Origin of the sequence: Phytomonospora endophytica (assembly GCF_014202425.1) — a bacterium.
Lineage (GTDB): Bacteria > Actinomycetota > Actinomycetes > Mycobacteriales > Micromonosporaceae > Phytomonospora > Phytomonospora endophytica.
In genome coordinates this window covers 345,446-399,998 of record NZ_JACHGT010000007.1, presented here as the reverse complement: position 1 = coordinate 399,998, position 54,553 = coordinate 345,446, and the positions used below count along the sequence as shown (strand labels likewise).

At 71.5% G+C, this 54,553-nt stretch carries 58 protein-coding genes and 1 riboswitch (2 of these 59 cut by a window edge); of the genes, 31 read left to right on the top strand and 27 right to left on the bottom strand.

Annotation, left to right across the window (positions count from 1 at the left end; all coding sequences use genetic code 11):
* Nucleotides 1–108: the beginning of an MFS transporter gene (locus HNR73_RS18430; protein WP_184788726.1), read on the bottom strand. 1,113 nt of this gene lie to the left of the window's left edge; 108 of the gene's 1,221 nt are visible here — the first part of the coding sequence; its start codon is at nt 106–108; the stop codon falls past the left edge of the window.
* Nucleotides 109–258: 150 nt separating this feature from the next.
* Between HNR73_RS18430 and HNR73_RS18425 the strand changes: the two genes are divergently transcribed.
* The 3 genes from HNR73_RS18425 to sigJ all read left to right on the top strand — a co-directional run bounded on the left by HNR73_RS18425 (nt 259) and on the right by sigJ (nt 3,189).
* Complete coding sequence (locus HNR73_RS18425) at nt 259–1,053, top strand: SDR family NAD(P)-dependent oxidoreductase (protein WP_184788725.1); 795 nt, start codon at nt 259–261, stop codon at nt 1,051–1,053.
* Between the two features lie 77 nt (nt 1,054–1,130).
* Nucleotides 1,131–2,300 (top strand): NAD(P)/FAD-dependent oxidoreductase, encoded by a 1,170-nt coding sequence (locus HNR73_RS18420; protein ID WP_184788724.1) that lies wholly within the window; start codon nt 1,131–1,133, stop codon nt 2,298–2,300.
* A gap of 10 nt (nt 2,301–2,310) precedes the next feature.
* Nucleotides 2,311–3,189 (top strand): RNA polymerase sigma factor SigJ, encoded by an 879-nt coding sequence (sigJ, locus tag HNR73_RS18415; protein ID WP_184788723.1) that lies wholly within the window; start codon nt 2,311–2,313, stop codon nt 3,187–3,189.
* Nucleotides 3,190–3,236: 47 nt separating this feature from the next.
* On the opposite strand, the gene HNR73_RS18410 is transcribed toward sigJ, so the two are convergent.
* Nucleotides 3,237–4,163: an NADP-dependent oxidoreductase gene (locus HNR73_RS18410; protein ID WP_239122396.1), complete on the bottom strand. Its 927-nt coding sequence runs from the start codon at nt 4,161–4,163 to the stop codon at nt 3,237–3,239.
* Between the two features lie 106 nt (nt 4,164–4,269).
* On the opposite strand from HNR73_RS18410, the gene HNR73_RS18405 reads away from it, so the two are divergent.
* From HNR73_RS18405 to HNR73_RS18385, 5 genes are all read left to right on the top strand, one after another.
* A complete protein-coding gene (locus HNR73_RS18405) occupies nt 4,270–5,274 on the top strand; it encodes a GlxA family transcriptional regulator (protein ID WP_184788722.1) in 1,005 nt (334 codons plus the stop codon).
* Between the two features lie 42 nt (nt 5,275–5,316).
* On the top strand, nt 5,317–7,818 hold the full coding sequence (pepN, locus tag HNR73_RS18400) for an aminopeptidase N (RefSeq protein ID WP_184788721.1): 2,502 nt from the start codon (nt 5,317–5,319) through the stop codon (nt 7,816–7,818).
* 70 nt (nt 7,819–7,888) lie between these two features.
* The gene (locus HNR73_RS18395) at nt 7,889–9,040 is read left to right on the top strand and encodes a PP2C family protein-serine/threonine phosphatase (protein WP_184788720.1); all 1,152 of its coding nucleotides are present in this window, start codon (nt 7,889–7,891) and stop codon (nt 9,038–9,040) included.
* 44 nt (nt 9,041–9,084) lie between these two features.
* The gene (locus HNR73_RS18390; protein ID WP_184788719.1) at nt 9,085–9,735 is read left to right on the top strand and encodes a tetratricopeptide repeat protein; all 651 of its coding nucleotides are present in this window, start codon (nt 9,085–9,087) and stop codon (nt 9,733–9,735) included.
* 185 nt (nt 9,736–9,920) lie between these two features.
* Nucleotides 9,921–10,919: a LacI family DNA-binding transcriptional regulator gene (locus tag HNR73_RS18385; RefSeq protein ID WP_184788718.1), complete on the top strand. Its 999-nt coding sequence runs from the start codon at nt 9,921–9,923 to the stop codon at nt 10,917–10,919.
* A gap of 44 nt (nt 10,920–10,963) precedes the next feature.
* Here the strand turns inward: HNR73_RS18385 and HNR73_RS18380 are convergent, their stop codons facing one another.
* Both HNR73_RS18380 and HNR73_RS18375 read right to left on the bottom strand, forming a co-directional pair.
* Complete coding sequence (locus HNR73_RS18380) at nt 10,964–11,194, bottom strand: hypothetical protein (RefSeq protein WP_184788717.1); 231 nt, start codon at nt 11,192–11,194, stop codon at nt 10,964–10,966.
* Nucleotides 11,195–11,281: 87 nt separating this feature from the next.
* On the bottom strand, nt 11,282–12,265 hold the full coding sequence (locus tag HNR73_RS18375) for an NAD-dependent epimerase/dehydratase family protein (protein WP_239122397.1): 984 nt from the start codon (nt 12,263–12,265) through the stop codon (nt 11,282–11,284).
* A gap of 170 nt (nt 12,266–12,435) precedes the next feature.
* Between HNR73_RS18375 and HNR73_RS18370 the strand changes: the two genes are divergently transcribed.
* From HNR73_RS18370 to HNR73_RS18360, 3 genes are read left to right on the top strand one after another with little or no spacing between them, the layout of a single operon-like run.
* A complete protein-coding gene (locus HNR73_RS18370; RefSeq protein ID WP_239122398.1) occupies nt 12,436–13,389 on the top strand; it encodes a sugar kinase in 954 nt (317 codons plus the stop codon).
* Complete coding sequence (locus tag HNR73_RS18365; RefSeq protein ID WP_239122399.1) at nt 13,379–13,996, top strand: bifunctional 4-hydroxy-2-oxoglutarate aldolase/2-dehydro-3-deoxy-phosphogluconate aldolase; 618 nt, start codon at nt 13,379–13,381, stop codon at nt 13,994–13,996. Before HNR73_RS18370 ends, HNR73_RS18365 begins: the two co-directional genes overlap by 11 nt.
* Entirely contained in the window at nt 13,993–14,916 is a 924-nt protein-coding gene (locus HNR73_RS18360; protein WP_184788716.1) for a dihydrodipicolinate synthase family protein, read from the top strand. Before HNR73_RS18365 ends, HNR73_RS18360 begins: the two co-directional genes overlap by 4 nt.
* A gap of 42 nt (nt 14,917–14,958) precedes the next feature.
* Here the strand turns inward: HNR73_RS18360 and HNR73_RS18355 are convergent, their stop codons facing one another.
* Nucleotides 14,959–16,824, bottom strand: a complete 1,866-nt coding sequence (locus tag HNR73_RS18355) for an ABC transporter substrate-binding protein (RefSeq protein WP_184788715.1) — start codon at nt 16,822–16,824, stop codon at nt 14,959–14,961.
* Between the two features lie 105 nt (nt 16,825–16,929).
* Here HNR73_RS18355 and HNR73_RS18350 point away from each other — a divergent pair, with 105 nt between their 5' ends.
* On the top strand, nt 16,930–17,472 hold the full coding sequence (locus HNR73_RS18350; protein ID WP_184788714.1) for a DUF6886 family protein: 543 nt from the start codon (nt 16,930–16,932) through the stop codon (nt 17,470–17,472).
* On the opposite strand, the gene HNR73_RS18345 is transcribed toward HNR73_RS18350, so the two are convergent.
* The gene (locus HNR73_RS18345) at nt 17,469–18,425 is read right to left on the bottom strand and encodes a hypothetical protein (RefSeq protein ID WP_184788713.1); all 957 of its coding nucleotides are present in this window, start codon (nt 18,423–18,425) and stop codon (nt 17,469–17,471) included. The genes HNR73_RS18350 and HNR73_RS18345 overlap by 4 nt on opposite strands.
* 103 nt (nt 18,426–18,528) lie before the next feature.
* Here HNR73_RS18345 and HNR73_RS18340 point away from each other — a divergent pair, with 103 nt between their 5' ends.
* The 3 genes from HNR73_RS18340 to HNR73_RS18330 all read left to right on the top strand — a co-directional run bounded on the left by HNR73_RS18340 (nt 18,529) and on the right by HNR73_RS18330 (nt 20,825).
* Nucleotides 18,529–18,897, top strand: a complete 369-nt coding sequence (locus HNR73_RS18340) for a DUF488 domain-containing protein (RefSeq protein ID WP_221330973.1) — start codon at nt 18,529–18,531, stop codon at nt 18,895–18,897.
* Between the two features lie 76 nt (nt 18,898–18,973).
* Entirely contained in the window at nt 18,974–20,167 is a 1,194-nt protein-coding gene (locus tag HNR73_RS18335; RefSeq protein ID WP_184788711.1) for a sensor histidine kinase, read from the top strand.
* A 22-nt stretch (nt 20,168–20,189) separates the two neighbouring features.
* Nucleotides 20,190–20,825, top strand: coding sequence for a response regulator (locus HNR73_RS18330; protein ID WP_184788710.1), 636 nt, complete (start codon nt 20,190–20,192; stop codon nt 20,823–20,825).
* A gap of 633 nt (nt 20,826–21,458) precedes the next feature.
* On the opposite strand, the gene HNR73_RS18325 is transcribed toward HNR73_RS18330, so the two are convergent.
* Complete coding sequence (locus HNR73_RS18325; RefSeq protein WP_184788709.1) at nt 21,459–22,937, bottom strand: serine/threonine-protein kinase; 1,479 nt, start codon at nt 22,935–22,937, stop codon at nt 21,459–21,461.
* A gap of 101 nt (nt 22,938–23,038) precedes the next feature.
* On the opposite strand from HNR73_RS18325, the gene HNR73_RS18320 reads away from it, so the two are divergent.
* The gene (locus HNR73_RS18320) at nt 23,039–23,881 is read left to right on the top strand and encodes an NmrA family NAD(P)-binding protein (protein WP_239122402.1); all 843 of its coding nucleotides are present in this window, start codon (nt 23,039–23,041) and stop codon (nt 23,879–23,881) included.
* On the opposite strand, the gene HNR73_RS18315 is transcribed toward HNR73_RS18320, so the two are convergent.
* A complete protein-coding gene (locus tag HNR73_RS18315) occupies nt 23,869–24,438 on the bottom strand; it encodes a hypothetical protein (protein WP_184788707.1) in 570 nt (189 codons plus the stop codon). The two genes, HNR73_RS18320 and HNR73_RS18315, sit on opposite strands and share 13 nt — an antisense overlap.
* A 65-nt stretch (nt 24,439–24,503) precedes the next feature.
* Here HNR73_RS18315 and HNR73_RS18310 point away from each other — a divergent pair, with 65 nt between their 5' ends.
* Together HNR73_RS18310 and HNR73_RS18305 are read left to right on the top strand one after the other, a co-directional pair.
* On the top strand, nt 24,504–25,136 hold the full coding sequence (locus HNR73_RS18310) for a TetR/AcrR family transcriptional regulator (RefSeq protein WP_184788706.1): 633 nt from the start codon (nt 24,504–24,506) through the stop codon (nt 25,134–25,136).
* 125 nt (nt 25,137–25,261) lie between these two features.
* Nucleotides 25,262–25,720: a hypothetical protein gene (locus tag HNR73_RS18305; protein ID WP_184788705.1), complete on the top strand. Its 459-nt coding sequence runs from the start codon at nt 25,262–25,264 to the stop codon at nt 25,718–25,720.
* Here HNR73_RS18305 and HNR73_RS18300 read toward each other — a convergent pair.
* From HNR73_RS18300 to pnuC, 3 genes are read right to left on the bottom strand one after another with little or no spacing between them, the layout of a single operon-like run.
* A complete protein-coding gene (locus tag HNR73_RS18300; protein ID WP_184788704.1) occupies nt 25,713–26,453 on the bottom strand; it encodes an NUDIX hydrolase in 741 nt (246 codons plus the stop codon). The two genes, HNR73_RS18305 and HNR73_RS18300, sit on opposite strands and share 8 nt — an antisense overlap.
* The gene (locus tag HNR73_RS18295; protein WP_184788703.1) at nt 26,450–27,520 is read right to left on the bottom strand and encodes an AAA family ATPase; all 1,071 of its coding nucleotides are present in this window, start codon (nt 27,518–27,520) and stop codon (nt 26,450–26,452) included. The genes HNR73_RS18300 and HNR73_RS18295 overlap by 4 nt, the downstream gene beginning before the upstream one ends.
* Complete coding sequence (gene pnuC, locus HNR73_RS18290) at nt 27,517–28,152, bottom strand: nicotinamide riboside transporter PnuC (RefSeq protein WP_184788702.1); 636 nt, start codon at nt 28,150–28,152, stop codon at nt 27,517–27,519. Before pnuC ends, HNR73_RS18295 begins: the two co-directional genes overlap by 4 nt.
* A gap of 83 nt (nt 28,153–28,235) precedes the next feature.
* On the opposite strand from pnuC, the gene HNR73_RS18285 reads away from it, so the two are divergent.
* A complete protein-coding gene (locus HNR73_RS18285; protein WP_184788701.1) occupies nt 28,236–28,988 on the top strand; it encodes a DUF4184 family protein in 753 nt (250 codons plus the stop codon).
* Here the strand turns inward: HNR73_RS18285 and HNR73_RS18280 are convergent.
* Entirely contained in the window at nt 28,966–29,214 is a 249-nt protein-coding gene (locus HNR73_RS18280; RefSeq protein WP_184788700.1) for a PepSY domain-containing protein, read from the bottom strand. The genes HNR73_RS18285 and HNR73_RS18280 overlap by 23 nt on opposite strands.
* A gap of 152 nt (nt 29,215–29,366) precedes the next feature.
* Between HNR73_RS18280 and HNR73_RS18275 the strand changes: the two genes are divergently transcribed.
* A complete protein-coding gene (locus tag HNR73_RS18275) occupies nt 29,367–29,873 on the top strand; it encodes a DinB family protein (RefSeq protein ID WP_184788699.1) in 507 nt (168 codons plus the stop codon).
* 191 nt (nt 29,874–30,064) lie between these two features.
* The gene (locus HNR73_RS18270) at nt 30,065–30,499 is read left to right on the top strand and encodes a YdeI/OmpD-associated family protein (RefSeq protein ID WP_203686985.1); all 435 of its coding nucleotides are present in this window, start codon (nt 30,065–30,067) and stop codon (nt 30,497–30,499) included.
* 54 nt (nt 30,500–30,553) lie between these two features.
* Here HNR73_RS18270 and HNR73_RS40765 read toward each other — a convergent pair whose 3' ends face one another.
* The 3 genes from HNR73_RS40765 to HNR73_RS18255 form a co-directional block, all read right to left on the bottom strand.
* Nucleotides 30,554–31,246, bottom strand: coding sequence for an MOSC domain-containing protein (locus HNR73_RS40765; RefSeq protein WP_239122400.1), 693 nt, complete (start codon nt 31,244–31,246; stop codon nt 30,554–30,556).
* Between the two features lie 103 nt (nt 31,247–31,349).
* Nucleotides 31,350–33,440, bottom strand: a complete 2,091-nt coding sequence (locus tag HNR73_RS18260; protein WP_184788698.1) for a SpoIIE family protein phosphatase — start codon at nt 33,438–33,440, stop codon at nt 31,350–31,352.
* A 434-nt stretch (nt 33,441–33,874) separates the two neighbouring features.
* On the bottom strand, nt 33,875–34,537 hold the full coding sequence (locus HNR73_RS18255; protein ID WP_184788697.1) for a DUF4097 family beta strand repeat-containing protein: 663 nt from the start codon (nt 34,535–34,537) through the stop codon (nt 33,875–33,877).
* A 277-nt stretch (nt 34,538–34,814) separates the two neighbouring features.
* On the opposite strand from HNR73_RS18255, the gene HNR73_RS18250 reads away from it, so the two are divergent.
* Entirely contained in the window at nt 34,815–36,101 is a 1,287-nt protein-coding gene (locus HNR73_RS18250; protein ID WP_203686987.1) for a PP2C family protein-serine/threonine phosphatase, read from the top strand.
* A gap of 6 nt (nt 36,102–36,107) precedes the next feature.
* On the opposite strand, the gene HNR73_RS18245 is transcribed toward HNR73_RS18250, so the two are convergent.
* Nucleotides 36,108–36,467 carry an STAS domain-containing protein gene (locus HNR73_RS18245; protein ID WP_184788695.1) on the bottom strand — a complete coding sequence of 120 codons (360 nt, stop codon included), beginning with the start codon at nt 36,465–36,467 and terminating at the stop codon, nt 36,108–36,110.
* Between the two features lie 268 nt (nt 36,468–36,735).
* Between HNR73_RS18245 and HNR73_RS18240 the strand changes: the two genes are divergently transcribed.
* Entirely contained in the window at nt 36,736–38,019 is a 1,284-nt protein-coding gene (locus HNR73_RS18240; RefSeq protein WP_184788694.1) for a hypothetical protein, read from the top strand.
* On the opposite strand, the gene HNR73_RS18235 is transcribed toward HNR73_RS18240, so the two are convergent.
* A complete protein-coding gene (locus HNR73_RS18235; protein ID WP_184788693.1) occupies nt 38,012–38,269 on the bottom strand; it encodes a Smr/MutS family protein in 258 nt (85 codons plus the stop codon). The genes HNR73_RS18240 and HNR73_RS18235 overlap by 8 nt on opposite strands.
* 169 nt (nt 38,270–38,438) lie before the next feature.
* On the opposite strand from HNR73_RS18235, the gene HNR73_RS18230 reads away from it, so the two are divergent.
* Both HNR73_RS18230 and HNR73_RS18225 read left to right on the top strand, forming a co-directional pair.
* Nucleotides 38,439–39,566 (top strand): family 2 encapsulin nanocompartment cargo protein terpene cyclase, encoded by a 1,128-nt coding sequence (locus HNR73_RS18230; RefSeq protein ID WP_184788692.1) that lies wholly within the window; start codon nt 38,439–38,441, stop codon nt 39,564–39,566.
* A 64-nt stretch (nt 39,567–39,630) separates the two neighbouring features.
* The gene (locus HNR73_RS18225) at nt 39,631–40,485 is read left to right on the top strand and encodes a geranyl diphosphate 2-C-methyltransferase (RefSeq protein ID WP_184788691.1); all 855 of its coding nucleotides are present in this window, start codon (nt 39,631–39,633) and stop codon (nt 40,483–40,485) included.
* A gap of 51 nt (nt 40,486–40,536) precedes the next feature.
* Here the strand turns inward: HNR73_RS18225 and HNR73_RS18220 are convergent, their stop codons facing one another.
* From HNR73_RS18220 to HNR73_RS18200, 5 genes are all read right to left on the bottom strand, one after another.
* Complete coding sequence (locus HNR73_RS18220; protein ID WP_184788690.1) at nt 40,537–41,505, bottom strand: hypothetical protein; 969 nt, start codon at nt 41,503–41,505, stop codon at nt 40,537–40,539.
* 2 nt (nt 41,506–41,507) lie between these two features.
* The gene (locus tag HNR73_RS18215; protein ID WP_184788689.1) at nt 41,508–41,819 is read right to left on the bottom strand and encodes a hypothetical protein; all 312 of its coding nucleotides are present in this window, start codon (nt 41,817–41,819) and stop codon (nt 41,508–41,510) included.
* A 147-nt stretch (nt 41,820–41,966) separates the two neighbouring features.
* Nucleotides 41,967–42,575 carry a hypothetical protein gene (locus tag HNR73_RS18210; RefSeq protein WP_184788688.1) on the bottom strand — a complete coding sequence of 203 codons (609 nt, stop codon included), beginning with the start codon at nt 42,573–42,575 and terminating at the stop codon, nt 41,967–41,969.
* Nucleotides 42,576–42,583: 8 nt separating this feature from the next.
* Nucleotides 42,584–43,834, bottom strand: coding sequence for a hypothetical protein (locus HNR73_RS18205; protein ID WP_184788687.1), 1,251 nt, complete (start codon nt 43,832–43,834; stop codon nt 42,584–42,586).
* A 187-nt stretch (nt 43,835–44,021) separates the two neighbouring features.
* Complete coding sequence (locus tag HNR73_RS18200; RefSeq protein ID WP_184788686.1) at nt 44,022–44,666, bottom strand: flavin reductase family protein; 645 nt, start codon at nt 44,664–44,666, stop codon at nt 44,022–44,024.
* 112 nt (nt 44,667–44,778) lie between these two features.
* Between HNR73_RS18200 and HNR73_RS18195 the strand changes: the two genes are divergently transcribed.
* The gene (locus tag HNR73_RS18195; RefSeq protein ID WP_184788685.1) at nt 44,779–45,444 is read left to right on the top strand and encodes an alpha/beta fold hydrolase; all 666 of its coding nucleotides are present in this window, start codon (nt 44,779–44,781) and stop codon (nt 45,442–45,444) included.
* A 1,172-nt stretch (nt 45,445–46,616) separates the two neighbouring features.
* On the opposite strand, the gene HNR73_RS18190 is transcribed toward HNR73_RS18195, so the two are convergent.
* Nucleotides 46,617–47,480, bottom strand: a complete 864-nt coding sequence (locus tag HNR73_RS18190; protein WP_184788684.1) for an Fpg/Nei family DNA glycosylase — start codon at nt 47,478–47,480, stop codon at nt 46,617–46,619.
* A gap of 19 nt (nt 47,481–47,499) precedes the next feature.
* Nucleotides 47,500–48,612, bottom strand: coding sequence for an MBL fold metallo-hydrolase (locus HNR73_RS18185; RefSeq protein WP_184788683.1), 1,113 nt, complete (start codon nt 48,610–48,612; stop codon nt 47,500–47,502).
* Nucleotides 48,613–48,810: 198 nt separating this feature from the next.
* Nucleotides 48,811–48,958, top strand: a riboswitch (cyclic di-AMP (ydaO/yuaA leader).
* Between the two features lie 9 nt (nt 48,959–48,967).
* Here HNR73_RS18185 and HNR73_RS18180 point away from each other — a divergent pair.
* From HNR73_RS18180 to HNR73_RS18170, 3 genes are all read left to right on the top strand, one after another.
* Entirely contained in the window at nt 48,968–49,969 is a 1,002-nt protein-coding gene (locus HNR73_RS18180) for a coiled-coil domain-containing protein (protein WP_184788682.1), read from the top strand.
* A 98-nt stretch (nt 49,970–50,067) separates the two neighbouring features.
* Complete coding sequence (locus HNR73_RS18175; protein WP_184788681.1) at nt 50,068–50,448, top strand: hypothetical protein; 381 nt, start codon at nt 50,068–50,070, stop codon at nt 50,446–50,448.
* 73 nt (nt 50,449–50,521) lie between these two features.
* A complete protein-coding gene (locus tag HNR73_RS18170; protein WP_184788680.1) occupies nt 50,522–51,139 on the top strand; it encodes a DUF305 domain-containing protein in 618 nt (205 codons plus the stop codon).
* Nucleotides 51,140–51,179: 40 nt separating this feature from the next.
* On the opposite strand, the gene HNR73_RS18165 is transcribed toward HNR73_RS18170, so the two are convergent.
* From HNR73_RS18165 to HNR73_RS18155, 3 genes are read right to left on the bottom strand one after another with little or no spacing between them, the layout of a single operon-like run.
* The gene (locus HNR73_RS18165; RefSeq protein WP_184788679.1) at nt 51,180–51,767 is read right to left on the bottom strand and encodes a 3'-5' exonuclease; all 588 of its coding nucleotides are present in this window, start codon (nt 51,765–51,767) and stop codon (nt 51,180–51,182) included.
* 42 nt (nt 51,768–51,809) lie between these two features.
* Nucleotides 51,810–52,298, bottom strand: coding sequence for a glutathione peroxidase (locus HNR73_RS18160; protein ID WP_184788678.1), 489 nt, complete (start codon nt 52,296–52,298; stop codon nt 51,810–51,812).
* 9 nt (nt 52,299–52,307) lie between these two features.
* The gene (locus HNR73_RS18155) at nt 52,308–53,225 is read right to left on the bottom strand and encodes a phosphotransferase (RefSeq protein WP_184788677.1); all 918 of its coding nucleotides are present in this window, start codon (nt 53,223–53,225) and stop codon (nt 52,308–52,310) included.
* Nucleotides 53,226–53,289: 64 nt separating this feature from the next.
* On the opposite strand from HNR73_RS18155, the gene HNR73_RS18150 reads away from it, so the two are divergent.
* Nucleotides 53,290–54,042 (top strand): 2-phosphosulfolactate phosphatase, encoded by a 753-nt coding sequence (locus HNR73_RS18150; RefSeq protein ID WP_184788676.1) that lies wholly within the window; start codon nt 53,290–53,292, stop codon nt 54,040–54,042.
* 19 nt (nt 54,043–54,061) lie between these two features.
* On the top strand, nt 54,062–54,553 hold the 5' end (the start) of the coding sequence (locus tag HNR73_RS18145) for an NAD(P)/FAD-dependent oxidoreductase (RefSeq protein WP_239122436.1). It continues 666 nt past the right edge of the window; the window shows 492 of its 1,158 coding nt (coding positions 1–492); it begins with the start codon at nt 54,062–54,064; its stop codon lies beyond the right edge, outside the window.

The following is a 54,553-nucleotide window of genomic DNA, read 5'->3' as shown; positions in this document are numbered from 1 at the left end:
CGGGACGATCGGCATTCCGGCCGATCCGGCGGCGCCGGTGAGGATGAGCAGGGTGAGGTAGCGGCGGTAGACGGCGTCGCCGAACACCCGTCGCAGGGTGGTGAGCATCGGGCCTCCACGCGCCGGCTGGGGAATCGACGGGAAACTACCAGGCATTGATCAACTCTGGATAGTGCGCGGGAGGAAGAGGCAGGGTTCTTCACTGATCCGGGGAAAGCCTCTACTGTGGACCAATCCATCGACCCGGAGGTGTCTGCCATGGGGCGTTTCGCCGAGCACGCGGTTCTCGTCACGGGAGGCGCGCACGGGATCGGGCGGGCCGTGGCCGCGCGGTTGTCGTCGGAGGGTGCGGTGGTGACCATCGCCGACCGTGATGTGGAAGCGGCCGAGGCGACCGCCGCCGAACTGTCGGCCGGGGGCGCGACGGTCGTGGCCGTCGCCTGCGACGTGACCGACCGGGAGAGCGTCGACGCGGCCGTCGCGAGCGCCGTCGAGGCGCAGGGACGCTTGGACGTGCTGGTCAACAACGTGGGCGTGGCGGGCTGGTCGCGTTTCGAGGATCTCGAAGAGGAGGAGTGGCACCGGCAGGCCGATCCGACGCTGCTGGGCGCGTTCCGCTGTGTCAAGGCGGCGCTGCCGCATCTGCTCGACTCACCGCACGGCAATGTCGTGTCCGTCGGGTCGATCAACGGGATCGCGGCCTTCGGGGAGGTCGCCTATTCGGCGGCCAAGGCGGGTTTGCAGAGCCTCACCCAGAACCTCGCGGTCGAGTACTCGCCGCGTTCGCGGCGGGCGGCGGGGCTCGACGGTTCCGTCCGCGTCAATCTCGTCGCGCCGGGCTCGATCCGCACCCGCGCGTGGGAACCGGAGGTCATCGCGCGCATCGGCACCCGCTATCCGATGTTCCGTCCGGGCGAGCCCGCGGACATCGCCGCCGCGGTGGCCTTCCTCGCCTCCGGGGACGCGGCCTGGATCACCGGACTGATCCTGCCCGTCGACGGGGGCCTCCTCGCCGACGGGCGCCTGCTCACGGACGTGTTCTTCCCTGGGTGAGCGTCGATGTCACGCTTTCGGCGGGCTCCCCGTCTCCTTGTCGAACCGTTGCCGAAACGAACCGCAAGGAGCAGGTCATGAACATCGAACACCGCGTCGTCGTCCTCGGAGCCGGGTACGCCGGACTCACCGCCGCCACCCGCCTCGCCCGCCGGGTCGACACCGCACGCGTGTCGGTCACCCTCGTCAACGCCCGCGACGGTTTCGTCCAGCGGCCCCGCCTGCACCAGGCCGCGACCGGGCAGACCCCGCCGTCGCCGGCGCTCGACGGGCTGCTCGCCGGAACCGGCGTCGACTTCGTTCTCGGCTGGGCCGACCGGATCGACACCGGCGCGCGGACCGTCGAGGTCGCCACCGCCGACGGCTGCCGCGAACTCGGCTACGACACCCTCGTCTACGCCCTCGGCAGCCGTGTCGACACCACGACCGTCCCCGGTATCCGCGAACACGCCCACGTCCTCGACCCCGCCACCACCCCGGCGCTCGCCGCGGCCGTCGGCGAGACCGGCACCCTCGTCGTCGTCGGCGGTGGACTCACCGGAATCGAGGCGGCCACCGAGTTCGCCGAGTCCCGCCCGGGCCTCACCGTCAAGCTCGTCTCCCGCGGGGAACCCGGCGGATGGCTCTCGGCGGGCGCCAAGAAGCACATCGACAAGGCCTTCGCGCGCCTCGGGATCGAGATCATCGCCGGAAACGCCGCCACCGAGATCACCGAAGGCACCGTGCGCCTCGACGACGGCACCACCGTCGACTTCGACGCCTGCGTGTGGGCCGGCGGCTTCGACGTCCCCGAACTCGCCGCCGAATCCGGCCTCGCCGTCGACCGCGCCGGACGCGCCCTCGTCGACGACCGCCTCCGTTCGGTGTCCCACCCCGAGATCCACGTCATCGGCGACGCCGCCGCGCTCGCCGGGACCTGGGGCGACGCGCTCGCCTACGGCTGCCGCGTCGGTGGTTTCCAGGGCCCCTACATCGCCGACGCGCTCGCGCGTCTCATCGGCGGCGAGGAGCCCGAGGCCTTCACGTTCCGCCACATCCACCAGTGCGTCAGCCTCGGCCGCAAGGACGCCGTCATCCAGTTCGTGCACGCAGGTGACGAGTCCGCGCGCGACGCGGTCCTGCGCGGACGGGTCGCGGTCTGGTACAAGGACCTGGTGCTCAACTCGGCGATGTTCCTCTTCGGACACCCCGGCCCCTACCTCCCGCACCGCAGGATCCGCCCCGCCGCGGCGCTCGCGCACCGCTAGGGTGGGCGCCGTGATCGAGGTCTTCGAAGAGAACCGCGCGGTGCTCCGCGCCGTCGCCTACCGCATGCTCGGCAGCTACACCGAAGCCGAGGACGTGGTCCAGGACGCCTGGCCCAAGTGGGACAAGGCGAGCTCGGAGAAGGCCATCGAGAATCCGCGCGCGTTCCTGGTGACCGTGGTGACGCGGCTGAGTCTCGACCGTCTGCGCAGCGCGGCGGCGCGGCACGAGCGGTACACGGGTTCGTGGCTGCCCGAGCCGAGCACCGAGGAGGACCCGGTCATCGCCGGGACCGGTGACCCGGGGACACTGGCCGCTCTGCGCGACTCGGTGTCCCTGGGGATGCTGGTGCTGCTGGAGTCCTTGTCGCCGTTGGAGCGGGCCGCCTATGTGCTGCGCGAGGCCTTCGGTTTCGGGCACGGCGAGATCGGCGAGGCCCTCGACCGCAGCGAGTCGACGGTCCGGCAGCTGGTGCGCCGGGCGCGGGCGCATGTCACCGAGCAGCGTCCGCGCTTCACGGGCGACCGCGAGAAGCAGCGGGAGGTGACCGAGCGGTTCATGACGGCGAGCCTCAACGGTGACCTGGCGTCCCTGCTGGAGATCCTCGCGCCCGACGTCACGGTCGTCACCGACACCGACGGTCGCGTGAAGGGCAACCTCAAGCCGATCCACGGTGGGGAGCGGGCCGCGCGGGCCTACGCCGTCACCGCCAAGGACATCCCCCCGGGCACCGAGGTCGTATACCGCGACGTCAACGGCGAGTTCGGCGCGGTGGCGCTCGTGGGCGGTGTCCCGTACGCGACCTTCAGTTTCGACTTCGACGACGAAGGGCGTGTCCGCAACATCTTCTGCGTGGCCAATCCCGACAAGCTCGCCCGCGTGCGCGTCTGACGCGGCCCGGACCGTGCACGGTCCGGGCCGCGCCGGACGCGACGGTGTCACGGGACGGTGATCACGACCTTGCCCCGAGCGCGGCCCGTCGCGACACGGTCGTGGGCCCGTTGTGCCTCGGCGAGCGGTACGACGGTGTCGATCTCGGCGCGCAGGCCCTCGTCGGCGTGGCGGGCGATCGCGCGCATGTCGGCGTGGTCGGGTTCGACGAGCATGAAACCGGCGGCGATGCCGCGGGCCGCCGCGCGCTCCACCAGGCTGGGTGAGCCGGGCGGCAGGATGTCGACGAGCACACCGCCGTCCTTGAGGACGCTCAGGGAGCGTTCGGCGTAGTCACCGCCGATGGGATCGATGACCACGTCGAGGTCCTTGACGGCTTCGGTGAAGTCGACGGCGGTGTAGTCGACGACCTCGTCGGCGCCGAGGGAGCGCAGGAACTCGTGCTTCGGTGCGCTCGCGGTGCCGATCACGTACGCGCCGAGCCGTTTGGCCAGCTGAACGGCGAGATGCCCTACCCCGCCGGCGGCGGCGTGGATCAGGACGCGCTGCCCGGGTCGGACGCCGGCGGTGTCGACGAGCGCCTGCCGGGCCGTCAGCGACGCCAGCGGCAGCGCGGCTGCCTGAACGTGGTCGATCGAGGCGGGTTTGAGCGCCAGGTGGCGGGTCGGGGTGGTCGCGTACTCGGCGTAGGCGCGCCCGGGGTGCGGGAAGCGGATCATGCCGAAGACCTCGTCGCCCGGCTGGAACAGCCGCACGCCCTCACCGACGGCCTCGACCACGCCGGACACGTCGAAGCCGGGGATCTCGGGCGGCGCGCCGGTCGAGCGTCCGTTGGCGACCAGCTTCACGTCGGCCGGATTGACGCTCGCCGCGTGCACCCGCACGAGCACCTCCACCCGCCCGGCCTCCGGCCGTTCGACCTCGGCCACGGCCAGGCCGCCGGGCCCGGGCATCACCGCGCGCATCTTCGCCATGTCTTCTCCTCCTCGACCGCGCACCACCCGGTGCGCGCTTCCAGCCTGCGGCCGCGCGGCACCGCCGGTAAATGGCCCGTGGGTCGTTGTGTGAAAGAATCGGGCCATGCTCGGTTCCGTTCCGCACCAGGTCGCCGTCCTCGCCCTGCCCCACGTCATACCTTTCGAGCTGGGCATCCCCTCGCGAATCTTCCAGGCCGCGGCCCCCGACGGAGCGAAACCGCTCTACGAGACCGTCACCTGCACCCTCGACGGCGGGCCCGTGCGCACCGCCGCCGACTTCGCCATCACCCCCGACCGCGGCCCCGACGCCCTCGACACCGCCGACACCATCGTCATCCCGCCCGCGCACGACGACGGCGACCCGGTCTACACCACCGGCGAACTGCGGCCGGAGGTCGCCGCCGCGCTCGCCCGGATCCGGCCCGGCGTGCGCGTCGTGTCGATCTGCGTCGCCTCGTACTACCTCGCCGCCGCCGGGCTCCTCGACGGCCGCCGTGCGGCCACCCACTGGCAGAGCGCCGCACACTTCCAGGGTCTCTTCCCCCGCGTCGAGGTCGACGCCGACGTCCTCTACGTCGACGACGGCGACCTGCTCACCTCCGCCGGAGTCGCCTCCGGCATCGACGCCTGCCTCCACCTCATCCGCCGCGACCACGGCAGCGAGATCGCCAACCAGGCAGCCCGCCGCTGCGTCGTCCCGCCCTACCGCGACGGCGGCCAGGCCCAGTACATCGAACGGCCCGTGCCCGCCGTCCCCGAAACCGGCACCACCGCCACCCGCGCCTGGGCGCTGAAACGCCTCGACCGGGCCGTCACCCTCGAAGAACTCGCCGCCCACGCCCGCATGAGCCGCCGCACCTTCACCCGCCGCTTCCGCGAGGAGACCGGCCAGAGCCCCGCCCGATGGCTCGCCGTGCAACGCCTCGACGCCGCCCGCCGCCTCCTGGAATCGACCGACCTCGCCGTCGACCAGGTCGCCGTCCGCACCGGCTTCGGTACCGGAACCTCGCTGCGCCAGCACATGCGCGCCGCCGTCGGCGTCGCGCCGGGCGCCTACCGCCGCACCTTCCGCGACCGTTCCACCGAAGATTCAGTTGTCAGCGTATGAAGGACCAGTCGATCTTCCCGGCCGGATTCGTACCCTAGGGGAATGCCGAGCCTTACTCACGACGAAGCCGTCGCCAGAGCCGCGCTGATCAACGTCGACTCCTACGAGATCGACCTCGACCTCACCGGAGACGACCCCGGAGCCGGCTACGGCTCCACGACCGTGATCCGCTTCGGCAGCGCCGACCCGGCGGCGGGCACCTTCGCCGAGGTCCGCGCCAAAGAGGTCCACGCCGTCACCCTCAACGGCGCCGCCCTCGACCCCTCCTCCATCGTGGACAACCGCATCCTCCTGGACGGACTCGCCGCGTCGAACGAACTCGTCGTCGAGGCCACCATGGAGTACTCCACCAACGGCGAAGGCCTCCACCGCTTCGTCGACCCCGAGGACGGCGAGGTCTACCTCTACGCCATGGCCGGGCTCGACAACGCCCCGCGCATCTTCGCCTGCTTCGACCAGCCCGACATCAAGGCACCCATCACCCTCACCGTCGACGCGCCCGCCGACTGGACCGTGTGGGCCAACGGCGACGGCACACGCCGTGCCGACGGCAAGGTGGCGTTCACGCCGACCGAGCCCATCTCCACCTACCTCATGACCCTCGTCGCGGGCCGCTACCACGTGATCCTCGCCGAACACGACGGCGTGCCCCTCGGCCTGCTGTCCCGCCGCGCGCTCGCCGCACACCTCGACGAGCAGGCCGAGGAGCTCTTCGCGATCACCCGGGCCTGCTTCGACTGGTACCACGAGCACTTCGGCGTCCGGTATCCCTTCGGGAACTACTTCCAGGCCTTCGTCCCCGAGTTCAACTGGGGCGCGGTGGAGAACCCCGGCTGTGTGAACTTCCGCGACGAGTTCCTCTTCCGCGGCGCCGTCACCACCACCCAGCGCCAGGACCGCGCCGTCGTCATCGCCCACGAGATGGCCCACATGTGGTTCGGCGACCTGGTGACCCTGCGCTGGTGGGACGACATCTGGCTCAACGAGTCCTTCGCGGAGTACATGGGCTGGCGCGTGGCCGTCGAGGCCACCGAGTTCACCGGCGCCTGGACCGGCTTCGCCGTCGGCCGCAAAGGCTGGGGCTACGCCGCCGACCAGCGGCCCTCCACACACCCCGTCGCGCCCGAAGGCGTCAACGACACCGCCGGCGCGCTGTCCAACTTCGACGGCATCTCCTACGCCAAGGGCGCCAGCGTCCTCAAGCAGCTCGTCGAATGGCTCGGCGACGAACCCTTCCTCGCGGGCCTGCGCGACTACTTCCAGACCCACGCCTTCGGCAACGCCACACTCGCCGACCTCCTCGCCGCCCTGTCGAAGGCCGCCGACCGCGACCTGTCGGCCTGGTCGACGGCCTGGCTGCGCCGGGCCCAGGTCAACACCCTGCGCCCCCGCACGGTCATCGAGAACGGCCGCTACCGCGAGGTCACGATCGTCCAGACCGCGCCCGAGGAGTACCCGACCCTGCGCCCGCACCGGATCGGCGCGGCCGTGTACCGCCTCGACGGTGACGGCGTCACGGCCACGCGCGTCACGGTCGACGTCCAGGACACCGCCGAGACCCCGGTGCCCGCCCTGAACGGCGAGGCCGCCGGCCTGCTCGTCCTCAACGACGGGGACCACACCTTCGCCAAGATCCGCTTCGACGATCACGGCCGGGCCCTGCTCCCCGAACTCCTCCCGGTCCTCGACGACGCCCTCGCGCGGGCGCTGATCTGGTCGGCGGTCACCGACGCCTCCCGTGACGCGGACCTGTCCGCCCCCGAGGCCCTCGCGCTGATCCTCGCCGGGCTGCCCACCGAGACCGACACCAGCGTCTTCGAGGATCTCGCGCGCTACATCACCGGTTCGCTCACCTCGCGCTTCCTCGCCCCCGAGGCCCGCCCGGAGGCCGCGGCCTCGCTCGTCGACGCCTGCGACAAGGCCATGGACGCCGCCGAACCCGGCGGTGCCCGGCAACTCGCCGCCGCGCGCCTGCTCATCGCCTGCACCGAGGACGGCGAACGACTCTCCGGCTGGCTCGCGGGCAACGCCCCCGAAGGCCTGGCCCTGGACACCGATCTGCGCTGGGCCGTCCTGTACCGGCTCGTCGTCCTCGGGCACGCCGACGAAGCGGCGATCGCCGCCGAGGCCGGCCGCGACCCGAGCGCGCAGGGCACCGAATGGGCCGCCCGGATCCGCGCGGCCCTGCCCACACCCGAGGCCAAGGCCGAGGCGTGGCGGCTGCTCACCGGCGGCGAACAGGTCTCCGGGCGCATCGCCCTGTCCATCGCCGACGGCTTCTGGCACCCCGAGCAGACCGAGGTCTGCGCGCCCTACGTCGAGCGCTACTTCACCGAGATCCCGGCGATCTTCGGGCTCCTCAGCCCGCAGGTCGGCACCGCGGTCGTGCGCTCGGCCTACCCGTCGTGCGTGGTGAGCGAGGCGACGGCCGTGGCCGCCGGGAAGCTGCTCGGCGACGAGCCGCTCCCGCCGGCGCTGCGTCGCACCCTCATCGACGCCACCGACGAGCTGCGACGGGCATTGGCGGTGCGAAACACGCCCTGATCTGCCCTTTCACCCCGGCCTGCGCCCTTTTCGGGATTGAATGCGGGTAGCGAAACGGTCAGGGGGATCTGTGCCGTACGACTACGACGCGCTCAGCCGTCAGGCGCCGCCGGAGTGGCTGCGATGGATCCCCCTGCCCGTCCTGGTCATCGCCGCCGTGCTGGAGTACCTCAGCCCGGAGAGCGTGGGCCTGACGTTCCTGGTCGCGGCGGCGCCACTGCTGGCCGCCGTCGCGTGCGGTCCGGTCATGACGGCCGTGTACGGCGTGGCCGCCGTGGCGATCGCGGCCTGGCTGTTCGAGCACGACCCCGACGTCGCCGGGATCGGCCTCACCGGGCACAACGAACTGCTCGTTGTGCTCGGTGTGGCGGTCGTCGGGGTGCTCGCCGCCACCGCGCGGACGCGTTACGACCGGCGGCTCAACCGGGTCGGCTCGATCGCCGAGGCCGTGCAGCTGGCGGTGCTGCCCCGCCTGAGCGGGCGGGTCGGCGACGTCGAGTGCGCCGCCCTGTACCGCTCGGCCCAGCGGGACGCCATCGTCGGCGGCGACCTCTTCGACGTGCGGGAGACACCGCACGGCGTGCGCGCGATCATCGGCGACGTCAAAGGCCACGGCCTCGACGCGGTGTCCAACATGGCCGCGCTGCTCGGCGCCTTTCACGAGGCCGTGCTCGACGTGCCGACGCTCGTGCAGGTCGCCGAGCGGCTCGAACGGCGGCTGACCATCGACAACGCCGACCGCGACACCGAGCAGTTCGCCACCGCCCTGCTCCTCGGGTTCCTGCCCGACGGGGGCGTCGAACTCGTCGTGTGCGGGCACATCCCGCCCTACGTCCTCAGCGGCGGCGTCGTCCGCCGCGTCCAGACCGAGGCCGCCCCGCCCCTCGGCCTCGGCGCTCTCGTGCCGACCAAGCCGCGGGCCGTCCGTCTCGACTGGCACCCCGGCGATGTCCTCTTCGCCTGCACCGACGGCGTTCTGGAGGCACGCGACGGCGACGGTCGCTTCTATCCGCTCGACCGCAGACTCGCCGAGCTGACCACGGGGGCGGCGCCGCCGCTGGCCAGGCTCACCCGGGGTGTCTGGGAGGACCTGCGCCGCTTCGCCCCGCGGATCAACGACGACGTGGCCCTCCTGGCGCTGCGCCGTTTCCGCGCGGGCGCGCACCGGATCGAACCCGGGACGGCGGTGCATCTGGTGCGCGGTGAGAGCGAGCAGCGCTGAGGTAGGTTCGGGGCCGCCACCCGACCCCACCCCGGAGGTTCGCCATGCCCATCGAATCCGGTCGCATCGCCCGTGCGCACGACCTATACACGCGAGCCGTGTTCCAGGGCGAGGCCGAAGGGCTGACCACCGCCGACGGGCTCCTCGACGCCGTCGAAGCCGACCTGTCCCTCGAACGCGGCCGCGTCCTGCACGCGAAGTTCCTCGGCGACCGCGAAGCGGGCGGCGACCCGCGCGAACTCGTCCACTTCGAGCACGCCGCCACCCTTTACCGCGCCCTCGGCGACGAACGCGGCGAAGGCGAGGCCCGGTTCTGGATCGGCACCTATCACCAGGTCGTCACCGGCGACGTCGCCCTCGCGTTCCCGTTCTTCGAGCACGCCCTGGAGCTGGCGACGAAGACCGGCGACACCCTCACCATGTCCTACGCGAAACGCCACATCGCCTTCGCCGCCCAGGAAGCCGGGAACCTGGCCGAGGCCCGCGAGCAGCTGGAGGAGTCGACGCGACTGCGTCGCGAACTCGGTTTCGGCGCCGGTGTGGCGGCGAACCTGCTCGCGCTGGCCTTCATCGCCCGCGACGACGCGCGGACCGGCGACGCCCGCGCCCTCCTGGACGAGGCCACCGCCGAGGCGAACGCGGCTGGTGCCGACGGCGTCAAAGCCTGGATCGAGGCCTCGCGCGCGGAGTTCTAGACCTGCGCACGACACGACGGCGACGACGTACACGGTGCCGGGCACCTCAGGGCGCCCGGCACTCGCGTCGGCCCGCGTGCAAAACGTATTGCTGCGGTAGCCTTCAGCCGGGGACAGCGGTCCCCGGGGCACAAGGGGGACGGCGCGTGCGGGCGCCGCAAGGCGAGGCGGTGACGGTAGTGGCGGTGCGTCGACGGGTCGGGATCACCGACGTGGCCGCGAAAGCGGGAGTCAGCGTCACCACCGTGTCGCATGTGCTCAGTTCGCGTCGGCCGGTCTCCCAGGCCACCCGCAACCGGGTCTTGAAGGTCATCGAGGAGCTGGACTACCGGCCCAACGAACTGGCCCGCAGCATGCGCGCGCAGCGCACCTTCACCATCGCGCTGATCGTCCCCGACATCACCGATCCCTTCGGCGCCTCGGTCGCCCGTGGCCTCCAGGACGCGGTCCGCCCGGCCTCCTATCACTGCCTCGTCGCCAGCACCGATGCCGAACGTGACGTCGAGCGCGACATCCTCCACCGGCTCCTCACCCGCGTCGACGGCGTGGTCCTGTCCGGCTCCGGCAACACCCCCGAGGAACTCGAACCCGTCATCGACGCGCGGCTCCCGCTGGTCCTCCTCGGCGCCGACACGCCCGGCCCCGGCTTCGACGTCGTCACCGGCGCCGACCACGACTCCGGCGCGCTCGCCACGAAACACCTCCTGGAGCGCGGCCACCGGCGTATCGCCGTCATCACCGCCCCCACCGACTTCGGCGCTCCCGCCCGCCGTGTCGAGGGCTACCGCGACGCCCTCACCGAGGCCGGGCTCCCCGCCGACCCGGCGCTCGTCGTCTCCGCGCCCGTCACCCGCGACGGCGGGGCCTACGCCATGGCCGCCCTCATGGACCTGCCCGATCGGCCCGAGGCGGTCATCTGCGGCGACGACGTCGTCGCGATCGGCGCCGTCGGCGCCGCCGCCGGACGAGGCCTGAGCGTCCCCGCCGACGTGGCCGTCATGGGCTTCGGTGACCACGAGGCCGCCGCGCTGGTCACCCCGAAGCTCACCACGATGGCCCTTCCTTCCCGCGAACACGGGCGGGCCGCCGGGGAGCTGATCCTGGAGCGCATCCGCGAGACCGAGCCGGGCGAGCCCCGCCGGATCGTCATCCCCGCCGTGCTCGTCCAACGCGACTCGGCCTGAGCCGGACGGCGTCACCATTCGGTGTGGCCACCGTCGGGATGGGATCACACCGGCGACACGTCGTACAACGGATCGGCCGCCGCCGCCCCGTCGATCTCCACGCCGACACCGGGCCCGGATCGGCCCCGGTCGACAGGGTCGCCAGGTCGTGCACGGCCGCCTCGACCGCGCGGCTCTCCGGGAGCGGTTCGCCCCGGCCGGCCCTCATCGGTCGAGATCTCGCAGAACATCAGGCGCTGCGAGACCCGGAAGGTCTCCACCAAGGTGATCTCCATGTCCACTCCGCCGTCAGGGCGCCTGGGCGCCGCCTTCGGGCGCGCGGAGGCCGGGCACCCACACGACTGCCACCGGCCGGTGCTCCATCACGCGGGGAGGGGCCGGGTCGGCAGTTCGAGGAGATGCCGGGAGTGGAAGCCGAAGAGGCGGCGGGCCGGTTCGAGGTCGACCGGCGCGGTCCGGCCCGGCAGCGGGCGGGTGAGTGTCGCACCGGGGTGGAAGGCGGCGATCAGGTCGGCGGTCGCGTGGGGGACGAAGGTCTCCGGCGCGGCCACGTAGACCGCGTGCGCGCCCGCCGCCGACGGGGACAGCGCGGCCACGGCCGCCGCGGCGGCGTCGCGGGTCTCCAGATAGAGCCACAGGTCGGAGGCACCGGCGCCCGGGTCGGCGCCGAGTTGGGCGGCCCGGGCGGGCAGGCGCCCGTCGAGGCCCGGGACCTCGCCGAGTCCGCCCACGAAGGGGAACCGGAGACAGACGACGTCGATGCCGTGCCGCCGGTGCATGGCCGCCGCGATCTGCTCGTCGACCACTTTGGACAGTGAATACGGGTCGGCGGCCACGCTCGGCGTGGTCGCGTCGACCGGCAGGGACGCGAAGGTCTGGCCGCGCACGGGGGAGAAGAGGTACCCGAGGTAGTTCACGCTGCTGGCGATCACCGCGTTGCCGATCCCCGCGGCGCCCGCGGCGTCGAGGACGCTGAAGGTGGCCGAGGTGTTCCCGCAGAACACCTCCTCGGGCGTACCGAGGTGCGGCGCGGGCAGCGCGGCCAGATGGATCACCGCGTCGGCGCCGTCGAGGGCGTCCTCGACCGACGCGCGGTCACCGGCACTGCCGACGACGAGGCGGTCGGCGGCGAGGTCACCGGGGTCCGACAGGACCAGTCCGGTCACCGGGACGCCGTGGTTCGCCAGATGCCAGGTGACCGCGCGGCCGATCAGCCCGGCCGCGCCGGTCACCAGGACCCGCTTGAAGGGCAGGGGGGCGCCGGTCGTCCCTCGCGGACTCCCGCCCGGCCCGCTCACCGCATGAGCGGTCGCACGTCCGGGTCGGGCGGAACCGGCAATGTCCACGGGAACTCCTTCCAGGCGCCGACCAGGGTCGGCGGCGACGGCATCCCGAGGATAGGCCGAGATCTCGGCGGCACCGCTCGGTGCCAGGCCCCGCCGAACCACGCTCCCACCATGCGGACGCGAAGCGCACAAATCGGTTTGGCCGCGGCGGGACCGCTAACGTCGGTGTCGTGTCAGAGATCCCACCACCCCAGATCCTCTGCGTCGGCGAGACCATGGCCCTGGTGACCCCCACCGAGCCCCTGCGCCTGGCCGACGCCGAGCACTTCGCGCTCGCCCACGGCGGCGCCGAGTCCAACGTGGCCGCCCACCTCACCGAACTCGGCCTGCCCACCGCGTGGATCAGCAGGCTCGGCGCCGACCCCCTCGGCGACCGCGTCCTCGGCGCCATCGAGGCCCACGGCGTCGACACCCGCTGGGTCGTCCGCGACGCCGCGCCCACCGGGCTCTACCTCAAAGACCCCGACCCCCGCGGCACCCGCGTCTACTACTACCGGCGTGGCTCGGCCGCCTCACGCATGACCGCCGCCGACATCGACGCCTGGCCTCTCGACGGCGCCCGCTGGCTGCACCTGACCGGCATCACCCCCGCCCTGTCCGACACCTGCGCCGAACTCGTCTGGGCCCTCATCGCCCGCGCCCGCGAACACGGCGCCGGCGTCTCCTTCGACGCCAACTACCGGCCCGCGCTGTGGCCGGTCGAGGAAGCCGGACCCGCCCTGCTGGACCTCGCCCGCAGCGCCGACGTCGCGCTCGTCGGCCTCGACGAGGCCGCGACGCTCTGGGGCGCACGGACCGCCGAAGACGTCGCCGAACTGCTCACCGGCCCCCGTCACGTCGTCGTCAAGGACGGCGACGTCGAAGCCGTCGAGTTCACCCGCGACGACACCGGCGCCACCACCGTCCACCGCCTCCCGGCCCGCAGCGTCGACGTGGTCGAACCCGTCGGCGCCGGAGACGCCTTCGCCGCCGGGTTCCTCGCCGCGCTCCTCAACGGCCGCCCACCCGGCGAACGCCTCGCCCTCGGCCACTCCCTCGCCGCCTGGACGCTCGGCAGCACCAGCGACTATCGCGCCGGGCACGGTCCCGTCGTCCGCGAACCGGAGGCGACCGGTGCCCACTGACCTCGGCGCGTGGTTCGACGGCGACTTCGCCGCGACCTCCGTCATGGCCATCCTGCGCGGCCACGACCCGGCGCGCACCGTCGAGCTCGCCACCCGAGCCTGGGACCTGGGCATCGAGCACGTCGAGGTGCCCATCCAGACCCCTGACGCCGTACCGTCCCTGCTGGCCGCGATCGCCGCCGGTGCCGAACGCGGCCACGGCGTCGGGGCCGGGACGGTCATCGACACCGGCCAGCTGCGCGTGGCCGCCGAGGCGGGTGTCACCTTCACCGTCGCGCCGGGACTCGATCCCGAGATCGTCGCCGCCAGCAGGGAACGCGGGATCCCGCACCTGCCCGGCGTCGCCACGCCCAGCGAGGTCCAGCGCGCCCTCGCCCTCGGTCTCACCTGGGTCAAGGCCTTCCCCGCGACCGTGCTCGGCACCGCGTGGTTCCGCGCGGTCTCCGCGCCCTTCCCGGGCGTGCGACTCGTCGCGACCGGCGGCGTCGACGCCCGGACCGCGCCCGCCTACCTCGCCGCCGGGGCCCGCGTCGTCGCCGTCGGCGCCGCGCTCGAAGACCCCGCACAGCTGCCGGAACTCGCCGCACTCACCAAGGACCGCACATGACCGATCTCGCCGGGGTCGTTCCGCCCGTGGCCACACCGTTCACGCCCGACGGGGACGTCGACACCGCCTCACTGGAGCGCCTGTGCGCGTTCCTGCTGGAGGCGGGCGTGCACGGATTGTTCGCGGGCGGTTCGACCGGCGAGATCGCGATGCTCACCGACCTTCAGCGCGACTCCGTCGTGCGGACCGTCGTCGGCGTCGCCGCCGGGCAGGTGCCCGTCATCGCCGGAGTCGTCGACACCGGGACCGCCCGCGTCATCGACCACGCCCGCCGGGCCGAGGCCCTCGGCGCCGACGCCGTCGTGGCGACCGCGCCCTTCTACGTGCAGACCCATCCCGACGAGGTCACCGCGCATTTCCGGCTGGTTCACGACGCCGTCGGCGTGCCCGTGATCGCCTACGACATCCCCGGCGCCGTGCACTCCAGGCTTCCCGAAACCTCGGTGGCCGAGCTGGCCGGTTCCCGCGTGATCGCCGCCCTCAAGGACTCCAGCGGCGACCTCGCCGCCTTCCGGCGCGTGCTGCGGCTGACCGCCGGGACCGGTCTGCGGGTCTTCACCGGCTCGGAGCTGTTCTCCGACGTCGCCCTCGCCCTCGGCGCCCACGGTGCCGTTCCCGGGCTGGGCAACGTCGATCCCCACGGCTACGTGCGGCTCACGGCGGCCGCCCTCGGCGACGAGCGGGAGGTCGCGTTCGCCGAACAGGAGCGGCTGGCCGAGCTTTTCGAGATCGTCGCGGTCGCCGACCGTTCGCGCGTCGGCGCCACCGCCGCCGCCCTCGGCGCCTTCAAGACCGCGCTCCATCTGCGTGGTGTCATCGACCACCCCGCGACAGCCGCCCCGTTCTCGCCGCTCGACGCGGGAGAGGTCGCGCGCGTCCGGGATCTGCTGATCAAGGCCGGCCTGGAGGTCGTGCGCTGAACCGCGACCGGCCCGGCGGTGTCCCGCCGGGCCGGTGAGCGGTTACTCCTTGACCTTGAGCAGGTCGAACTGTGGCGCCTCGGTCGTCGGGTCGATGACGAGGCTGTCGGCGACCAGCCGGTCGCTGAAACCGGCGACGTACTGCTCGTTGGCGAACGGAATCGCCGGCATGTCGGCGTTGAGCAGGCCTTCGGCCTGCTGGTACAGGGGGAATGCCTCTTCCATGGTGGTCTTGGCGTTGCCCTGTTCGATCAGGGCGTCGAACTCCGGGTTGGCGTATCCGAAGTAGTTGCCCGGCCCGTACAGCGGACGCAGGAACGCCTCGACATTGGCCTGGTCGGGGATCCAGCCCGAGGCCCAGGGTGTCTTGAAGGACCGCTTCGAGCTGGCGTCGAGGAACTCCATCGACTCCATCGGGTCGACCGAACAGTCGACGCCGAGAACCGTGGTGATGCTCGCGCAGACCGCCTCCAGGTACTGGGCGGCGGTGGTGTTGTTGACGCTGTGCGAGAACTGGATCGGGTCCTTCGCGGGCCATTTCGCCTTGCCGAAGAGCTCCTTGGCCTTCTCGGGGTCGAAGGCGCAGTCGGCGCAGGTGTCGTCGACGTGCCCGGCCACGCCCGGGGGAGTGAACGCGTCGGCGGGCAGGAGGGAGTCGAAGCCGAAGCCCTTGATGATCGACTCGCGGTCGATCGCCAGGGACAGCGCCCGGCGCAGATCGGCGCTCTGATAGGGCTTCTTGCCGGTCGGGAAGCCGAGGTAGCTGATCTGCGCGGTGGGCAGGCTGACACGGTTGTCCGCGTCGGTCGCGGCGGCCGCGCCGCTCCACAACCGGGCGAGGTCGGCCTCGCCGCTCGCGAGCGCGGCCGAGGCGGCGTTGGGGTCGTCGATGAACCGGAAACCGACGCCGCCGTACTGCGGCTTCTCACCGGCGAAGTCGTCCCAGCGGGTCAGGCTCAGCTCGGGGCTGCCCGGCGACCAGGGCCCGCCCATCCGGAAGGGGCCGTTGCCGATGGGAAGCGACTCGCAGCCGCTCATCGCGTCGAGGCACTCGCGAGCCATCGGCGCCATCACCGGGTAGGCGAGGGCGGTCGGGAAGACCGCCCAGGGCTCGGTGAGTGCGACGGTGAAGGTCGAGTCGTCGACGACCTTGAGACCCGACATGGTGCTCGCGCTGCCCTGTGCCGCCTCGTAGCCGTCGAAGCGGTCGAAGAAGAAGGCGCCGGTCATCACGTTGGCCTCGTCGGCGACGTAGTTCCAGGCGTCCACGAAGGACGACGAGGTGACCGGTTCGCCGTTGTGGAAGGTGTAGCCGGGGAGGAGCTTGATCGTCCAGGTCCTGGCGTCGGTGCTGGTGATGCTCTCGGCGAGCCGGTTGACGGGCAGGCCGGTGACGGGGTCGGTGCGGGTGAGGCCCGCGTAGAGGCCCTGGAGGACGGTGTTCTCGGCCTCGAAGCCGCTGTTGCCGGGCAGCAGGCTCGTGGGGGTCGAGGAGACGAAACCGAGTACGGCGTCGTTGGTGGTGACGCCCGGGTCGCCGGAGGGGTCGGCGAGGACCGGGGTCGGCGTGGAGTTGCCGCTGAGGGCGATGACGAGCACGACGATCGCGGCGACCGCGGCCAGCGCGCCGCCGCCGATGCCGAGGAACAGCCCGATGCCGGGCTTCTTCGCCGGCGGCGGGACCGGTTGCTGCCAGGGCTGCTGCATCGGTGGGGGCGGGAACTGCTGCGCCGGCGGCTGTCCGTACACCGGCTGCTGGGGCTGGTAGCCCTGCGGCGGGTACGGCTGCTGCTGCGGTGGCGGCGGGTACTGCGGTTGTTGTGGGGGCTGGTACTGCGGAGGCTGACCGTAGGGCTGCTGGGGCTGCCCTGGGGGCGGGGGAGGTCCGGGGTACGGGGGTTGTGACATCGACCTGCTCCGTTGTGGAGTTATCGCGGGTGAGGGGCCAGGTCACTGTAGTGCCCGGCCGCCAAAGGGGTTGCCCCGCGCGGCCGGCCCTGGTTGCATCCGCGCATGCGACCAGAACCCGGTGAGGTACTGCATTTCTCCGAGGACCCGACGATCACTCGTTTCGAACCGCACGTCGCGGTCACCGCCGCTCAGCCGGAGGCGTACGTCTGGGCGGTCGACGAGTCGCGCGCCAGTGACTACTGGTTTCCCCGTCAATGTCCGCGCGTCATCGCCTTCGTCGGCGACGACACCACCGACGACGACCGCGACCTCATCATCGGACCCGGTTGCGGAGACCGGGTCCACGCCGTCGAGTACGCCTGGCTCGACGCGATGCGGACGGTGGAGCTCTACGCCTACCGGCTGCCCGCGGAGCCCTTCCGCCCCTTCCAGGCCGACGACCCGCACGCGCAGGTCGCGACCGTGCCGGTGGAGCCGCTCGGTCCCGCCGAACGCGTCGGCGACCTCTTCGCCTGCCACGAGGCGGCCGGGATCGGGCTGCGGGTGCTGCCGAACCTGTGGCCGTTCTGGGGCGCGGTCACCGAGAGCACGCTGGGGTGGAGCGGCATCCGTCTGCGCAACGCCGCTCCCGCCCCACGTGGTTAGAACATCGCGCCCTTCACGGGCTGACCGGTGTGCGCCGACACCAGTGGCCGCGAGCCGAGCGGCTTCGACAGGGTGATCGTCACCGGCTCGTACTTGAGCATGTCGATGCAGGTGTCACCGGTGGTCTCGGCGCTGCCGGCGACCACGACCGCGCTGTCGGTCTCCAGGAACAGCGCCTTGACGTCGATGTCGCAGGCGCCGACGCCGAGCCGGTAGGTGACGGTGTCGCCCTCGACGGACACCAGGTCCTGCGCCGAGACGAGACCGGTCATGTCACCGGGGTCGGGGACGTCGAGCCGCGGGACCTCGTCGATGTCCTCGGGGGACACCGCGACGCGCGCGATCGGTTCACTCAGGCCCTCCACAGTGAACAGCCAGGCCGGTACGTCGGCGGCGCCGCGGCTGGTCTGGAGCGGCACGGAGCCGAGCTCGGCGTCGGTGACCCGCAGTGTCGAGCAGGGGACCTTGTGCGAGGTGGTGTCGTCCGGTCCGCCGCTGCCGTCGGGGGCGGGGTCGTCGGGGGTGTTCGTGCAGTCGGCCGGGTCGGCCGGCGCGAGGTCCTGCCACGCCTGCTTCGCGCCGACGAGGCCGACCGTCATCGGAGTCCCGTCGGGGAAGGTGATCTCGCCCTGATCCGCCGATTCCTTCGGCAGTGAGGTGTCGAGGATCAGGAAACCGGCGTTCAGCGCGGTCAGGGTCGCCTCGTCGAGGGGCTGTCCGTCGGGTCCCGTGGCCGGTTTGAGGGTGAGCCCGCCCAGCGGCACGAAGCCGGTGTTCCACACACCCGTCGGGGGTAGCGTGCGCCAGACCTCGGCGACCTGCGCGGCGCGGGGTGCGAAGGCGTCGTCGGAGGCGGGATCGCCCGCGTCGGCGGACTCGCCTCCTTTGCCACAGGCCGCGAGCGTCACCGCGGCGATGAGCGAGACGGTGAGTATTCCGGTTCTGGTTCGCATGGAGCTGTGACGCACGAGAAGGGATCACGGGTTCCAGTTCGCCGAACGGCGATCCGCGGCGCCGGGCACGGAGACAATGGTCGGCAGACGAGAGGAGAGGCCCGTGGCCGAAGGATTCCGCGTGCGCAGGGTCTACGACGATCCCGCTTTCGACGACGGTGTGCGCGTCCTGGTCGACCGGCTCTGGCCGCGCGGCCTGTCGAAGGACCGCGCGCACATCGACCGCTGGCCAAAGGAGCTCACACCCAGCACCGAACTGCGCAGGTGGTACCACGAGGCTCCCGCCGACCGCCACGGCGAGTTCGTCGGCAGATACCGCGCCGAACTCGACGCCGACGGCCTCGCCGAGCCGCTCCGGGACCTGCGGGAGGCGGCCGCGAAGGGGACGGTGACCCTCCTGACCGCCGTGAAGGACATCGAGGCCAGCCACGTCCCGGTCCTCCTCGACCGCCTCGCCGAAGGCGACGCGTGACGCGCTCCCCCGCGTGGGGGAGACACTGCCGCCCACGTGGGATGCCGGCCCGCGCGGGCTGTGCCACGATCGGGCCATGATCCTTCGACCGCTGCGCAGCCCGACGACCTACCGGGCCTGGGCCTGGCTGATCGTCGGCGGCGCCCTGCTGATGCCGTACATGATGGCCGGGCAGGTCCTGACGGTCGTGTGGCGCGAAGGCGGGCCGGGCCTCGGCCTGCTCAGCGTCGATCTGTGGGTCTACGCCGCGGCCCTGCCCGTCGTCGCCCTGACCGGCCTGATCCTGCCCGTGCGGGCCATGGAGACCACCGCGGCCAGGGCCCTGCTCGGCATCGGCGGCGAGGTGCACACCTCCGCGCGCGGACGCCTCGCCCTGTGGTTCCTCCTCCACCTCGGCGTCGGGGGACTGGCCAGCGGCGCCACCCTCGCGCTCGTCCCCTTCGCCGTCATGGTCACCATCTCACCCGTCCTCGGCGACCTCGGCGACCTCGGGCTCGTCACCGGCATGCTCACCTCAGTCGGGTGGCTGGCACCCCTCATCGGTGTGGCCCTGCTCGCCGCGCTCGTCTACACCATCGCGACCCTCGGCGAGATCCTGCGCCGGACCGGCGCCCGCGTTCTCGCGCCGACCCCCGCCGAACGTCTCGCCCAGGCCGAGGCCGCCGCGCACCGGCTCACCGAGCAGAACCGCCTCGCCCGCGAGCTGCACGACTCCATTGGGCACGCCCTGTCCATCGTGACCGTTCAGGCATCGGCCGCCGTCCGGGTCGTCGACAGCGATCCCGGCTTCGCCCGCAAGGCCATGGCCACCGTCGAGCAGACCGCGAGGATCGCCCTCGCCGACCTCGACCACGTCCTCGGCGTCCTGCGCGCCGACGGCCGCGACGCTTCCTCGACGGCACCCCGCGTCGGGCTGGCCGACGTCCCCGAACTCATCGACGGCAGCGGTCTCGACGTCGAGTACACCGTGGACGGCGACGTCGCGACCGTGCCCGTCGTGGTCTCGCGGGAGGCCTACCGCATCGCGCAGGAAGGCCTCACCAACGCCGCCCGGCACGGCGACGGCGGGCCCGTCGGGCTCGACATCCGCGTCACCCCGGCCGCGCTCGAACTGGTCGTCCGCAACCGATCCGGCGAGCGGGACGCCCGCCCGGGCGGTGGACGCGGTCTCACCGGGATCCGCGAACGCGCCGAGACCCTCGGCGGCTCCGTCGAGGCCGGGACCGTGGGCGAGTGGTGGGAGTTGGCGGTACGCCTGCCCGCACGGTGATCACGGCGGCTATCGTCGGCGGGTGACTGTACGCGTGCTGCTCGCCGACGACGAGGAACTGATCCGGACCGGGCTGCGGGTGATCATCGACGCCGAGGCCGATCTGGAGGTCGTCGGTGAGGCGGGCGACGGCGTCGACGCGCTGGAGATGGTGCGGCGCCTCAAACCCGACGTCGTGCTGATGGACGTGCGGATGCCGACCGTCGACGGTCTGGAGGCGACCGAGCGGATCGTGTCGACCGTCGCCGACCCGCCCAAGATTCTCGTCGTCACCACCTTCGACAACGACGAGTACGTCTACCAGGCCCTGCGCGCGGGCGCCGACGGCTTCCTGCTCAAACGCGCCCGCCCCGATCGCCTCCTGGAGGCGATCCGCGTGGTCGTCCGCGGCGACAGCCTGCTTTTCCCCGCCGCGATCCGCGACCTCGCCACCCGCCACCGCGGCCGCCCCTCGGCCCTGCGCCGGGCCGGGCTCACCGAACGCGAGGAGCAGGTCCTGCGCCTGATGGCGACCGGCAGGACGAACGCCGAGATCGCCGCCGAGCTCTACGTCAGCGCCGAGACGGTCAAGACGCACGTCGGCAACGTCCTGGGCAAACTCCGCGTCCGCGACCGCACCCAGGCCGTCATCGCCGCCTACGAGTCCGGATTCGTCTAGGCACCGAGACCGTCGAGGAGCCCGCGCGCCCGGGCCGCGAAAGGCTCATGGCCGCTGTCCACCGCCTTGGCCGGGTACACGCGAGCGCGTGCGAGAACCCCGCCCGCGGCGGCGATCTCCCCGAGCCGGTACCGCCCTCGGCGTGTTCGCCGAGCAGGTGGTACAGCTCGCCGAGGTGACCGTCGCGCCGCCCGTCGTCGATCGTGAACGCCCGCGTGAGCCGGTGGAGTGCCGGTACAGCTCGCGGGCTTCCCGGATCGGGTCGCCGCCGCCCCGGTCGCTCAGCAGGGCGGCGAGTACGAGACAGGTCCGCGCGAGCCGTCGCCGGTCCTTCTCGCGGGTGGGCTCGCGGCCGTTCGCGATGGCGTGGGCCGTCCGTGCGGCGGCGGCCGGGAGGCCGAACTCTCACAGGACCTTGGCCCGCTCGCGGTGGAGGCGGGCGCGCGTCTCGGGGGCGGTCTCGCGTTCGGCGGGCCGTAGTGGAAGTCGCTCAGTTTCGGCCAGGTCTCGTCGGCCACCGGCTGGTCGCGGGCCGGGAGATCTGGCGGGTGCTCACCCTCCACAAGGGATGGAGCGACAATGGACATCGGACCTTCCGGGGTGCGGGCGGTGCTCGATGATCACCCGCCGGTCTCAGGACTCGGTGGCCTTCGTCCGCCATTCCTGGTCCACGCCACCGGTGCAGTCGCGTGCCTTGACGCGCTCTCCGGCGCCCGCGGTGAGGCAGAACCCGGCCGTTCCGCCGACCGAGGCGAAATTCCACACGTCCCAGTCGCCTTCGGTGCGCAGCCAGGTCACCGTCCACTCGTCGGGTTCGCCGCAGTCGCCGGCGATGATGGCGTGCCCGTCGCTCTCGGGGTCGAGGCGCGCGCATTTACCGCCCTCATCGGCGAAGGTGTACACGCCTTCCGAGCCGGTGAAGGTGAAGTCCTGGAACAGTTCCGCGTCACATTCGAGCGTACTGAAACCGGCCGCGCCGATGTCCAGGCAGCGCTCGTTCTCCGCGTTCATGATCGGTGTCGGTTCGTCGGTGACATCGTGGACGACGCTCGGCGAGGAGGCCGCGGCGTCCGGCTGCTCACCGCCTTTCCCGTTCCCGCCGCGCCTGTTCAGCGCCCAGGTCGCCGCGGCGGCGACGGCGATGATCAGCAGCAGTGAGACGAGCAGGACCGGGACGCGACGGCCGTGCGGCCGCGCCTGCTCGGCAACGGATCGCGTCGGCGGTTCGACCCGGATCGGGACCGTCGTGGGCTCGGCCGGCCGCGCGGGCATCGCCTCGGTCGCGGGCGCGGCCAGGATCACCCGGCACTCCCGGGCCAGGGCCGCCGCGCCCGGCGGACGCCGGGAGGGGTGCTTCGCGAGGGTCCGGCCGACCAGCGCGGCCACGTCGCCCGGCACCTCCACGGGCAGAGGCGGCGGTTCATGGTGCAGGTGCCCGGTGAGGATCGCCGCCGGATTCGAGGCCGCGAAAGGCGTGCGACCGGCCAGGCATTCGTAGGCGACGACACCGAGCGAGTACACATCGGACAGTCCGGTGAGGGTCTCGTCGCGCAGTTGCTCCGGCGAGGCGTAGGACGGCGTGCCCATCACCAGGCCGGTCGCGGTCAGCCCGGGATCCCCGTGGCCGTGCGCGATCCCGAAGTCGATGAGGGTCGCCTCGCCGTTGTCGCCGAGGATGATGTTGCCCGGCTTGATGTCGCGGTGCACGATCCCCGCGCGATGCGCGGTGTCGAGCGAGGCCGCGACCTGCGCGATGATCCGCATGGTCCGCGCGGGCGACAGTCGCCCGTGCCGGTCGAGGAGGTCGGCGAGCGTCGTGCCCGGGACGAACTCCATGACCAGGTAGGCCGTGACGTCGCCGTGCTCGTCGACGTCCTCGCGGGCGTCGTGCAGGGCCACGATCCCCGGTGCGCGCAGCCCCGCGACCGTCCGCGCCTCGGCGGTGAAACGGTGCCGGAAGCGCGTGTCGCGGGCGAGCATGGGGTGGAGGATCTTGATCGCGACGGTCCGGTGCAGCACGACGTCGGCGGCGCGCCAGACGTCGCCCATTCCGCCGGTGCCGATGCGTTCGTCGAGACGGTACCTTTCGGCGAGCAGCCGTCCTGGAGTCATGCGCGCGCTTTCGGTCGAGAGGGGCGAAAAGGCGCTCGATTGTCTCACGCGGCAGGTATGGGGACGGCGGACGGGCGAGGAGGGCGGGACACGTGGTGATCATGGTGACGGGAGCCTCGGGGCGACTCGGGGGAGCGGTGGCGAGGCTGCTGCTGGAGCGCGTCCCGGACGAGCGCATCGTGCTCGGGGCAAGGGATCCACGAGCGGTCGCCCGTTTCGGGGTGGAGGCGCGCGCGGCCGACTACGACGACGCGGCCGGGCTCACCACGGCCTTCGCGGGTGTGCGCACCCTGTACCTGGTCTCGACGAACGGCCCCCACAGTGGACGGTTGGCCCAGCACACCGCCGCCGTGCGCGCGGCGGTCGGCGCGGGCGTCGGCCGGATCGTCTACACCGGCATCCTGAGCAGTGCCCCGGAGATCATCGGGCGGCTCGCGTGGGACACCGAGCGGGTCATCGCCGACAGCGGAGTCCCGTACACGATCATGCGGCACGCGCTGTACGCGCAGAACTTCACCGTCGGCCTGCCCAAGGCCCTCGCCGACGGCGAGTACGTGACCGCGACGGGCACCGGCCGCGTCGCCGCCGCCGACCGGGGAGACCTCGCCCGCGCGGCCGTGGAGGTGCTGCTGGGGGAGGGCCATGAGGGCGCGGCCTACGAGCTGACCGGCCCGCGCGCCTGGAGCCTCGGCGAACTGGCCGGGGAGGCGTCGCGCCGGAGCGGGATCCCCCTGCCGCACAAGGCGGTCACGGCCGAGGAGCTGACGGCGGCACTGGTCGGAGCGGGCGTCCCGGCGAGCGGCGCGGAGGTCGTCGCCGGGATCCAGAAGGCCGTCGCCGAGGGTGCCTTCGCCAGGGTGTCGCCGGACCTGGAGCGCCTGCTCGGGGGTCCGGCGACGTCGATGGAGGAGAGTGTCGCGGCCGCGCTGACTCAGGCGGGCTGAGGTACGGCGTCGGGGGTCGTCCGCGCGCGGTGGGCCATCCACACGACTCCCGCGGCGGCGAGGACGAGCCCGCCGAGGTAGACCGCCACGGGGACCGCGCCGCGCAGCGACCCGGGGACCATGCCGACGGCGTAGAGGACGACCGCGCCCGTGGGTAGCACTCGCGAGCGCAGGGCGGCCGCGCTGAACGTGAGCACACCGGCGATCAGGACGACGGCGGTGGCCAGGAACGCCCGGCCCGTGCCGCCGTCGAGGAGATGGGAGCGCGTCTCCTCGGTGAGGCCGGGAAAGACGAAGTGCAGCGTGTACTCGACGGCGAAGGCACCGGCGAGTCCGGCGGCGTTGAGGACGTAGCCGACGAGGCCGAGCGTCCCCGCCGCCGGGCGGACGAGCCGGTAGAGGCCGGTGACGGCGAAGAGTCCGGCGAGGACGGCGAAGGGCGCGACGGCGTGGGTGAAGGCGTTCTCGGGCAGGACGCCGGCGCGCCGGGTCACGTTGAAGAGCAGCAGGAACGCGCAGGCGTAACCGGCGTAGGCGGTGAGTCTGTTGAGGGGCATCGGAGGGGCTCCTTCCGGTGATAACAAGCGTTATTCTCGCCGTTGTCGGCCGGTAGGGTGACCACGTGGGAGTAGACGTAAGCGGTCCGAAAGAACTCGACGGCCAGGCCCGCGCCTTCCTCGACGCCGGGCTGCGGGTGCTGCGCGCCGACGGCGCCGTCCGGCTCACCCTGCGCCGGGTCGCCGAAGCCGCCGGGACCTCCACGATGGGGATCTACACCCGCTTCGGCGGGCGGCACGGTCTGCTGGAGGCGATCTACCGGCACGGGTTCGCGATCCTGCGCGAGGTGCTTCATCGCCACCTGTCCGGCGTCGAGGACCCGATCGCCCGGATCGAGGCGGTCGCCCACGGGTACCGCGAGTTCGCCCTCGAAGATCCCGCCCTCTTCGCCTTGATGTTCGAGCGCCCCCTCGCCGACTTCGACCCCTCCCCGGCGCTCCGCGCCGAAGCCCTCGACGCGACCTTCGGCCTGCTCGGCGAGCCGACCGCCGAGGCGATCACGACGGGAACCCTGCGCGACGGCGACGCCCCGCGAACGGCGTATCTACTGTGGACGGTCGTGCACGGGATCGTGAGCATCGAGCTGACGCACGCGCTGCGCAGCCCGCTGCCGGGCTGGTTCCTGGACTCGCGTGCGGAAGGACGGCGAGTGCTGGAGGAAGGGCTCGCGGCGGTCCTGGCGGGGCTGCGGGGGTAGCGCGAAGGGGACGAGGACCGTACCCGGGCGGATGCCTGGGCGGACCCGCGCCCGGTGGGATCGGCGTGGAGCGTTGGGAAGTCCCAGCTCCCGACCGGCACCGGGACTCCCCGAAGGAGGCAACCGTGAGCACGCCGGTCCCTGAGCGAGAGGCGGCGTCGGCCGAAGAGGCCGCGCCCGAAGCACCACAAGCGTCCGGGGGCTTCGCCTCCGGGAGTGCGGCGCCCACCCCACCCGACGGCACGGCTGTTCAGCGGTGGCGCTCCCCCCGATGGGTCGCCGCTCTTCTCGCGGCGGCCGCGGGGTTCATCGCCATCGCGGTGAGCCTCCTCTTCGCCGTGCTGGTCCCCACACCGGAGGAACGCGCCATCGAGGAGTGCCGGCAAAGCGTCCTGGAGCAGCTGAAGGCGCCGGCCACCGCCCAGTTCGGAGACGCGAAGGCCACCGAGGGCGACGACGGCTACAGCGTGAGTGGATACGTCGACGCGCAGAACGGTTTCGGTGCCCTCATCCGTACCGACTACCGGTGTGAGCCGATCAAACTGAGGAACGGCGAGGTGACGGTTTTCGTGTCCTTCACCTAGGCCCCCCACCCTTCCCACCCGGCCGCAACAGCGGCGGATGCAGCGCCCCCGCCCCGCCCGCCCGGTACAGCGCCGCCGGTTTCCCCCGCCCCGCCGTGCGCCGTCGCGGCCCGTCGGCGGGCTCCACGAACCCGGGCGTCGCCAGTACCTTGCGCCGGAAGTTCGGCCGGTCGAGCGTCGTTCCCCACACCGTCTCGTACACCTGCTGCAGTTCCCCGAGCGTGAACTCCGGCGGGCAGAACGCCGTCGCCAGGCCCGTGTACTCCAGCTTCGCCCGCACCCGGTCCCTGGCGTCGCGCAGGATCCGGTCGTGGTCGAAGGCGAGGGGCTCGGCGTCGGCGTACCGAACCCACCGCGCTTGCGCGGCGTCGCTCCCCGCCCGCGGCTCGGGCAGGTCGGGCACCAGTGCGGCGAAGGCGACCGAGACCACCCGCATGCGCGGATCACGGTCGGGATCGCTGTAGGTCCGCAGCTGCTCCAGGTGCAGCGCCTCGACGACGTCCCCCGGCAGCCCGGTCTCCTCGGCGAGCTCGCGGCGGGCGGCGGCCTCGGCCGACTCGCGCGGCAGCACGAACCCGCCCGGCAGGGCCCAGCTGCCCGCGTACGGATCGAGCGCCCGTTCGACGAGCAGCACCTGCAGCGCGTCCGCGCGGACGGTGAACACGGCGAGATCCACCGTGACGGCGAAGGGCTCGAAGGCGTGCTTGTCGTATCCGGTCGGTACGTTCGTCATCGGCGCTCCGGCAGGGGGTCGGTGAAGTTCCATCCTTCGGCCAGGAGCGCGTCGACGGCCGCGACCGCCGTCGCCAGACGCTCCTCGTGCGGCCCTGTCAGTGTGCGAAACGGGCGGCCCGTGCGGGCCAGTTCGGCCCGGAAGCGCCCGGTCATCCACGGTCGCAGGTGCTCTCCGTCGCGCAGGCCGTCGTCTTCGAAGGCGACGCCGTCATGATCGGTGAGCAGCCACAGGTCGTGCCGTACCCGCCCGGCGACGTCCTCAACCTCCGGGTGCCGGCCGCCGATGTAGCGCTCGTGCCAGATCCCGGTGGCGAAGGAGTCGGTGTCGCAGAACAGGACCGGCGAGCCGAGGCGCGCGGCCGCCTCCTCGTCGGCGTTCTGCCGTGTGGCGATCAGCGGGAAGTCGTCCGGTGTGAAGACGACCTCCGGCCAGTCCGCGCCGGGTCGCGTCTCGCGCAGCTCGGCGAGTTTCCGCTCGCTGAACAGCCGACCGTACTCGGGGACCCACCGCGTCGACGCCCAGACCCCGCCGCGCGCCCGGTAGTGCTCGGCGAGGGCGCGCGCCATGGTGGTGGTGCCCGTCGACTCCGCGCCCACGACGACGACCCGCCGCGCGAGCGCCGCCCGTACCGGCCCGGCGAGGTGGTCCCAGTGCGCGGCGGGGTCGGCGCGCACGGCCGTGCCCGACACCGGATGCGCGCCACGCGCGGGGTCGACCGCGACGTGCGCGGCGCCGAAGCGCCGGGCGAGTTCGTCGCCGTAGGTCTCGGAGGTGAACACGACGTCGACGGGTTCGGGCACGGCGGCGCGGAAGACGGCCATGTGCGCGTCCCAGATCGCGGGGTCGGTGAGATCCATGCGCACGTCGTCGATCGCTCCGATGACGCGGGCGCCGGGATGCTCCTCGCGCATCCAGGCGATCCGGTCGCTGAGCGGCACCGACTCGACGCTCGACGCGCAGACCAGGACCGTCAGTTCTTCGCAGGCGGCGAGCGCCGTCCGGACGAGGTGGTGATGCCCGGCGTGCGGCGGATAGAACTTCCCGAGGACGAGTCCGTGTTTCACGCCGTCGCCACCTGGACCGCGCGCAGGTCGCGCCGCCAGCCGCGCAGGCCGACGACGCACAGGGCCATGAAGCCGACGTAGAGGATCGAGGTGAGGTAGAGGCCTTTGTAGGCGTAGAGCGGGATGTAGACGATGTCGGCGGCGATCCACAGCCACCACGACTCCAGGCGCTTGCGGCACTGGCCGTAGGTCGCCATGAGCGACAGGATCGTGGTGAGCGCGTCCCAGAAGGGGACGGTCGAGTCGGTCGCGCGGGACAGCAGCAGGGTGAGGCCGAGCAGGCCGGCGGCGCCCGTCGCGCCGAGCGCGATCCACTCGACGCGACTCATGCGCCGGACGGGGAGCCGGTCCGTCGCGGTCTCGCCACCGCGCGCCCAGGTCCACCAGCCGTAGGCGGCGAGGGCGATGAAGACGAGCTGGAGTCCGGCGTCGGCGTAGAGGCCGGACTGGGTGAACAGCAGGATGAAGAAGAGGTTGTTGGCGATGCCGGTGGGCCAGTTCGCGATGTGCTGCCGGGCGACGAGCCACACGCAGAGGGCTCCGGAGCCGAAGCCGAGGACCTCGGTCCAGCTCACGGGCGTGCCGAGGAGGGTGAAGAGGGGCGTCTGGAGCGCCTCGATGATGGGGGTCATGTCGGATCCCTTCAATAGTCATAGTGACTATAAAGTGATGATCGACGGCACGGCAAGGTGATTCCGGCGACTATCCTCGTGCGATGCCCGCGACCGTTCCCGCGCACCAGGCGGCCGTCCTGCCCCTCAAGCTCGCCTGGCCGTCCCGCTTCGACGGGGTCGCGCTGGTCGTCGGCTCGACGGCGCCGGACCTCGCCTACGCCTTCCTTCCGTGGTGGCCCTTCGGGTCCACGCACACGCCGCTCGCGCTGCTGTGGTGGGCGCTCCCCGTCACGGTGCTCCTGTCCACGGTGATCCGGCGGCTCGTCCTGCCCGGCGCCGCGCACCTGCCGCTCCGCCGCCTGCGCCTGCGCGACTACGCGGCCTGCGCCCGAGTCCGCCACCGCTGGTGGACGACGCTGTCGTCGGCCCTGCTCGGCGCCGCGACGCACATCGCCTGGGATCAGTTCACCCACGCCGGCGGCGTCGTGTCATGGCTGCCGACACTGGTCTCACCCTCGCCGTTCGGTGTCCCCTGGTACAAACTCGCGCAGTACGCGTCAGGCGTGACCGGAACGCTGGTGACGGCGTGGTGCGTCATGCTCATCGCCAAGCAGCGCCTGATCCGGCGATGGCACGGCCCCGCCGAGCCCCCGGCGGGCGACCCGGCCAAGTGGCGCGGGACCGCGTACGCGGTCGGGGCAGGCCTCGCGCTCGTCGCGGTCGCGCTGCCGCAGGGGACGCTCCCGCACGTGCTCACGGCGCGATGGCTGTGGGCGGGCGTCCTCGCGGGCGTGGCGGCGAGATGGAGGACCCGGCGGGACTGGGCGTCGCTCACACGTCGTAGTCGCCGTTGATCGCGATGACCTCGCCGGAGACGCCGTCGATCCGCAGGTCCCGCCACGTCCCGTCGGTGCATTCGGTCTCGACGAACCACATCGGTTTCGCGCCGTCGTGATACAGGTCCAGGCGGATCACGTCGCATTCGGGGAGGCGGTCCTCGGCTATCCGTTCGGCCTCGCCGGCGGAGACCATCGCGCCGATGAGGGCCGCCACGGCGACGACGAGTGGAAAACCGGGCATCGGTCACCTTTCGGTCAGGTCACCCGATCATCGTAAAAGGTGCCGCCGAGGCGCGGCCGACAATCGCCGGGCACGGCTTCGTCTGCCGGCGTGACCGACGACCCCGGCCAAACGGTTCGCCGCACGTCCGGCCGGAACGTACAGTCGCCGGAATGCCGACATGGAACACGCCCGAGCGCCCCGAGCCGCCGAACGATCCGGTGGACGAGCGGACCGCCCTCGACGACCGCCTCGACTTTCAGCGCGCGACCCTGCTGCTCAAGTGCGGCGGACTCACACCGGAGCAGCTCGCGCTGCGGTCGGTACCGCCGTCGACGCTGTCGCTGCTCGGGCTCGTCCGGCACATGTCCGCCGTCGAGGCGTGGTTCCACGCGTTCGACGGCGAACCGGACCACCACTTCTTCTGGGACTACGTCCCGGGATCCAGGGAAGGCAGCGACACCGTCGACGTCACGCGAGCCGACGACGACCTGGCCAGCTACCAGGCGAGCGTCGCCAGGTCGCGGGAAGCCGTCGCCGGGCTCGGTCTCGACGAGGTCAGCCCCGGTGAGGACTACACGCTCCGGTGGATCTACCTGCACATGATCGAGGAGTACGCCCGCCACAACGGGCACGCCGACTTCCTCCGCGAACGCATCGACGGTGCCACGGGGGAGTAGCGGCCGGGGCCCCGGGACGGTGCCCGCTCAAGCGCCCGGTGTGGCCGCCACCGGCCACACCGGGGCGCTCTCCCACCCGAGAACGCCGACCGTGCCCGGGCTTTCCGGCCATCCGTCACATTCCCCCGCCCGCCCGTGAAAGGGTCACCACGATGTCTCCCGATTCCGCACCGACCGACAGGGAATCCACCGTGAAGTTCCGCAGCGTCGTCGAGCCGCCCGAACCGATGCGAGGGCTGGAGGTCCCACCCGAGGTCGTGGAGGCCCTCGGCGGTGGCGCGCGCCCGCCGGTGACCATCACGGTCAACGGGCACTCCTGGCGGAGCCGGGTCGCCATCATGCGCGGCCGCCACCTGCTCGGCTTCAGCAACGCCAACCGCCGGGCCGCCGACGTCGGGATCGGCGAGGAGGTCGAGGTCGAGCTGACGCTCGACACCGAGCCGCGCGTCGTCGTCGAGCCCCCGGACTTCGCCCGCGCCCTGGACGACGACGTGGCCGCCCGCGCCGCCTACGACGGCCTCACGGACGGCCGCAAGCGCCAGCACGTCCTCGCCGTCGAGAGCGCGAAGAAGCCCGAGACACGCCGGCGGCGCATCGAGCAGGCCATCGCCACCCTGCGGGGCTGACTCCCGGTGCCGCCGAAGTCCACATGAGATGACCCCGCACGCTCGCCGGATCCCTCAGACGACGCGCGCGTCGTCCCCCACACGGATCGCCCCGGGCGTGACGACCTCGGCGACAATGCCGAAGCACTGGTCGCGCTCCCTGGTGACGGTCTTGAGGACGCGGTTGTCGGCGGGCAGGTCCTCGCCCTGAGCCATGGTGGTCATCACGCAGCGGGGCAGCGCCATGACCACACGCAGACGCAGCCGCTCGCCGACGGCGAGGACACGGCCGACCCACTCCTCCTCGATCCACGGCTCGGCGGTGTCGAGGACGATGTTCTTGCGGAACCGCCGCACGTCGACCGGTTCGGCGTCGCCGAGCAGTGCGCCCAGGGCGTGCAGGGAGGCGGTGGTCGCGATGGAGATCGGGCCGTCGTCGAAGTGGTCGACGTCGGACTCGCGCGACAGCTTCACGGGTGCGCCGAGCAGTTCGGCGAGGTGGGCGTCGTCGCGCAGCGGTTCGCCGCCGGGGACGGTGACGTGCGGGCGAGTGCCGCCCTCACCGGCGCGGGCCGTGTAGTGCAGGAGGCCCTCGGTACGGCGGAAGCGGCTGCTGTTCTTGCCGCTGCCGAGTTTGCCGTCGGGATAGGTCACGGCCCAGAGCCGGTCGCCGACCATGCCGCGCTCCTCGACCTCGACCTCGTCGAGGTCCTCGCCGAGCATCGACTTCACCGGGAAACGGGCCAGGCGGATCACAGTCGCAGTCACGCCTGGAACACTAGCCTTTTTCCCCGCGCGGGCAGGTCCGGCGGGCGGTCGCCGCCACGCGACGCGGCTCGGCGACGGGGCCACCCGAACCTGAAGGCGTGGGTCAGGAAACCGGCGGCTGATCCCGTCGTAGACCGTGCAACTCGGCCAGCAGCAGCGTGCGGTCGTCGCGGGCGTCGTCGGGGGCGGCCGCGAGGAGCAGATCGGCCTGCTGGGACAGGTCGCCGTGGCCGTTGCCCAGCCGCCGGACGAGGCGGGCGACGCCTTCGCCGAGTTCAAGGGTCCGGGACTCGACGAGGCCGTCGCTGTAGAGCAGCAGCCGCGTGCCGGGTGGGGTCTCGACGCCCGCGCTGGCGTAGACCACGTCGCCGTTGACGCCGAGCATCGGTCCCGGCGGGGGCTCGAACGGCCGCGCGGAACCGTCGGGGTGCCCCATGATCAGCGGTGGATGCCCGGCGGAGGCGACCACACAACGATGCTGGTGCGGGTCGTAGAGGACGTACAGGCAGGTGGCCATCGCGCCTTCGCCGAAGGTCGCGACCACGTCGTTGAGGCGGGTGAGCAGCGCCGCCGGGTCGAGACCGACCGAACTCAGCGCCTGCACGGCGGTGCGGTAGCGGCCCATGGTGGCAGCGGCGTTGATCCCGTGCCCCACGACGTCGCCGACGACCATGGCGATACGGCGGCCCGGGAGCACGATCGTGTCGAACCAGTCACCGCCGACGCGTCCCGTCGTGCGGCTCGGGAGGTAGCGGTACGCCATCGACGCCTCGGGCGTCTCCGGCGGCCGCTGTGGGAGCAGGCTCAGCTGGAGGAGGAGCGCGGCCTGCTTCTCCTCCCGGTACAGGCGCGCGTTGTCGATGGCCAGCGCGGTGCGGTTGGCGACCTCCTGGACCAGGTCGAGATCCTCCTCGTCGAAGGAGTCCCGGTCGGCGGTGCGCAGGCAGGTCAGTGCGCCGATCATGGTGTTCCGTGCGCGCATCGGCGCGATCACGGCGGAGTCGAAGTCGGCGGCGGTGGCCGCGTCGGTCACGTCGGCCCCGGCGTCGGGCGCCGGATCGCCGGCCGACAGGCGGATCAGCCTCGCCTGACCGTCGGCGAGGACGGCGGAGAACGCGTTCGTCTCCGCGACCGGGCGCACCGCTTCGCGGTCGATGAGCGCGCGGGCCGCGGGGTGGTCGAGCCGGGTCGCGGCGGCGAGGCGCTGGACGAGCGTCGTGTCCTCGATCTCCTCGGGCATCGGCTCCCCGGCCGCCACGGCGTCGAGCACGTCGATGACGGCGAGTTCGCAGAATTCGGTGGTCAGGACCTCGACGAGGCCGGTGGCCGCGGCTTCCATGTCGAGCGTCGCGCCCTGGAGCGCGCCGAGCCGGCTGAGAAGGCGCGAGCGTTCGCGGGTGCGGGCCCGGTCGAGCTCGAAGGGCGCCTGCCCCGGCAGTTCGTAGATGATGCCGCAGATGCCCAGGGGCGATCCGCACCAGCTCTCGACCCGGAACCAGGACGCCGACCAGACGCCCCATGAACCGGGTTCGCTGGTGGGATGGCCGGGCACGCGCAGGTCGAACACCGGTTTCCCGGTGCGCATGACGTCCAGCATCAAGGATTCGTAGCGTTCCATCTCCGGCGTGTCGAAGACCTCGCGGACGTGCCGGCCGAGGTGGTCGGCGACCGGGCGGCGGTTCGCGTCGGCCATCATCTGGTTGATCATGACGAAGCGCAGCTGCTCGTCGAGGACGACGACGCCGTAGGGCGACTGATGGAAGACCGCGTCGAGGAGCCCGGGATGGGTGTCGGAGTGCGGCCCGGGGGACACGTCGAGGAGGTGCAGGAGGAAGGTGTGGGCCTCGTCGGGGATCCGGATGCGGTGCGTGCGGATCGCGACCAGCCGCGCGGTCCCGTCGGCGAGCCGGAGCGGGAGCACGCCGCGGTCCTCGCCGTCGGTCCCGACGCGCCTGACGAACTCCTCGGCGGTCAGCGGGATCGCGGCGGCCGACAGGATGCTGACCGCGCGGCCGAGGACGTCGCTGGCGGCGAAGCCGGTGAGCTCTTCGGCGCGGCGGTCGAAGAACGAGATCCGGCCGTCGCCGTCGACGAGGACGGTCGCGGCCCGCGGGTCGGCGCCGAAGCGCTCCCGCATGACGCGCAGGGTGTCCTCCCTCCCGTCGCCCGCCGGTTCGTCGTCGGATCCGTTCACGCCGACCGACCCCGCGCCGAGGTGGGGGATGGCGCGACCACGCCTTGACCGATGCGTGCAAATACGGACATAAGCCGAATCTACCGTCGAATTGGCGATGATGCCAAGCGGAGGCGGGGCACGGGCCCGTCTTTCGGTGAGAGCAGGGGAGCCGCAGGTGGAGGCCGGGAATCCGATCTCGGCGGAGGCGAAGCGGCAGGTGGCATGGTCCGGATCCGGTCGTGACGGATGCTCGTGCGCGGGCCGTGGCGGGATCCGTCGGTCTCCGTGCGCCCGAGACGAGCGGCGTCCGCGGGTGCACGCGTGAGCATCCACAGTGGAGACCAGGCCGCCGGCGTCCGAGGCGAACGCCGACGGCCCGGTCCACCACCCGTCCTCGGCCTCGACCGCGCCGGGAACCCGTCTTCAACGGCGGAAGCCCGGCGGGTCGAGGTTCACCGGCTGCGAGCGGTGATGTCGCCGATCGACGTGGTGGCGTGAATGTCGAGCACACCGCCGCCGCCGTTCTTGAGGGCGTTGCTGATGCGGCCGTGGCTCGTCCCCGCGTCCAGGGTCGCCGAGACGCCCGCGGCGGCGGCGACAGTGATGTCGCCGGCCTGGGTGCGGAGGACGACCTCGCCGCTCAAGGCCTCGGCGACCGAGATGTCACCCCGTGTGGTGGTGATCCGCGCAGGGCCGGTCACGCGGGCGACCTCGACGTCGCCGTCGGTCGCGGTGAGGCGCAGGCTCGCGGCCTCGTCGAGCTCGATCCGGCGGTACGCGCCTTCGAAGGAGACGTCGCCGAGCCGGCCGACGGTCCGCAGCTCGGCGCTCTCCGCCACCGCCTCGACGTGGGAGCCGGCCGGCAGGCCGACGGTCACCGTGATGGATCCGGTGGATCCGAGGTACCGGTTCTTCGTCGCGGTCTCGATGCGCAGGACGCCGTCGGCGTAGTCGGCGGTGGTGTGCTCGGCGGCCTTGACGTCGCGGGACTTCGCGGCGTTCGCGGGTGCGATCTCGACGGCGGTGTCGGTCCGGTCGGTCGCGATGAACCGGACGCGTCCGGCGGGGATGCGCAGGACGGTGGTGATCGGGGCGGCGGTGGCGAAGTTGTACATGGCCGAAACTCCTGGAGGTGTCGATGTGGCGGTGCGGTTCAGGTCGCTGAACCGGTCATGCCCCCAGGTTGTTCGGGTGCGCTGACACCGGGCCGTCACCGTCCTGACGACGCCGCTGACACGGGGGTTCACGAAGCGAGACCGGCCTCACCCTCTACTGCCTGCTTCGTTCCCGCTCCGCTGGGTACATGCAAGGGGCAAGGTGGGACACGGGGCCTCGACACGAAAGCGGGTGCGGAACGTGAGGGACGCTCAACGAGATGTGGGCAGCCGTCGCATGCTGGGCGATCTTCTGGGAGCCAGCCACCTGATGCCGCTGGAGCTGCTACCCGCCCGGACGGCGGAGTGCGCCGCCCACGCGGGTATCGCCGAGGTCGTGATCTACCTCGGCGACCTGCAGCGGCGGACGTTGAGGCTGGTTCCCGGCGTCGGGACGGTGGGGGACGCGCACGCCGACGAGATCGCCGTCGAGGCGACCGTCCCCGGCCGGGCCTACCAACTCGGCATCACCATCGACGTGAAGCCGCCCGACGAGGAGGGCTTCCACTGGTGGGTGCCGCTGATCGACGGCACCGACCGGCTGGGGCTGCTGCGCGTCCGCTGCGAGTACGGCGACGAACACGCCCGTGAGGACGTCGACCGGCTGGCCGCGCTCGTGGCCCTCATCGTCGTGAGCAAACGCGATAACAGCGACACGCTGGCGCGGCTGGTGCGGACCGAGCCGCTGAGTATCGCCGCCGAGATGCAGTGGCGGCTGACCAACGCCCGCAGTTACGCCGACGGCCGGGTCGTCATCTCCGCCTCGATGGAACCGGCCTACCAGATCAGCGGCGACGCCTTCGACTACGGCACCGACGGCCCGTTCGTCCACCTCTCGATCTTCGACGCGATGGGCCACGACATGGCCGCCGGCCTGACGGCCAACCTGGCCGTCGCGGCCTGCCGCAACGGCCGCCGGCAGGGCGCCGATCTGCTGGAGGTCGGCGACCTGATCGAAGCGGCCCTGATCGAGCAGTACCGGTACGAGCGCTACGCCACCGGCGTTCTGGCCACGCTTGACACCCGCACGGGGGAGTTCACCTGGGTCAACCGCGGTCATCCGCCGCCCATGCTCATCCGCGGGTCGCGCTGGAGCACGATCCTGGAGTGCCCGCCCTCGCATCCCATGGGCACCGGCCTCGACGTGCGCAATCCCGCCTGCGTCGAGCAGCTGGAGCCCGGTGACCGGATCCTGCTGTACACCGACGGCATCACCGACGCGCGCAACCGCGAAGGCGAGTCCTTCGGCCGGGACCGGTTCTCCGACTTCCTGATCCGCCGCCACGCCGATCGGCTGCCCGTGCCGGAGACGCTGCGCCGTTTCACCGAGACCTTCCTGGAGCACCACGACGGTCACCTGCGCGACGACGCGACCATCCTGCTGTGCGAGTGGCTCGGGCCTTCCATGTCGGCGACCGACCACGCCGCGGCGCTCACGGGCGTCGTCGACCCGAACCCGGCCACACGGCCCGAGGGAGACCCCGCGTCGGCGCCGATCCAGCACCGGACCGAGCGCCGCCCATGACGGTGGTCAGCCCGCCGGTGCGGCCGCCGCCTGGATCGTCGGGAACAAGGGCAGCGCGCGGTCGAGCGCGCTGGACGTGATCAGCCGCGCGATGTGCTCCTGGGCCGCGGCGATGCGCACGTGGCCGGAGACGCCGCTGGAGTATCTGGCGGCCTTGATGAGGATGCCCAGACCGGTGGAGTCGCAGAAGGCAACGTCGGCGAAGTCCAGGACGACGACCCCGGCCGGCGCGTCGACGAACAGCGCGAGGAATTCCGCCTCCTGCGCACCGAGCATGGCGACGTCGAGCTCCCCGACGAGCTTGACCACCCGGTATCCGGCGTGGTCACTGCTGGTGAATCCGAAACCGTACTCGGGGAGGGTCATGCACCGACAGTAGACCGGCCCACTCACGTCGCTTTGGCCGCTCGGTGTCGCCGTCTCCGGCGAAGAACACGCGGGCGGACATACCCGTGTGAACTACTTGAACCTGAAGTGCACGAACAGCCTTCCCCAGTTCTTGGCTTGACGCACTTCTGGGGCGTCTCGAAGCTCGGCAGGCCGACTCTTCGTTGAGCCGGCGGAACCGCACGCTGATGGCGACAAGACGCTTACACTCGGAAAGGAGGCTGGGCGTGCGGAAGTGGAGTGTGTCATGCCTGTCTGGCCGGTGCGAGATCCGCAGTCGGAGACCCCGTCGCGACTGCCGCAGTTGGTGGCGCCTCCAGCATGGCTCCCCGGACGAACACAGGTGGACGTGGTCGGCGAATCATTCCGGCAGGACTCGATCCAGCGCGCTGTGCGAGACCGCGAACCCAATGGCCTGCTCATCGGTGTACTCGTGCCAGCGCCGCCCTTCGCCGAATACCCGGAAGCTGTTGCGGTGTACGTCCAGACGCATCATGTCGGCTATCTCGCAAAGGACATTGCTCGGCAGGTGCACCCGATGCTCCTGCGATTCGCGCTGGCCAACAGCGGGCGGCTGCCGGCGTGTCCCGCACAGGTTGAGGACAGCGATCTCGGGCTCTGGGTGACATTGTCGATCGATCCCGCGCCGCTGGGGCTGTCGCCGGAGCTGTTCGGTTCGTCCACGACCATTGCCGCAGTGCTGGATGGCCTGCTGCACCGTCTTGATCAACCGCAGCCCTACCTATCCGGCCTTCATCCTGCTGCGCGTGCAGCGCTTGAGGTGGCGGAGCGCTCCTGTGAAGAGGTCGACGCGGACTATGACCGGTCCCCAAAGGCGTGGCCCCGGCTGGAGCGGAACGTGCGCGGCATTCTCGACGAACTCATCAAGGCGTCCGATCCGTGGATCTCCCGCGCTTGGCTGGCCCTCGCCCGCACCACCAGGTACCAGAAGGGACGGCGAGATGACACACTCCGGGCCTACGTCGAATCCGTGTACTGCGACCGCAGCGGAGCCGAGGCTGCGCGGGAGTTGCTCGCCTATGTGGCGATCGCTCCGACCGTGCCCATGTTCGTGTCCCTTTATCGCCGACTGCCGCCCGCCCTTCGCGTCGCGGTCCTTCCCACCCTGCTAGGGGTGTCGCGTGGATACGACCGTTACGGCAACATGGATCCCGGCGAAGGCGAGCTGTTGCGGTCGGCCTTGGCCACGTTGGCGACCGATGAAGGGGACAACGGAACCCTTGCCGCCCTTGCCGCCGATGCCGGACTGCGTGCAGAGAAGGGCGGCGACCTCCGGACCGCCGTCGCCCGCTATCGGGAGGCGGTCGCTGCGGGAAGCACGGACCCAGGAGTCGCCGATCGGTACAGCATCTGGCTGGTAAAGGAAGGCGACTTCGCTGAGGCGGCGGCCGTTCTCCGGCAGGCCTTGGCGGTACCGGATCAGTCGGGAACCCGGCGTGAGCGGATGGCGAAACGGCTGAATCGGTGCGCACGGTCGGCAGGGGACGTGGGATCCCAGCGGGTCACTTGAACCGAAAATGCACGAACAGCCTTCCCCAGTTCTGCCCGTCCTTCTCGACCCGGTGGTACAGCGCCTTGATGTCCTTGCGGTCCAGGAACCGCAGCACCTTCTTCTTCAGCGCCCCCGAACCCTTGCCCGGGATGATCTCGACCAGCTTGATCTTCTTGCTGATCGCCTGGTCGACGATGTCCTTCAGCGCGCGGTCGATGTGGTCGCCCTTGTTGTAGATGTCGTGGAGGTCGAGGACGAGCTTGGCCATGTCGACGATGATCGCACATCCCGGAAAGCGTCGATAGTCCTCGATATACGGACATGTCCAATACATGACACTCCGGCGCGCCTGGGCGTCCCGTCGGCGAAACTCACGACACTGGCCATGGTCGCGGTGACCCGCGACCGTTCCCACCCTCGTCGAGGAGGACCGCCCCGTGTCCCTGCTCTCCCGGGCGGCGACGCCCATCGCGTCGCGTGAAACGTCCGACCTCGTCGTCGGCGCGCTCCTGCGGACCGGTCCGGGAGGGATCGGCACGAGCGCCCTGCGGCCCGCCGGCGGCCATACCGCGACCGCCGAGTCGGACACGCCGGAGCCGACGCGACGCGAACCCGAGATCTACTGTCCCGAGGCGCTGCGCGACGACGTCGCACTCGGCGACGAGGTCAACGAGCGGCTCGTCGCATGGGCGGAGCGGATCGGCATCTACCCCGGACGCGTCGAAGAGGTGCGCGGCGCGAACTTCGGCCGCCTCGTCATGCTCACCCACCCCGACAGCGACGACCCCGACCGCCTCACCGCCGCCGGGAAATGCGCGCTCGCCGAGTGGGCCACCGACGACCACTACTGCGACGACGAGACCCAGGGCTCCGACCTCACGCTGCTCGGCGCCCGGCTCGGCGTCGCCAACGCCGTCGTCGACCCGGCCCACCTGCCCCCGCGCTACGCCGCCGACCTCGAACGCGCGGTCGGCCGCGATCCCGTCCTCCGCGCGCTGCGCGGGGCCTTCGAGCATCTCGCCCGCTACGCCGACATCGAACAGGTCAACCGCCTCCGCCAGGAGATCGCCTCCCTCTTCGTCGGTTACGACACCGAGGGCTCCTGGCGCGCCTCCGAGCGCGTCCCGCCGGTCTGGGAGTACCTGGTCAACCGCCAGGACAACAGTTTCCTGCCCTGCATGGCCCTCGTCGACGTCGTCGGCGGCTACCGGCTCCCCGCCGCCGAGTACTACGACCCGCGCGTACGCCGGGCCGTCTCCTTCGCCGCCAGCGCGAGCGTCATCGTCAACGACCTCTACTCCACCGCCAAGGAATCCGACGCCTCCGGCCTCGTCGACTTCAACCTCCCGATGGTCATCGCGGTCGAGGAGAACTGCTCGACCGAGGAGGCCGTCCGCCGCAGCGTCGCCGTCCACGACGACCTCGTGCGCACCTTCGAGGCCGAGTCGGCCTTCCTGTCGGCGACCGGGTCACCGCGGCTGGGCCGTTTCCTCGCCGCCGTGTGGGCCTGGCTCGGCGGTAACCGCGAATGGCACCGGGGCACCGCCCGCTACTCGGGGGCGTGAAACGCGCCGGCCGGACCGCGGCGGCCCGGCCGCTTCCAACGACGAACATGAGGGGGATCAGTCCATGACCACGACCACCGCCAACGTGCTGCGCAGCGCCTACCAGGAATCCGTCGCGGCCTACTGGAACAACAACCGCCAGGACAGCGTGAACCTGCTGCTCGGCGACGTCGACGGGATCTACCACCACCACTACGGTGTCGGCGACTACGACCCGTCGGTCCTCGACGGTCCCGCCGGCACCCGCGACGACCGCGTCATCGCCGAACTGCACCGCCTGGAGACGGCCCAGGCCGACGTCCTGCTCGACCACCTCGGCGACGTGCGGCCCACCGACCGTCTCCTCGACGCCGGCTCGGGCCGCGGCGGTGGCAGCGTCATGGCCAACATGCGCTTCGGCTGCGAAGTCGACGGCGTCTCCATCTCCGAATACCAGGTCGAGTTCGCCAACGAGCAGGCGCGCAAGCGCGGCGTGTCCGACCAGGTCCGCTTCCACTTCCGCAACATGCTCGACACCGGCTTCGACGGCGCCTCGCGCAAGGCCATCTGGAACAACGAGTCGACCATGTACGTCGACCTCTTCGAACTCTTCGCCGAACACTCCCGGCAACTGCGGTTCGGCGGCCGCTACGTCACCATCACCGGCTGCTACAACGACGTGACCGGCGGCCGCTCCAAGGCCGTCAGCCGCATCGACGAGCACTACACCTGCAACATCCACCCGCGCAGCGCCTACTTCAAGGCGATGGCGGCCAACCGGCTCGTCCCCATGCACGTCATCGACCTGACCTCGGCGACGATCCCGTACTGGGAGCTCCGCGCGAAGTCCCCGGTCGCCACGGGCATCGAGGAGTCCTTCCTGACCGCCTACCGCGAAGGCAGCTTCCACTACCTGCTCATCGCCGCCGACCGGGTCTGAACAAGCGCGAGGGCGCCCCGGGGGTGGGGCGCCCTCGTCATGTCACCGTCCCTAGGGGACGCGCTGGGACCGCAGAACCGCGTAGGCCTCGTCCTCCCACTTCGCGTAGGCATCCGGGTAGGCCGACCGCTGCACCCGCTGCGCGGCCACCGTCAGATCCAGGTTCTCCCAGTTCTTCACACCCTGGAGTCCCTTGTAGAACGCCCCGGCCGAGTACTCGGGATCCATGCACTCCTTGATCGTCCCCCAGCCCTGACTGGGCCGCTGCTGGAACAAACCGACCGAGTCGTGGTCCTTGCCCGTGCCCTCGTTGGGCACCGACAGCGAGTCGGGCATCGTGCTGTTGGCCAGATTCTTCAGATTGCTCTCCTGCATCGCCGTGGCCAGCGCGATCGCCTGGCCGCGCTCGCTGATGCCGAGGCGCTCGCCGACCCTGATGATCGCGTCGGCGTTGGCCATCTGCGCCATGTTGAAGTCACCGACGGGCGGGCGCGCACCGCGGGGGACGGTGACGGGCTCGGGCCGGACCTCGGCGAGCTGGGCCTTGGCCTTCTCGTCGGACTCGGTGGCGTGCTGTACGGCCTGGTCGATGTACCCCTGGACCTGGCGTGCACGCGATTCGGCCGCCTGGACGGCGGCCGGTGCCGGGTTCGAACCGAGTGCGGCGCGGTTGACGCGGACCCTGCCGGCGTCGTTGATGCGGGCGGGGACGGAGGGGGCGACCCCGATGGCCGATTCCAGGGTCTGCTTGGCCCACTTGAGCTGTTCGACGAGGTTGGTGACGATCGCGTCGACGCGCCCGTACTGGCCGGAGGTGTCCTGGTACTCGGTGGCGTGCTTGCCGAGGGCGCCGTCGGCGGCGGTGGCGTCCTCACCGGACCAGGCCGCGGCGAGCGCGACCTTCTGGCGCTGGGTCTCGGTGCTGTAGCTCTCCATTTCGGTGGCCATCTTGCGGGCGGCGTCGGCGTACTCGGTGAGGGGCTCGAAGGTCATGTCGCGCAGGTGCTTGTAGTCGACCATGATCAGCGTCCCAACGCCGGCAGGGCCGGGGTCAGCTGGTCAACCGCGCGTTTCTGGGCGGCGTCGTTGGCGACGTGGTTGTCGGCCGCGGTGATCACGTTCTGACCGTGCTGCCTGGAGGCGGTCGCGAGGTCCGAGCTGCGCCGGGTCAGCCGCGTGTTGGCCTGCCGGAGCGCGGCGATCGAGCCGAGACCCGCCACGCTCTTCAACCCGGTGGCCGGACCCGACATCCTGCCGAGGAAGGCCTGTGCGTCCTCGCCGATCTGGCGGATCTTCCCGCCGACCTGCCGCACCTTGGTCGGATCAATGTCCATGGACGGTCCTCTCGTCCAGGCGGGAGATTCCCGCCTGAGGGGGTTCCAACTTGCGAAATACCCTAGAGGGACGCGGAGATCAAAGAAAGGGACGAGGGCGACCGAACGCTACCGTTTCCATCCGAGACGTCCGGTGGACGCGTTGCGTCACCCGGCGGTGACGTTCGACAGTTCGCGGATGTCGACGCCCGAACCGTCGCCGAAGACGACCCGGTGGTACTTCCCGGAGGGCTTCCCACGCTGTTCGGGCAGGTCGACGACGCCCTCGTAGCGGAAGGCGTTCGCGGGCACCTCGACTCGCGGTTTCACCGTGACCGGCGCGGGCTTGTGGTAGCCGCCGGTGGTGGCGATCTCGGTGCCGGGGACCTCGTCGACCTCCAGGAACGCCAGCCGCTGGTCGGACAGCGCCCAGACGCCCGTCGCGACCGGTCCGGGCCGGGCGATCCGGACGGCCTCGCAGTCCGGTCCGGGGCCGCGCACGACGGCCCGCGCGTTCCGGCGCCGCCGTCCCGGTGGCTGCCCGTCGCCGATGAGCGCGAGCACGAACATGATCCCGGCGACCCGCAGGACGGCCTTGATCGCCCGCAGGATCCAGGCCGACTCGGGCCTTCCGTCCTCGGCGAGGCCGGGCACGTCGGTGTACGCGCGCGCTCGCGTCACTCCGGCGAAGGCCTCCAGGCCCTCGCCGGGCCGCAGCCACTGCTCGTGGAGCACCCACCTGGCGTCGCGGGCGACGTCGAACGCGCGGTACCCCATGCCGATCCCTACTTGAACTTGGTGAGGAACTTGTTGAGGTGGGCCGCGGCGGCCTCCTCGGTGGCGTTGTAGGCCTCGCCGCAGGAGCGCAGGCGCATCGCGTTGCCGTTGAAGGCGCCCTCGATCTCGCCGATGGCCTGGACCAGGCCGCCGCAGGATTCGTTGTAGGCGCTCTCGAAGCCAAAGGTACCGGGGAGTCCCCAGACCATCTCGGCTCCGGCGGTGTCCTGGGCGACCTTGCTGATGCCGCCGGCGTTTTTCGACAGGCCTTCCAGGGCGCCGGCCATCTGCTCGAACTCGTCGAGGTTGACCATGATCCCGGTCCCGCCTCCGCCGCCCGGCAGGGACGGTGTGCCCGACGGGCCGCCGAACGCGGCGTCCTTGCCGGTCGCGAAGGCCGAACCGGCGCCGCCGAGCAGGCCGATGCCGGCCTTGATCAGCACGCTCTTCCACAGCGTGTACTCGGTGAGCCCGCGGAAGGGGTTCTTGCCGAGGAACTTCATCATGGGACCGGCGATGGCCTTGAAGATCTTGCTGGCCTGCATGAACTTGTTCATGGCCCGGTTGAACATCTGGAAGGCCTTGATCGAACCGGTCAGGACGAAGGCGGCCATCGAGGCACCGAAGGACCAGGTGCTGTTGGCCAGCGCCATCAGGCCGCGGGTGATCAGCCAGGACACCAGCTCGGCGAGGATGGACTTGATGACCGCGAAGATCGCCTCGGCGAGCGCCTTGGCCCAGCCGAGGAGCGTCTTGACGCTCTGGGTCTCGTGCGCGGCGGCGAGGATGGCCGCGCCGAGCGCGTTGAGTTGCTCACTGGCGGCGTCGGCGTCCTGTCCGGACCAGCCGTTCATGTTCGCCTGGACCGCCGAGCTGGTCTCACCGCTGAGGGCCTCCAGCGCGGAGCCGACCTGGCCCCAGACCTCCTGCTGGCGGCCCATCTCGTCGGGGTCGCCGGAGACCAGTTCGATGAGGTCCTCGAAGGGCTGGACGAGTTCGATCATGATGCTCAGGCCGGCGTTGGCCAGCCAGTAGATCGGGTCGCGGAGGGCGAGCATGCCCTCCATGGCGAGCATGCCGATGTCGGCCGGGATGTGCGCGGCCGAGGAGAGCCGGTCGTCGCCGCTGATGGCGCCGGTGATGCTCTCGGCGAGGCCGGTCGCGCTCTTGGTGACGGGCGTGCCCTTGAGCATGCCCTCGACATTCCCGGGTGTTTCCACCGTCGGGTACTGAGTGATGTCCGAGCCGTTCTCCGTCACCGGGGTCTCCTACGCGCCAGGGCAGCGCCGACGGCGCCGTCGGAGGGAGATCGAGGGTGGCGCGGCCGGTCGCAAGGGGTGTTGGAGCACAGCCTAGCGGCGAGACGCAAGCCCCCGCGGGGACGCGGATCCGCCCGCCGTCCGTGCGGTGTGGACGGAGTCGGCCGGGCGGATCCGCGCCGGTGTCTCAGCCGCCGGCGGGCGTCAGCACGGGCCGGTGCGGCATCTGCCAGCCTTCGGCGAGCGTCGACGGCCGCAGGTTCTGTCCACCGCCGAAGAACTCGCAGAACTTCATGATCAGCGGGTCCCAGCCGACGGGGTCGACGTAGTCGGTGCCGGGGATGATCAGCTCCTCGGCGACGTGGGCGCGGACGACGTCCACGACGAAGGTCGTGGCGCTCGGTTCGGGTGTGCCGATGGTGTGGGCCTGCTGGAGGCGGCATTCCAGCTGGACGGGGCACTCGGCGGCGCGCGGGGGAGCGACCAGCTCCGAGTCCTGCCGGGTGAGTCCGGCGACGGCGAACTTGTCCGGCTCGTACCGGTAGCCCATCGCGGCCTTGCGCGGTGGCACGTGCTCGGCGCCGGTGGTCATCGCCAGCCGGTCGACGGCGTCGGCCATCGTTGACGGGACCAGGTTGATCACGACCTCCCGTTCGCGCAGGAGGTTGGCCGTGGTGTGGCCGGAGTTGCCCAGTCCGAGCACGGCGGTGGAGCCCAGCCACCAGGCCGACGACATCGGCGCCAGGTTGGCGGTGCCGTCGGGGTTGCGGGTGCTGAGGAGCACCACGGGTGTGCCGAAGTAGAGGACCTTGAGGTCTACCGTCCTGTGCACGTCGATGTCCTTTGGCGGGTCGGGAAACGCGGTTCGGGCTCGACATTGACACCGGTGCGGCCCGCCGACCGGCGGAGATCGGACATCGCGTTCGGGCCGCTAGCGTGGGGGGATGCCGCCTTTCGTTCTCGTGCACAGCCCTCTCGTGGGTCCGCTGTCCTGGGCGCCGGTCGCCGCGATCCTGGGAGCGGGGACGGTGGTCGCGTCCCTCGCGGACGCGGGCGGGCCGCCGTACTATCCCGCCTTCGCCCAGGCCGTGGCCGACGTGGCACCCGACGGCGCCGTTCTCGTCGCGCACAGCGGCGCCGGCGCGTTGCTCGCCGCGGCGGCGGATCTGATCGAGTCGCGCGGTGACGGCGTGGGAGGCCTCATCTATGTCGACGCGCTGCTGCCGTATCCGGGCCGGACCTGGTTCGACACCGCCCCGCCTGGGCTGGCCGAGCACCTGCGGGGACTGGCCGAGGACGGTGTCCTGCGGCCTTGGGACGAGTGGTTCCCCGCCGAGGCGATCGCGAGTCTGCTGCCCGATCCCGGGGTGCGGGGTAGGTTCTCCGCCGACCTGCCCCGGCTGCCGCTCGCGTACTTCGCGGAGACGGCTCCGGACGTCACGGACCGGCCGGGCGCGTACCTGCGGCTCAGCGAGGGGTACGTCGACGAGGCCGCCGAAGCGGAGAAGAGGGGCTGGCCGGTGGTCGTCGAGGACGCTGACCATTTGGCGGTGGTGACACGCCCGGAACTGGTCGCCGAGCGCATCCGCGAGCTCTGGCAGCGGCTGTAGGCGGGGCGGGGCGGGGTGAGGGGCGGTCCCGCTGGGGGCGAGTCTCGCTCGCTTGCCCGCCACGCCGGGCACCCCGGCCGCGTTTCCGCGCCCAGGCCGGGGACCCGGCACCGGCGGCGGGCCGCAGCCCGATCCCATACCCGCAAGGCGGTTTCGTTCGCGCCGCCCAAACAAGCACAGGCCCTTAAAACCTCACCCACCAACACCGGGAACCCAAGACGCCGATCCCGCGAGCGTGAGCCTCGCTTCGCTCACCCACGCAGGCCAGGGAACCCGCGCGCAGCAGTGTCACCAAGGCCGAGTCTCGCTTCGCTCGCCCGCCCACGCTGGGGACCCGGCACCGGCGGCGGGCCGCAGCCCGATCCCATACCTCTCAGGCGGTTTCGTTCGCGCCGCCCAAACAAGCACAGGTTCTTCAAGTTCACCCACCAAGGCCGGGAACCCAAGACGCGGCCCCGCGAGTGTGAGCGTGAGTCTCGCTTCGCTCACCCACGCAGCCCAGGGAACCCCGGCCGCAGCGGCCCGCCAAGGCCGAGCCCCGCTTCGCTCGCCCGCCCACGCCGGGGACCCGGCACCGGCGGCGGGCCGCAGCCCGATCCCATACCTCTCAGGCGGTTTCGTTCGCGCCGCCCAAACAAGCACAGGTTCTTCAAGTTCACCCACCAAGGCCGGGAACCCAAGACGCGGCCCCGCGAGTGTGAGCGTGAGTCTCGCTTCGCTCACCCACGCAGCCCAGGGAACCCCGGCCGCAGCGGCCCGCCAAGGCCGAGCCCCGCTTCGCTCGCCCGCCCACGCCGGGGACCCGGCACCGGCGGCGGGCCGCAGCCCGATCCCATACCTCTCAGGCGGTTTCGTTCGCGCCGCCCAAACAGGCACAGCAGCGTTCACCCACCGACGCCGGGAACCCAAGACGCCGGTCCCGCGAGCGTGAGTCTCGCTTCGCTCACCCACGCAGGCCAGGGAACCCGCCTACAGCGTTCCCGTCAAGGGCCAGGCCTCGCTTCGCGGCTCCCGCAGGCCCGGGAACCGGCCGCAGCCATCCCGCCCACAGCGAGTCTCGCTCACCCGCCCACGCCGGGGACCCGGCACCGGCGGCGGGCCGCAGCCCGATCCCATGCCGCAAAGGCGGTTTCGTTCACGCCGCCCAAACCAGCACAGCCCTCAACCCCATCTCACTTGAGCAGCCTCGACATCCGCCGGTCGGCGAGGGGTTTCCCGCCTGTCTGGCAGGTGGGGCAGTACTGGAGTGAGGAGTCGGCGAAGGACACTTCGCGGATCGTGTCGCCGCATACCGGGCATGGTTGTCCGGTGCGTCCGTGGACTCGCATGGTTTCTTTCTTGTGGGCTTTGAGGTCTCCTGCGGCGAGTTCGCCGGCGTCGGTGGTGGCTTCGCGGAGGGTGGTGATCATGGCGTTGTAGAGGGTGGTGATGTCGTTGTCGGTGAGGGTGTTCGCGAGTTTGAACGGCGACATTTTCGCGGCGTGCAGGATTTCGTCGGAGTAGGCGTTGCCGATTCCGGCGATGATTTTCTGGTCGCGCATGAGGCCTTTGATCTGGGTGCGTTTGCCGTTGAGCAGTGCGGCGAATGCGGCGGGGTCGAGTTCTTCGCCGAGTGGGTCGGGTCCGAGTGTCGCGATGCCGGGGACTTTCGCCGGGTCGTCGACGACGTAGACCGCGAGGCGTTTTTTCGTGCCGTGTTCGGTGAGGTCGAATCCGGAGCCGTCTTCGAGGGCGACGCGCAGGGCGACGGGGCTTTTGTTGCCGGGTCCGAGTGGTTTGGACGGCAGGTTGTCGCGCCAGTGCAGCCAGCCCGCGCGGGCGAGGTGCACGATCAGGTGCAGGCCGCCGATGGTCAGGTCGAGGAATTTCCCGTGCCTGCCGACGGCGTCGATGGTGCGCCCGTGCAGGGCGGTGGGCGGCGGGTCGTAGGTCTTGAGCACCGAGATCGACGCGACGTCGACCCGCTTGATTTCGTAGCCGCGTGTGCGCGCGGTCAGGAACCGCGCGAGTGCCTCCACCTCCGGTAGCTCAGGCATGCGTCCAGTCTGGCACCGATCAGGCCAGGCCTTGCCACCATCCGTCGGGTTCGGGGGCGGCGGCGATGTCCACGGTCTGCCCGGGCCGGGGGATCGTCAGAGCGATGCCGCGGGCCTTCGCTTCTCGCCAGAGCCGGTCCACGGGCTCGCCCCAGGCGTGGAAGGCCAGGTCGAAGGTGCACCAGTGCACCGGGATGAGCAGCCCGCCGCGCAGGTCGAGGTGCGCTTGGGCGGCTTCCTCGGGCGTCATGTGAATGTGCGGCCACGACGGGCTGTAGGCGCCGATCTGGACGAGGGTCGCGTCGAAGGGGCCGTACTCCTGACCGATGGCGCGGTAGCCGTCGAAGTAGCCGGAGTCGCCGGTGTAGAAGAAGCGGTGCCCGCTTCCGGCGAGCACCCAGGAGCCCCACAGGCTGGTGTTGCGTTTGAAACCGCGTCCGGAGAAGTGCTGGGCGGCGGTGAGGGTGAGCGTCACCCCGGCGACGGTGTGCGACTCGTCCCAGTCGAGTTCGATGATTCGTTCGGGCGGCACGCCCCAGCGTTCCAGGTGCTCGCCGATGCCGAGCGGCACCAGGAAGGGCGCGGTCCGTTCCCGGGTGATGGCCTTGACCGTCGGCATGTCGAGGTGGTCGTAGTGGTCGTGGGAGATCAGGACGGCGTCGACGTGCGGGACGTCGGCCAGTTCGACGGGTACCGGGTGCAGCCTGCGTGGGCCGGTGAGTCGGCTGGGGGAGCAGCGGTCGCTCCACACGGGGTCGAGGAGGAAGCGGGCCCCGTCCATGTCGACCAGCGCCGAGGCGTGCCCGTACCAGGTGACGTGGGCACCCGGGCCCGGATCGGGGTCGGGGAGGGCCAGCGGGACCGGCCGCAGCGGTTTCGTCGGGGCCGTGTTCGCCCGGCGGTCGGCCAGCACCGAGCCGATGCTGGTGATGGTGGCCGCGCCGAGGCCGTCGGCGTTGTGGAAGGCGCCGTCGTGGAACTGCGGTGAGTCGGCCAGCCTGGCCAGACGCTCGCGGCGGGGACGGCGCCCGAGGGCGGCCGGGACGTCGCGGAAGGACCAGGCGGCGGCGCCGAGCGCGGCCGCGGCCGCTGTCAGCGCGATGATCCGGCCGGTGCGTCGGCTACGTGGCATGAGCGGCTCGCCTTCGTCGTGGGAACGGTTGTTCAAACCTTATTGACTTCGCTGAGAACGGGCTGAGGATCGGCCTGACGTGAAGGGAACGCACGTTGCGTCACCGTGACCTCTACGAACTCGCCTAGTAGGCGGCGGGTGGGTTCCGGTACGGTGGCTGCCAGGCCGCCGGCCGAACCGACGCCCGTGGGGCGCCGACGGCGGCCGCCGCCGAATCGCCTCCCGGGGCGAACCGGGGAACCACCTCCTCGTCGTTTCGGGGAACCGGGGTGAATCCGCGTCAGCGGTAGGGCGACCTTCGGCCCGAACCCGTCAGCTAACCCGGTAGGCGGTGCCGAGAAGAAGGACTGCACACGTGACCCCACTGTCCGTCCGGCGCCGGTGGCTGCCGTTGACGCTGTTCGCCGTGGCTCTGGTGCTCCTGACCACCGCGATCCCCAGTCCGGCGCTGGCCGACCCGAACGAGGGCGACCTGGACTCCGACCTGGAGAAGGCGATCTCGGACTACATCGAGGCCGAAGAGGACCTCACGGCGGCGAAGAAGCGCGCGAAGACCGTCGAGAAGCAGATCAAGAAGAACAAGACGAAGGTCGAGGAACTGACCGCCCAGGTCGAGGAGATCGCGGCCGCGGCCTACGCGGGCGGCAACCTCAGCTCGGCGACGGCCATCCTCGGCGCCGAATCGCTCGACCTCGCCATCGACCGGGCGATGATCGTGAACTACCTCGGTGACGAGAGCGCCAAGACCGTCAACCGCCTCGTCGAGGCGCGCGACGATCTCGCCGCCGAGGAGGAACTCCTCGAAGAGGAGATCGAGAAGCAGGACAAGGCCCTCGGCAAGATGGAGGACGCGCGCGACGCGGCGGCCGACCAGCTCGCCGGACGCGGCGGCAACTCCGCCCAGGGGCCGACCACCGACAACGCCCGCGTGCCGGACGCCGCACCGCGCAACCCCGACGGGTCCTACCCGTCCGAGGGCTGTTCGGTCAACGACTCCACCACCGGCTCGTGCGTCAGCCCCCGGACCAAACACGCTCGCGACCAGGCGAACATCGCCGGTTTCCGGCGTTACGTCTCGTGCTTCCGCCCCGGCGGCGACGGTGACCATCCGCTCGGCAAGGCCTGCGACTTCTCGGTCACGCCGGGCGGTTTCTCGGACTCCGACGCGGGTGGAGGCGACAAGGATTATGGCGACAACCTCGCTGGATGGTTCGTCAAGCACGCCGACCGTCTCGGGGTCAAGTACGTGATCTGGTATCGCCAGATCTGGGAACGCGGCTTCGGCTGGGGTCCCTACTCGGGCGGAGGCGGCGCCGCCGCCGACCACACCAACCACGTGCACCTGTCGATGGTCTGACGGGCCCCCGCGCACGCAATATACGCGTGGGGGGTATATAGTCTGGAGCCATACCCGCCACGGGTATGGCTCCATTGGTATTCGAGGGGGTGGTGGCGATGACGGCGACGAGAACCCCGCGCCTGCTGTTCCTCCTCGCCGTGATCCTCGGCCTCGGCTGGATGCACACCATCGGATCCCACGGCCACCACGACGCCGGGTCAGGAAACCCGCACGTCATGACCGTCGCGGCCGTCCACGACAGCGCGCCCGGCACGGCCGGGATCTCGGTCCCGGCTGACGAGAACGGACCGTCGGTGGCCATGTGCCTCGCGATCCTCGCCGCCGCCGTCGTGCTGGCCGCCCTCATCGCCGTCCGTGTCCGCCGCGCCGGCGCCGGATTCCCCGGCCGGCGTGATCCGGTGGCCACGGGGCACGGCCCGCCCCGGCTGATCCCGCCGGGACTCCTCATCGCTTCTTCCACGGTGCTTCGCATATAGGCCGGCGCCCGGACCGCGCACGCGGTCACGCGTCCCGGAAGCCTTCACCCGAACACCGCATCGGAGAACAACCATGAACCGTCTCATCACGCTTCGCCGTGCCCTCGTCACCGCCACCGCCGGCATCGCCGTCCTCGTCCTCGCCGCCTGCGGCGACAAGGGCGACGGCATGGAGGGCATGGACCACGGCCCGGGCGCCGACCAGCCCGCGCCGAGCTCCTCGGCGGTCTTCAACGACGCCGACGTCATGTTCGCCCAGATGATGATCCCGCACCACCGGCAGGCGGTGGAGATGGCGACCCTCGCCGAGACCCGCGCCGAGGATCCCGAGGTCAAGGAACTCGCCGCCGCGATCAAGGGCGCGCAGGATCCCGAGATCGCCACCCTCACCGGTTGGCTGGCCGAGTGGGGTCAGCCCGTCGAGGCCCCGGCCGGTCACGACGGCGGGCACGGGTCCATGCCGGGAATGATGTCCGAGGAGGACATGAAGAACCTTGCGGCGGCGAGCGGGAAGGCCTTCGACAAGGCCTTCGCCGAGCTCATGATCGCCCACCACGAGGGTGCGATCAGCATGGCCGAGGAGGAGAAGACGAAGGGGAGCAACCCCGACGCCGTCGCCCTCGCCGGGACGATCGCCGCCGCGCAGACCGCGGAGATCGAGCAGCTCCGCGGCATCCTCGCGCGGCTCTGAGCACACGGCGAAGGCCCGGCGGTCTCCGCCGGGCCTTCGCCTAGGACGTGGTGCCGTTCCAGGCGGGCGTGTTCGCCCAGTCGCCGCGTTCGGCGAGCAGGACGACGAGCGCGCCGATGTTCCACGCGTCGTCGGCGCCGCTGTGGTGGCGGCCGTCGAGTGGCAGCCCGGCGAGGTTGAGGGCCTGCGCCATGCCCGGCCGTTTCCGCATGCCGAACGAGGCGGTGAAGACCGCCTTGGCGTTGGTGTGCCGCGAGGAGAACGGGTACACCGCGCGGCCGCGTTGGCATTGGCGCTCGAACTGCTTGCGGTCGTAGTCGCCCCAGCTCGCCCAGGCCCGCGATCGGGCCCGGTGCTCGGTGTCGAGCAGCGCGCACGCCTCCTCGAAGGAGACGCCGGTGTCGACCTCCTCCTGGGTGAGGCCGGTCAGTTCCGTGCAGAACGCGCTCACCGTCGATCGGGCCGGCCGGACCAGGATCCGGTGTTTCGCGACGCGTTCGCGGGTGGCCAGGTCGACGACGCACAGGCCGATCTCGATGATCTCGTTGCTCTGCCCGGGCGGGACCTGGCCTTGCCAGCACGTCGCCTCGACGTCGACGACGTTGAGGAATCGTCTCGGGTCTTCCATGGTGGTCGAGGCTACGGACGGGTGCGTGCGGGCGCACCCGGATTACCTGGGCAGTGCGGCTTCCACGGCCGCGACGACCTCGTCGGACTCCGGGCCGGTCTGGGGCCGGAAGCGCGCGGCGACCGTGCCGTCGGGGGAGATGAGGAACTTCTCGAAGTTCCACTGGACGTCCCCGGCGGCGCCTTCGGCGTCGGCGGTGGCGGTCAGCTCGGTGTAGAGCGGCTGCCGGGCGGGACCGTTCACGTCGCCCTTGGCGAACATCGGGAAGGTGACACCGTAGGTCGTGGAGCAGAATTCGGCGATGTCCTCGGAGGTGCCGGGTTCCTGGCCGCCGAACTGGTTGCAGGGGAAGCCGAGGACGCTGAAGCCCCGGGAGGCGTAGGCCTCGTGGAGGCGCTCCAGGCCGCCGTACTGCGGGGTGAGGCCGCATTTGGAGGCGACGTTGACGATGAGCAGGGCCTTGCCCTTGTAGTCGGCGAGGGAGGCCGATTCGCCGGCGAGGGTGTTGAGCGGGATGTCGTAGAGATCCATGCGGCCAGCCTACGGCGACATCGCGGCGACGAAGTCGACGTACCCGGTGGGCAGGGGGTGGCCGCTGGCGAGCATCCAGTGCACGCGGCTCGCGCCGGTGAGCGCGATGGTGACCCGCAGGGTGGTTTCGACGTGGGTGGGGGTGAAGCGGCCGCACAGGCCGTCGAGGTAGGCCTCGGTGAGCTTGTCGGTGTGCGCGGGGTCGGCCGCGAGGTGTTCGCGGGACGCGAGCTGGAGGTGCGCCAGGTCGGCGCCGGGCGGCGCGAGACCGAGCGTGCACCAGTCGACGGCGACGGTGTCGCCGTCGGCGGCGAGCAGGTTCGCGCTGTGGAAGTCGCCGTGTGACAGCACTTTCGGCAGCCGGGCGAGGGCGTCGAGCAGCTCGCCTCGCCGGTTCCACACGGCGGGCATGCGCGGGTCGGCGTCGACGGCCGACCAGTCGAGCTCGCTCACCGCCACGCGTTGCGCGAGCTGGTGTCCTGACAGCCACGGCACCTGTGGGATCTTCGCCGTCGCCTGCCAGCGGCCGAGGCGGGCGGCGGCGACCACGGGCTTCTCCGGTTCGCCGTCGACGTCTTCGAGATAGACGGCGTCGTCGACGACCCCGAAGCAGCGAGGCGCTCGAAGTCCCGGGCCGGTGGGCAGGACACCGGATTCGTAGGCGAGGGCCTCTCGCCGCCAGTACGCCCAGTGGTCGGGCTCGCGGGAGGCGATGGCGTGACGGCCCGAGGTCAGCGGGCGGAGGTTCTTGCGGATGAGGCTGAAGGTTTCCCGCCCGCCGCCGGTGTGGCAGGTTCCGGACAGGCGCGTGACCCCGCCGGTCACCACGCCGAGGCTTTCGCCGGCGTCGGTGGCCTCGCAGCTCGTCGCCGCGGCTCCGGGCGCGCCGGTCAACCGTTCGAGCACGCTGGCGGGAATCGTCTCCATCGCCGGACCGTAACAGCGCACGCCGCTGCCGTCGCTCGCGTTACCGCCGTGCCAGGATCCCCTCATGACCGACTACTTCGCGCAACGTGCCTATGCCGTCCGTTTCGGGTGGGGGCCGACGGAGGCCGCTGAGCTCGCTTCGCCCGACGGCTGTCTCGTGGTCGTCGATGTCCTCTCTTTCACGACTGCCGTCTCGGTGGTGACGCAGCGGGGTGGGCGTGTCCTTCCTTATCGCTGGCGTGACGAGAGCGCGCGTGCGTTCGCCGTGGAGCGCGACGCGGAACTCGCCGTTGGGCGCAGGCAGGCCACGGTGGAGTCGCCGTGGTCGCTGTCCCCGGCGGCTTTGCGTCTCGCGCCTGTTCCGGAGCGGCTGGTGCTGCCTTCTCCCAATGGTTCGACGATCTCCGCCGCGGCCGGTGACGGCACGGTCGTCGCCGCCTGCCTGCGCAATGCCGGGGCGGTCGCTCGCTGGATCGCGGGGCAGGGTTTCGGGACGCCGTCGCGCCCGCTCGCGGTGATCGCTTCGGGCGAGCGCTGGCGGGACGGGGGTCTGCGCCCTTGTCTTGAGGATCTGCTGGGCGCGGGTGCGGTCCTGGCGGCGTTGCCGGGGGGCGGTTTTTCTCCGGAGGCGGAGCTGGCGGCGGGGGCCTATTCGGCGACGCCGGACGTCGTGGCGGCTGTCCGGGCCTGTGGTGGGGGAGTCGAACTCGTCTCGGAGGGGTTTCCCGGCGACGTGGACGTGGCGGTCGAGGTCGACGTCTCTGAGGTCGTCCCGGTCCTCACCGATGGGGCGTTCGCCGATGCGAACGCTCACTAACGTGTGACATACTACTGACGTGGTCAAGCCTCTGGGCGGTGCGGACGTCGTCGTCGTCGGTGCCGGAATCGTCGGCGCCGCCGTCGCGTACGAGTGCGCCACGGCGGGCTTGACCGTCGCCGTCGTCGAACGCGACCAGGTCTCCGGCGGCACCACCGGTGCCGGCGAGGGAAACCTGCTGGTCTCCGACAAGGAGCCCGGACCGGAACTCGATCTCGCCCTGCTGTCCCTGCGTCGCTGGCGCGAATGGGCCGAGACCCTCGACACCGACATCGAGTACGAACCCAAAGGCGGCCTCGTCGTCGCCTCGACCGCCGCCGCCCTGGCCTCCCTGACCGCACTCGCCGAAGGACAACGCGCGGCAGGCGTGGAGACCGCGGCCGTCGCCGACCCGCGCACCCTCGAACCGCACCTGCGCGACGGCACCGCCGGCGCCGTCCACTACCCGCAGGACTCCCAGGTCATGCCGTCCCTGGCCGCCGCGGAACTCCTGCGCCGCCCCGGCATCACC

What these genes read in the sequence shown, in the direction of transcription:
- HNR73_RS18215 (WP_184788689.1), bottom strand. Translation starts at nt 41,819, where the DNA reads ATGGACATTGATCCGACCAAGGTGCGGCAGGTCGGCGGGAAGATCCGC.
- HNR73_RS18165 (WP_184788679.1), bottom strand. Translation starts at nt 51,767, where the DNA reads ATGGAAGACCCGAGACGATTCCTCAACGTCGTCGACGTCGAGGCGACG.
- HNR73_RS18325 (WP_184788709.1), bottom strand. Translation starts at nt 22,937, where the DNA reads ATGACTCCAGGACGGCTGCTCGCCGAAAGGTACCGTCTCGACGAACGC.
- HNR73_RS18320 (WP_239122402.1), top strand. Translation starts at nt 23,039, where the DNA reads ATGGTGACGGGAGCCTCGGGGCGACTCGGGGGAGCGGTGGCGAGGCTG.
- HNR73_RS18360 (WP_184788716.1), top strand. Translation starts at nt 13,993, where the DNA reads ATGACCGATCTCGCCGGGGTCGTTCCGCCCGTGGCCACACCGTTCACG.
- HNR73_RS18240 (WP_184788694.1), top strand. Translation starts at nt 36,736, where the DNA reads ATGCCTGTCTGGCCGGTGCGAGATCCGCAGTCGGAGACCCCGTCGCGA.
- HNR73_RS18245 (WP_184788695.1), bottom strand. Translation starts at nt 36,467, where the DNA reads ATGACCCTCCCCGAGTACGGTTTCGGATTCACCAGCAGTGACCACGCC.
- HNR73_RS18170 (WP_184788680.1), top strand. Translation starts at nt 50,522, where the DNA reads ATGAACCGTCTCATCACGCTTCGCCGTGCCCTCGTCACCGCCACCGCC.
- HNR73_RS18155 (WP_184788677.1), bottom strand. Translation starts at nt 53,225, where the DNA reads ATGGAGACGATTCCCGCCAGCGTGCTCGAACGGTTGACCGGCGCGCCC.
- HNR73_RS18355 (WP_184788715.1), bottom strand. Translation starts at nt 16,824, where the DNA reads ATGTCACAACCCCCGTACCCCGGACCTCCCCCGCCCCCAGGGCAGCCC.
- HNR73_RS18250 (WP_203686987.1), top strand. Translation starts at nt 34,815, where the DNA reads ATGCTGGGCGATCTTCTGGGAGCCAGCCACCTGATGCCGCTGGAGCTG.
- HNR73_RS18390 (WP_184788719.1), top strand. Translation starts at nt 9,085, where the DNA reads ATGCCCATCGAATCCGGTCGCATCGCCCGTGCGCACGACCTATACACG.
- HNR73_RS18425 (WP_184788725.1), top strand. Translation starts at nt 259, where the DNA reads ATGGGGCGTTTCGCCGAGCACGCGGTTCTCGTCACGGGAGGCGCGCAC.
- HNR73_RS18315 (WP_184788707.1), bottom strand. Translation starts at nt 24,438, where the DNA reads ATGCCCCTCAACAGACTCACCGCCTACGCCGGTTACGCCTGCGCGTTC.
- HNR73_RS18160 (WP_184788678.1), bottom strand. Translation starts at nt 52,298, where the DNA reads ATGGATCTCTACGACATCCCGCTCAACACCCTCGCCGGCGAATCGGCC.
- HNR73_RS18275 (WP_184788699.1), top strand. Translation starts at nt 29,367, where the DNA reads ATGCCGACATGGAACACGCCCGAGCGCCCCGAGCCGCCGAACGATCCG.
- HNR73_RS18350 (WP_184788714.1), top strand. Translation starts at nt 16,930, where the DNA reads ATGCGACCAGAACCCGGTGAGGTACTGCATTTCTCCGAGGACCCGACG.
- HNR73_RS18235 (WP_184788693.1), bottom strand. Translation starts at nt 38,269, where the DNA reads ATGGCCAAGCTCGTCCTCGACCTCCACGACATCTACAACAAGGGCGAC.
- pepN (WP_184788721.1), top strand. Translation starts at nt 5,317, where the DNA reads ATGCCGAGCCTTACTCACGACGAAGCCGTCGCCAGAGCCGCGCTGATC.
- pnuC (WP_184788702.1), bottom strand. Translation starts at nt 28,152, where the DNA reads ATGACCCCCATCATCGAGGCGCTCCAGACGCCCCTCTTCACCCTCCTC.
- HNR73_RS18185 (WP_184788683.1), bottom strand. Translation starts at nt 48,612, where the DNA reads ATGCCACGTAGCCGACGCACCGGCCGGATCATCGCGCTGACAGCGGCC.
- HNR73_RS18300 (WP_184788704.1), bottom strand. Translation starts at nt 26,453, where the DNA reads ATGACGAACGTACCGACCGGATACGACAAGCACGCCTTCGAGCCCTTC.
- HNR73_RS18195 (WP_184788685.1), top strand. Translation starts at nt 44,779, where the DNA reads ATGCCGCCTTTCGTTCTCGTGCACAGCCCTCTCGTGGGTCCGCTGTCC.
- HNR73_RS18285 (WP_184788701.1), top strand. Translation starts at nt 28,236, where the DNA reads ATGCCCGCGACCGTTCCCGCGCACCAGGCGGCCGTCCTGCCCCTCAAG.
- HNR73_RS18190 (WP_184788684.1), bottom strand. Translation starts at nt 47,480, where the DNA reads ATGCCTGAGCTACCGGAGGTGGAGGCACTCGCGCGGTTCCTGACCGCG.
- HNR73_RS18345 (WP_184788713.1), bottom strand. Translation starts at nt 18,425, where the DNA reads ATGCGAACCAGAACCGGAATACTCACCGTCTCGCTCATCGCCGCGGTG.
- HNR73_RS18410 (WP_239122396.1), bottom strand. Translation starts at nt 4,163, where the DNA reads ATGGCGAAGATGCGCGCGGTGATGCCCGGGCCCGGCGGCCTGGCCGTG.
- HNR73_RS18405 (WP_184788722.1), top strand. Translation starts at nt 4,270, where the DNA reads ATGCTCGGTTCCGTTCCGCACCAGGTCGCCGTCCTCGCCCTGCCCCAC.
- HNR73_RS18255 (WP_184788697.1), bottom strand. Translation starts at nt 34,537, where the DNA reads ATGTACAACTTCGCCACCGCCGCCCCGATCACCACCGTCCTGCGCATC.
- HNR73_RS18210 (WP_184788688.1), bottom strand. Translation starts at nt 42,575, where the DNA reads ATGGGGTACCGCGCGTTCGACGTCGCCCGCGACGCCAGGTGGGTGCTC.
- HNR73_RS18225 (WP_184788691.1), top strand. Translation starts at nt 39,631, where the DNA reads ATGACCACGACCACCGCCAACGTGCTGCGCAGCGCCTACCAGGAATCC.
- HNR73_RS18335 (WP_184788711.1), top strand. Translation starts at nt 18,974, where the DNA reads ATGATCCTTCGACCGCTGCGCAGCCCGACGACCTACCGGGCCTGGGCC.
- HNR73_RS18380 (WP_184788717.1), bottom strand. Translation starts at nt 11,194, where the DNA reads ATGGAGATCACCTTGGTGGAGACCTTCCGGGTCTCGCAGCGCCTGATG.
- HNR73_RS18175 (WP_184788681.1), top strand. Translation starts at nt 50,068, where the DNA reads ATGACGGCGACGAGAACCCCGCGCCTGCTGTTCCTCCTCGCCGTGATC.
- HNR73_RS18280 (WP_184788700.1), bottom strand. Translation starts at nt 29,214, where the DNA reads ATGCCCGGTTTTCCACTCGTCGTCGCCGTGGCGGCCCTCATCGGCGCG.
- HNR73_RS18220 (WP_184788690.1), bottom strand. Translation starts at nt 41,505, where the DNA reads ATGGTCGACTACAAGCACCTGCGCGACATGACCTTCGAGCCCCTCACC.
- HNR73_RS18420 (WP_184788724.1), top strand. Translation starts at nt 1,131, where the DNA reads ATGAACATCGAACACCGCGTCGTCGTCCTCGGAGCCGGGTACGCCGGA.
- HNR73_RS18150 (WP_184788676.1), top strand. Translation starts at nt 53,290, where the DNA reads ATGACCGACTACTTCGCGCAACGTGCCTATGCCGTCCGTTTCGGGTGG.